We start from the raw sequence: 57,354 nt of genomic DNA on the forward strand, positions 1-57,354 counted from the left end.
GGAGGCCGAGCGCGGGCACGCTGTCGCGCAGCCGCTGCCGGCCCTCCAGCGACCAGTGCTTGACCTCGTCCCAGGCGGCGTCGAGCGCAGCATCGTCGTAGAGCAGGCCGACCCAGAGCGCGGGGAGCGCGCAGATCTTGCCCCAGCGCCCGCCGTCGGCGCCGCGCATCTCGAGGAAGCTCTTGAGCCGGACCTCGGGGAAGATGGTCGAGAGATGGTCGGTGAAGTCCGAGACGCGGGGCTTCTCGCCCTCGAAGCCCGCCAGCCGGCCGTCGAGGAAATCGCGGAAGCTCCGGCCGGCCACGTCGTGATAGATGCCGTCGCGGTAGACGAAGTACATCGGCACATCGAGCGCGTAATCGAGATAGCGCTCATAGCCGAAGCCGTCCTCGAAGACGAAGGGCAGCATGCCGGTCCGGTCCGGATCGGTGTCCGACCAGATATGGGAGCGGAAGGAGAGGAAGCCGTTGGGCCGCCCTTCCGTGAAGGGCGAATTGGCGAAGAGCGCGGTGGCGAGCGGCTGCAGGGCGAGGCCGACGCGGAACTTGCGCGCCATGTCCGCCTCGGATTCATAGTCGAGATTGGTCTGGATGGTGCAGGTGCGCAGCATCATGTCGAGGCCGAGCGAGCCGACCTTCGGCATGTAGTTCAGCATGATCGTGTAGCGGCCCTTGGGCATGACCGGCAGGTCGCTCCGCGCCTTGTCCGGCCACATGCCCATGCCGAGGAAGCAGACGCCGAGCTTCTCGCCCACCGCCTTGCACTGGTCGAGATGGCGCGCGGCCTCGGCGCAGGTCTGGTGGAGATGCTCGCGCGGCGCGCCGCTCAGCTCCAGCTGCCCGGCCGGCTCCAGGCTGACGGCGCCGTCCGGGCCGGTCAGGGCGATGACATTGCCCTTCTCGATCACCGGCTGCCAGCCATAGGCGACCAGTTCGTTCAGCACGTCCCGGATGCCGCCGGGCTCGTCATAGGAGGGCGCGCGATGATCGGCGCAGCGATAGACGAACTTCTCGTGCTCGGTGCCGATCCGCCACGCCTCGCGCGGCTTCTCGCCCCTGGCGAACACCGCGAGCAGGTCTTCACGGCTCTCGATCAGGCGCTCGGCCTTGCCCCCGGTTTCGGTACGCGTCGTCATCGGCGCGGCTTTAGCCGGGGCCGCGCGGCCCCGCCAGCGGGTTTCGATGCGCTACTTATAAGGCGATTCTATCGCTCGCCATGCCGGGACCAGTCCCCCGCGGCCGCCATCCAGAGCGCGACCGCGGCGAGCGCGGCGGTGTCGGCGCGGAGGATACGCGGGCCGAGCGAGACGGCGCGCGCCTGGGGCAGCGCGCGGATCGCGGCGCGTTCCTCCTCGGTGAAGCCGCCCTCCGGGCCGATCAGGATGGCGGCCGGGCCGGAGGCAGGGGCGAAGCGCTCGCCGCCGCCCTCGTCGGCGAAATAGAGGAGGCGGTCGGCGGGCCACTCCCGGAGCAGGGCCTCCAGCTTGCGCGGCTCGTCGAGAGCGGGGAGGGCGGTGCGTTCGCATTGCTCCGCCGCCTCGACGGCATGGGCGCGCAGCCGCTCGAGGTTCAGCCGGTCGACGATCGTGCGGCGGGTGAGGACGGGCTGCAGGCGCGCGGCGCCCAGCTCGGTCGCCTTCTCGACCAGCCAGTCGATCCGCCCGCGCTTGACGGGCGCGAAGACCAGCCAGAGGTCGGGCACATCCTCCCGCTGCCGCAGCCGTTCCCCGACCCGGAGCGTCACCCGCTTCCGCCCCGCCTCGACGATCTCGGCCAGCCACTCGCCGGTCCGGTCGTCGAACAGCTTCACCCGATCGCCCGGCCCGAGCCGCAGCACGGCGGCGAGATAATTGCCGTCGACGGTGACGCTCGCGCCCTCGGCCAAGGCCTGGTCGACGAACAGGCGCGGCAGGCTGTGCGGCGGCCAGGCGGGGGTGGCGCCGGTCATGCGGCAGCCTTTCCGATATTCTTCAGCGCCTCGCGCCTGCTGAGCCCGCTCAGCCGGTCCTCGTTCGCCGCCACATAGCGCCGCACCTCCTCCGGGTCGGTCCAGGCATATTGGCGCAGCGCCCAGCCGATCGCCTTGCGCAGGAAGAAGTGCTTCGAATCGAGCGACGGCTCGATGCAGGCATAGAGCAGGTCGAGGTCGGTCTTCTGCCTGGCGCGGAGCTGACAGAGGATCGCGCTGCGCCGTTTCCACATGTCTGGGTCGCGGCTCCAGCCGAGCATCGTCCGTCGCATCGCCGGCCGGTCATTCTCGAGGATCGCCCAGAGCCGGTGGCCGGCGATCCAGTCGACAATGTCCCACCAGGCGCCGGTGACGATCATCTCCTCGTACATCCCGAGCGCGTCCATGCGCTGGAAGGCGCGGGCCGCGCGCACGCCGCTCAGCTCGATCGCCGCATAGCGCTCCTCGCGATGCGTGGCGCCGCGCCAGAGCGCCAGCACGTCCTTCTGCCAGGCAGTGCTGTCGGGCCAGCTGCGGTCTTTGAACACAGCCTTGCAGACCTGCCGCAGCGGCACCGCGGAGACCCCGAGATAGGGCATGGCCGACTTCATATAGGCCTGCATGCCCGGCGCCCGGTTCGGGTCGGCGACTGCGGCGAGCCCGGCGCGCAGAGTTTCGGCGAGCTGAGTCATACAAACCCCGTTCGGGCTGAGCCTGTCGAAGCCCTGTCCTTCTTCTATCCCGTAAAGAGGAAGAATAGGCCTTCGACAAGCTCAGGCCGAACGGTAGAGGGAGCCATGGCCATCGAACCCCAGACGGATGAACAGGTTCGCAGTGCCCCGCACTGCGAAGCCATGTCCGGGGGACATGGCGACCTGTTCATCGTCCCCGACAGCGAGCGGCGCGGGCTGATCGGCGCGCTGCCGGCCTCATGGCGGCCTTATGCGAGCCTGATCCGCCTCGACCGGCCGATCGGCGCCTGGCTGCTCTTCTGGCCCGGGGCGTGGAGCGTGGCGCTGGCGGGGATGGCGCCGGCCACGGGCCGCGAGCTGGACGGCTGGATCCTGATCGCCTGGCTCGCGCTCGGCGCCTGGGCGATGCGCAGCGCGGGCTGCGTCTATAACGACATTATCGACCGCGATCTGGACCGGCAGGTGGAGCGAACCCGGCTCCGCCCGCTCGCCAGCGGTCGCGTGTCGCTGAAGGGCGCCTGGGCATTGCTGGTGGCGATGAGCCTGATCGGGCTGGTCGTCCTGCTCCAGCTGCAGCGCACCGCCCAGATCGTCGCTTTGATCAGTCTCGCTCTGGTCGCGGCCTATCCCTTCATGAAGCGCATCACCTGGTGGCCGCAGGCCTGGCTCGGCCTGGTCTTCTCCTGGGCGGCCCTGGTCGGCTGGCCGTCGGTGACCGGGCGGATGGACGCCGCGGCCTTCTGGCTCTGGGGCGGCTCGGTCTTCTGGGTGATCGGCTATGACACGATCTATGCGCTGCAGGACAAGGAGGATGACGCGCTGGTCGGCGTGAAATCGTCCGCGCTCGCGCTCGGCCGGCATGCCCGGCTCGGCATCCTCGTCTGCTACCTGCTCGCACTGGCGCTCTGGACTCTCGCGATCCGCGAGGTCCGGCTCGAATATTGGGCGCCGCTCGCCTTGCTTCCGATGGCGTTTCATCTGCTGGGCCAGGTCGCCTTGCTGAAACCCGACGACGGGGCCGATGCGCTCGCCAAGTTCCGCTCCAACCGCTTCGCCGGCCTGCTCATGTTCGCGGCCTGCTATGTGGTGGGCACCGCCTGAAGGTTGCTTTTGGCGGGCAAGTCTCTAACTCGCCCCGATGCTCAGCGTCAGTGAAGCGGAAGGGCGCGCCGGCGCCCTCGTCGAGGCCGCCCGCAAGGCCGGGGCCGATGCGGCCGATGTCCTCTATATCGGCGAGGGCTCGACCGAGGTGCAGGTGCGCCTCGGCGCGCTCGAGGACGTGGCCCGGTCCGAGGGCGAGGAGATTGGCCTGAGACTGTTCGTCGGCCGGCGCTCGGCCAGCGTTTCCTCCTCCGATCTTTCCGCAGACGCGCTCGCCGCCCTGGTCGAGCGCGCCGCGGCAATGGCCCGGGAGGCGCCCGAGGATCCCTTTGCCGGGCTGGCGCCCGGGGACAGGCTGCTGCACGGACCGATGCAGGATCTGGAGGCCGATGACGGCGCCGATCCGTCGCCCGTCGCGCTGAAGGAGCGTGCGCTGGCGATCGAGGAGGCGGCCCGCGCCGTCCACGGCATCACCAACAGCGAAGGCGCGGGGATCAGTGCCGGGCGCACCGTCATCGCGCTCGCCACCTCGCACGGCTTCTGCCGCGGCTATACCAGCTCCGGCTATGGCGCCTATGCGAGCGTGATCGGCGGCGAGGGCGGCGGCATGCAGCGCGACAGCGCCAGCCACAGCGTCCGTCACTATGCCGATCTCGATGCGCCCGAGGCGATCGGCCGGCTCGCCGCCGAGCGGACCGTGAAGCGCCTCAATCCCGGCAAGCTCGGCAGCGGGACGATGCCGGTTCTGTTCGACCCGCGCGTCGGCGGCAGCCTGGTCGGGGCCCTGCTCGGCGCGATGAGCGGCCCGAGCATCGCCCGCCGCACCTCCTTCCTGCTCGGGCGCGAGGAGGAATTGCTGTTCGATCCCGCGATCGTGATCGTCGACGATCCGCACCGGCCGCGCGGCCTCAAGTCCAAGCCGTTCGACGGGGAAGGCGTGGCGACCCGGCCGTCCCGGCTGATCGAGGGCGGCCGCCTCACCGGCTGGCTGCTCAACGCCGCCTCCGCCCGCCAGCTCGGCCTGGAGACCAGCGGCCATGCCACGCGCGGCATCGGCGGCGCGCCGGGCACGGGTGCAACCAACGTCCATCTGGAGCCGGGTGCGATGAGCCCCGAGGCGCTGATGGCCGACATCAGACTGGGTCTCTACGTGACCGAGATGATCGGCAGCGGCGTCAATCCGGTGACCGGCGACTACAGCCGCGGCGCCTCCGGCTTCGTCATCCGCGACGGCGCGCTGGCCGAGCCGGTCGACGAGATCACCATCGCCGGCAATCTGCTCGCCATGTTCCGCGCGCTGGTCCCGGCAAACGACCTGGAGCATCGCCGGACGGTGAACGTTCCGACCTTGCGGGTGAACGGGATGACGGTCGCCGGTGCTTGAAGCTGTTGCCAGAATCGCGGAGGAGGCCGGCCGGATCGCCGCCGGCCGCTGCGACACGGACTATAAGCGCTGGGAAAAGGTCCCTGGCCACCCGGTCTGCGAAGTCGACCTGGAGGTCGACGCTTTCCTGCGGGAGCATCTGACCGCGCTCGACCCCGAGGCCGGCTGGCTCTCCGAGGAGACCCTGGACGACAGCGACCGGATCGAGCGGCGGCGGCTCTGGGTAGTCGATCCGATCGACGGCACGCGCGATTTCCTGCGGGGGCGAACCGGCTGGTGCGTCTCCGTGGCCTTGATCGAGGACCGCGTGCCGGTGCTTGGTGCGCTCGCCGCCCCGCAGCGCGGCGAGCTCTGGACCGCCGAGCGCGGGCGGGGCAGCTGGCGCAACGGCGCGCGGCTGGCCGTCAGCCCGCGCGCCGAGCTCGCCGGTGCCCGCGTCCCCGCCGACAGTCTGCCGAAGGTCGACCGCGATCTCGTCGCGGTCGCCAAGCCCAACAGCATCGCGCTGCGCATCGCCATGGTGGCCGCCGGCGAGGCCGATCTGCTGGCGACCCTGCGCTGGGGCTTCGAATGGGACATCGCCGCCGCCGCCCTGATCGCCGAGGAGGCGGGAGCGACCGTGAGCGGCGCGCTCGGCCAGCCGCTCGCCTTCAACACCGCATCCGGCGAGGCGTTCGGCGTGCTCGTCGCCACCCCCGGCATCCACGCCGCCGCGGTCGAGCGCCTGCGCGAGCGCGCCATGGCCGTGGTCTGATCCAGCACGTCGTTCGTCGAACGGATTTCGCTTTTTCGACATTGGGGTCTATCCTTCCGCGCAAAGAGATGCGGAGAGGAATGATGCGGAGACGGACGTCCCTGCGGCTGCTGGCCGGGCTGATCGCGACCGCTGCGCTGGCCGGCTCCGGCGCCGCCCAGGAAGCAGCGCCGCCACGGATCGCGGCGCCCTCGCCCGTCCCGACGCCCGTCCAGCTCGACCAGCAGCAGGCCGAGACGCTGAACTATGCCCGCGAGGTGGACGAGCGGATGACGGTCGGCGTCAGCATCGCCGGCCGCGGGCCGTTCCGCTTCATCGTCGATACCGGTGCCGAGCGGACCGTCATTTCCTCCGAGCTGGCGCGCACCCTCGCGCTGCAGCCGGGCCGGCTCACCACCGTCCACTCGATGACCGAGGTCAGCCAGATCGCCACCGTCGTGATTCCGCAACTGCGCGTCGGCAGCCGCTCGATCGCGGGCATCCACGCGCCCGCGCTCGCCCGCGCCAATCTCGGCGCCTCCGGCATTCTCGGCGTGGATTCGCTGCAGAGCCAGCGCGTCACTTTCGATTTCGAGCGCCGCGAGATGACGGTGACCCCGTCCCGCCGCCGCGAGGAGAGCTGGCCGGATTCGAACACGGTCGTCGTCACCGGCCGCAGCCTTTACGGCCGCCTCGTGCTCGTCGACGCCGCGATCGACGGCCAGCGCGTCTGGGTGATCATCGACACGGGCTCCGAGGTCAGCGTCGGCAACAGCGCGCTGCGCGCCGCGCTCGCCCGCCGCAACCGGCTCGGGCCGATGGCGCCGATCCGCATGGTCAGCATCACCGGCGGCGAGGTCACCGCCCAATACAGCATCGCCCGGCGGATCCGGATCGGCGGGATCGACATCAACAATCTGCCGATCGCCTTCGCCGACGTGCATCCCTTCCGCCAGCTCGGGCTGGAGGAGCGCCCGGCCCTGCTGCTCGGCATGGACGCGCTGCAATTGTTCGACCGCGTCTCGGTCGACTTCCCGAACCGCCGGGTGCGCGTGCTGATCGACGACGGCGCCATGCTGCTGGCGCCGACCCGCATCGCCGGCAGCGCGCTCTGGCGCCGGTCGCGCTAGCCGACCCGCGGCACCCCCAGCCGCGGGATCTCGATCTTCGGGCAGCGGTCCATCACCACCTTGAGGCCGGCCGCCTCGGCGCGGGCCGCCGCTTCCTCGTTGATCACGCCGATCTGCAGCCAGACCGACTTGGCGCCCGCGGCGATCGCCTCGTCCACCGCCTCGCCCGCGGCCAAAGGGCGGCGGAAGATGTCGACCATGTCGATCGGCTCGCCGATCTGTGACAGCTCGCGCCAGACGAACTCGCCATGGACATGCTCGCCGGTGATCTGCGGGTTGACCGGGAGCACGCGATAGCCGCGCGACTGGAGATAGGCCATCACGCCGTAGCTCGGCCGGTCCGGCCGGTCCGAGGCGCCGATCATCGCGATCGTGCGCGTCCCGGCCAGCAATTCATAGATATCCTCGTCACGGGTGAGCGGCATGCAATCCTCCTGCACCTTGCCCGAGCTGAGCGAGCAGTTTCTTCGCCAGTTCCCTGAAGAGCGCCGCCTCCTCGCCTTCGCCCGCGGCGGGCGGGGAGCCGGCGTCCGAGGCCCGGCGGATTTCGAGCGTGAGCGGGATCCGGCCGAGGAAGGGGATGTCCATCACCCCCGCGGCCGCCTGCGCCCCGCCCGAGCCGAACGGGTCGGAGACCTCGCCGCAATGCGGGCAGGCATAGCCGGCCATGTTCTCGATCAGGCCGATCACCTTCACGTCCATCTTGCGGAACATGTCGATCGCCCGCATCGCGTCGATCAGGGCGAGGTCCTGCGGCGTCGAGACGATCACCGCGCCCGCCGGCTTCCACTTCTGGATCAGGGTCATCTGCACGTCGCCCGTGCCGGGCGGCAGGTCGACGATCAATATCTCGCAATCGCCCCAGTCGCCCTCCATCAGATTGGAGAGAGCCGAGGCGGTCATCGGCCCGCGCCAGGCGACGGCGGTGCCCGGCTCGATCAGCTGGCCGATGGAGAGCATGCGGACGCCGTGCGCCGGCAGCGGCACGATCATCTCGTCGACCAGCTCGGGCCGGGCGGACTGGCCCATGATCCGCGGCTGGGAGGGGCCGTAAATGTCCGCGTCCACGAGGCCGACCTTCTTGCCGAGCCGGCCCAATGCGATCGCGATATTGGCGGAGACGGTCGACTTGCCGACCCCGCCCTTGCCCGAGCCGATGGCGACGATCGTCCGCTCGCGCTTCTCGGCGGTCATCGCGATCCTGGTGTCGATGACGCCCTTCACGCCGATCATCGCCGCGCGCACCTGCCGCTCGAGGCCGGCGCGCTGCTCGGCCGAGAGGCCGGTCGCGTCCAGCATGATCGTGGCGATGCCGTCCTTGAGGCGGGTCATCGCGATCCGGCCCGCCCCGGCGAGACTGCCGCGGCCCGCAGGGTCGGGAATCGCGCTCAAAACGGCGCCGATCGGATCGTTCGCTTCGCTCATCGGGGCCAGATAGGCGCTGCAACCGCGCTTGCCACTGTTTTTCCGCAAGACCCGTCCCTATAGGAAGGCGCATGAAACGATTTTTCGGCTGGTTCCGGCGCCCCGGGATGATGATGAGCGATAATCGCGGCGGCCCCTGGGGCCCCGGCGGTGGCGGGGGTGGTGACGGCGGCGGCGGCAATGACGGCGGCGGCGGTGGCGGCCCGCGCAACCCCTGGGGCCCCGGCCGGCGCAAGCCCGGCCCGCGCGGCGGCGGGGGCGGCGGCCGCGGCGGCGGCGACGTCACCTCGCTCGACGAATTCCTGCGCCGCAGCCGCGCCCGCTTCGGCGGCGGCATTCCGGGCGGCAGCCGGCCCTGGATCGTCTACGGCCTGATCATCGCCGTGCTGCTCTGGATCGCCTTCACCTCGATCCACCGGATCGGCCCGCAGGAAAAGGGCGTGGTCACGACTCTGGGCTGGTATTCCGGCACCCTGCAGCCCGGTATCGGTTTCTCCTGGCCCTATCCGATCGGCAGCGTCACCAAGGTCGATACCGCCGGCATCCGCGACCTCCAGATCCCGGGGGGCCGGGCCGAGAACCTGATCCTGACCGGCGACCAGAACGTCATCAACCTTGGCTATACGGTGCGCTGGAACATCCGCTCGCCCGAGCTCTATCTCTTCCAGCTCGCCGACCCCGACGAGACCGTTCGCGAGGTCGCCGAGAGCGCGATGCGCGAGGCCGTCGCCCGGGTCTCGCTCGACGATGCGCTCGGCGCCGGCCGCGGCGACATCGAGCAAAGGGTGCAGCGCCGGATGCAGGAAGTCCTCGACCGGTACGATAGCGGCATCCAGATCCAGAGCGTCTCGGTCAGCCAGTCGGCTCCGCCGGCGCAGGTGAACGCCGCCTTCCTCGAGGTTTCGGCGGCCACCCAGCGCGCGCAGTCGGCGGTCAATGCTGCCCGCGGCTACGCGCAGCAGATCACCGCCCGGGCGCAGGGCGAGGCGGCGCAATTCGAGCGGCTCTACACCCAGTACCGGCTCGCGCCGGAAGTGACCCGGCGGCGCATGTATTACGAGACGATGGAGGCGATCCTGCAGCAGACCGACACGACCGTGGTCGAGGCGCCGGGCGTGCAGCCCTTCCTGCCGCTGCCGTCGCTCCAGGGCCGGGGCGGCGCAGCGACGCCCGCGCCGGCGACGGGAGCCGGCCGATGACCCGCCTGCTGAGGAATCCGATCGCGATCGGCGTGCTGGCAATCGTGCTGCTGATTCTCGTCGCCAGCACCTTCTCGATCGTGCAGGAGACCAGGCAGGCGGTGATCGTCCGCTTCGGCCAGCCGGTGCGTGTGATCAACGGCTACCAGCCCAATGCCGGCTTCGGCCCGGGCGGCGCCGGCATTATCGCCCGTATCCCGTTCGTCGAGCAGATCCACTGGATCGACAAACGTGTCCTCTCGCTCGAGATGGACGACCAGCCGGTTCTCTCCACCGATCAGCTCCGGCTCGAGGTGGACGCCTTCGCCCGCTTCCGGATCCGCGACCCGCTCCAGATGTACATTGCGGCCCGGACGGAGGAGAATCTCGCCAACCAGCTGAAGCCGATCCTTGCCTCGGCGCTCCGCAACGAATTCGGCCGGCGGCCCTCGGCGGCCCTGCTCACCCCCGAACGGGGCCAGATGATGGAGAATATCCGGACGGCGCTGAACCGGGTCGCCGCCCAATATGGCGCCGAGATCGTGGACGTCCGGATCAAGCGCGCGGACCTGCCCAACGGCACGCCGCTCGAATCGGCCTATCAAAGGATGCGCACGGCCCGGCAGCAGGAAGCGACCTCGATCGAGGCGCAGGGCAACCGCCAGGCTCAGATCATCCGCGCCGAGGCCGATGCCGAGGCGGCCGCGACCTATGCCTCGGCGTTCAACCGCGATGCGGAATTCTACGATTTCTACCGCGCCATGCAGTCCTACCAGCAGACCTTCCTGGGCAGCCGGGAGGGCCAGCGCGGCCGGTCGAGCATCATCTTGTCGCCGCAGAACGATTATCTGCGGCAGTTCCGGGGTGGACGCTGATGAGGTCAGAAGCGAAACAACTCATTCAAATCTCATTCAGCCGCCCCATCTAGCGTGCCTGAGATCCGGTGGGCTGCGGATCGAAGTGAAGGAAGGATAAGAACGTGCGTTACGTCTATGGGATTACGGCCGCCATCCTGATCGGTGGCGCGGCGGCGACCCTGAGCAACCCCGTCGGGGCGCAGACCGCGCAAAACGAACCCGGAATGATCCGGGCGGCCCCTCCGCCGGGCGCACCGCAGAGCTTCGCGACGCTCGCCGAACGCCTGCAGCCGGCGGTGGTGAACATATCCACCCGCCAGTCGATCACGGTCCGGCAGCAACAGCTGCCCCCGGGCTTCGAGGATTTCTTCCGCCGCTTCGGCGGCGAGGTGCCCAATCGCGGCCAGGGTGGCGACGGCACGGTGACGCAGCGGGGCGGCTCGCTGGGCTCCGGCTTCATCATCTCGGCCGACGGCTATATCGTCACCAACAACCACGTCGTGGCGCCGGCCCGGCCGGACGCGGTGGTCGAGCAGATCACCGTCACCCTCTCCGATCGCACCGAATATGAGGCCGAGGTGGTCGGCCGCGACGCCGCGTCCGACATCGCCGTGCTCAAGGTCAATCCGCGCGGACCGCTGCCGTTCGTCCGCTTCGGCGACTCGACCCGCACCCGCGTGGGCGACTGGGTGGTCGCGATCGGCAATCCGTTCGGCCTCGGCGGCACCGTCACCGCCGGCATCGTCTCGGCGGTGCACCGCAACATCAATGCCGGGCTCTATGACCGCTACATCCAGACCGACGCCTCGATCAATTCGGGCAATTCGGGCGGCCCGATGTTCGACATCAACGGCAATGTGATCGGCATCAATACGGCGCTCATCTCCCCGACCGGCGGCAATGTCGGCATCGGCTTCGCCATTCCGGCCGAGCAGGTCGCGCCGGTGGTCGAGCAGCTCCGCCGCGGCCAGCGCGTGCAGCGCGGCTATATCGGCGTGGCGCTGCAGAATCTGGACGAGGGTCTCGCCGCGGCGCTGAACCTCGACCGTAATCGCGGCGAGCTGATCCGCTCGGTCACGCCGGGCGGCCCGGCCGATCGCGCCGGCATCCGCGAGGGCGACGTCGTCATCTCGGTGGCCGGCCAGCCGGTGACGCCCGATTCGACGCTTGCCTATCTCGTCTCCCGTCAGGCGATCGGCGCGCGCATCCCGATGGAGCTGATCCGCAACGGCCAGCGCCAGACGGTGAATGTCGCGATCGCCTCGCGTCCGACCGACGAGGAGCTGGCCCGGCTGAACGGCACGGATGACAATAATGACGCCAATGACGGCGGCGATGCCGGCGGCAAGCCGGCCGAGACCCAGTCGGCCGGCCAGCGGGCGACCCAGTCGGCCCTCGGCCTCGCGCTCCAGGCGCTGACGCCGGCCATCCGGCAGCAGCTCAGGATCACCGATACGAGGGTGAACGGGCTCGTCGTCGGCACCGTCGATCCGAACAGCGACGCCGGCCAGAAGGGGCTGCAGCCGGGCGACGTCATCCTGTCGATCGACAATGCCGCGGTCGCCACCCCCGAGGCCGCCGCGGCGGTGATCGAGGCGGCGCGCCGGGCGCGGCGCAACACCGTGCTGCTTCGGGTCAAGCGCGGCAACGGCCCGCCAGCTTATGTGGGCGTTGAGCTGAGCCGGCAGGCAGCGCCGGCGACGCCGCGCCAGCCGTGAGCGACGCCGCTCGGGTGGGCCCCCAGAGCGGTTCCTCGCTGAAGGAGCTTACGGTAAGGTCCGTCCTGCTCGGCGGCGCCATCACGCTCGTCTTCACCGCTGCGAACGTCTATCTCGGGCTTCGCGTCGGGCTGACCTTCGCGACCTCGATCCCCGCCGCCGTCATCTCGATGGCGGTGCTGCGGATGTTCCGCGGCTCGAACATCCTCGAGAACAATATCGTCCAGACCATCGCCTCGGCGGCGGGCACGCTGGCGGCGATCATCTTTGTCCTGCCGGGGCTCGTCATCGTCGGCTGGTGGAGCGGCTTTCCCTATTGGACGACCGCGCTGGCGACTGCCGCCGGCGGCATCCTGGGCGTGATGTTCTCCATCCCGCTGCGCCGCGCGCTCGTCGTCGATACGCCTTTGCCCTATCCGGAAGGTGTGGCCGCGGCCGAGGTGCTGAAGGTCGGCGCCGGCTCCCGCGAGGGCGATGCGGAGAACCGGATCGGGCTGAAGCTCATCATCCTGAACTCGCTCGCCGCGGGCGCTTTCACGCTCGTTGCCAAGACCCGCCTGCTGGCCGAGGAAGTCTCCTGGTTCTTCCATATCGGCGCGTCCTCGACGGGCGTTGCCGGCGGCCTCTCTTATGCTTTGTTCGGCGCCGGCCATCTGGTCGGTCTCTCGGTCGGCATGGCCAATCTCTGCGGCCTGATCATCGGCTGGTTCATCCTGCTGCCCATCCTCACCGCAGGCGTCGAAGGGCCGGCCGCCGACGTGGCGGGCACCATCTTCCGCTCGGACGTCCGCTTCTTCGGCGCGGGTGTGATCGGGATCGCGGCGATCTGGACCCTGCTCAAGCTGCTCGGCCCGATCCTCAAGGGCATCAAGGGCGCGCTCGCCGCCTCGGGCAAGCGTATCGGGGGCGAGGAATTGCCGCTGGTCGAGCGCGACATCCCGATCGGGCGGGTGGCGGCGGTCATCCTGCTCATGTTGATCCCGATCTCCTGGCTGCTCTGGCAGTTCCTGAGCACCACGCCGCTGGCGGATCGGGCGGGCGGCATCATCCCGCTTACCCTGATCTTCGTGCTCGTCGCCGGCATCGTGATCGCGTCGGTCTGCGGCTATATGGCGGGGCTGATGGGCGCCTCGAACAGCCCCATTTCCGGCATCGGCATCCTCGCCATCCTGTCCGCCGCCTTGCTGCTCGGCTGGCTGTTCGGCGGTGGCGGCAGCGAGGAGCAGCGGGCCCTGATCGCCTACGCGCTCTTCACGACCGCGATCGTCTTCGGCATCGCCACTATCTCCAACGACAATCTGCAGGACCTGAAGACCGGCCAGCTGGTCGGCGCGACGCCCTGGCGGCAGCAGGTGGCCCTGGTCTACGGCGTGATCTTCGGTGCGCTGGTGATCCCGCCCATCCTCAACACGCTCGCGTCGACCTACGGCTTCGCCGGGCAGCCCGGCGCAGGGCCGCAGGCGCTCGCCGCGCCGCAGGCCGGGCTGATCTCCGCCATCGCCAACGGTGTCCTGGGCGGCGACCTCAACTGGAAAATGATCGGCATGGGCGTTGCGACCGGCGTGGTCGCGATCATCGTCGATGCCCTGCTCGGCAAGGCGAAGTTGCTGCGCCTGCCGCCGCTCGCCATCGGCATCGGCATCTATCTGCCGATGGCCGTCACCGTGCCGATCGCGATCGGCTCGGTGCTTGGCTGGCTGTACGACAAGCGTGCTGAGCGGACCGCCAATCCCGCTTTCGCCAAGCGCATGGGCGTGCTGCTCGCCACTGGCCTGATCGTCGGCGACAGCCTCGCGAACGTGGCCTTCGCCGGCTGGGTCGCGCGGTTCGGCCTGCCCGAGGGCCTTCTCCCCGAGGGCTATGAGCATGTTGCGGAGCTCGGAAGCGTCGTCCTGTTCGGGGCGATGCTCTACGCGCTCTACCGCTATACCCGCCGCGTCTCCGCTACGCCCCCCGCCGCGCCTCCAGCCAGCGCGTGATCTGCGGCAGGCGCTCGGTCCGCACCCGGATCCGGTCCCTGATCCCGGCGATCGCGCGGTCGACGGCGCCGCGCGACTGGGCGCTCATATGGCGCCGCGCATAATCCTCCAGCTTGCCGACCATCGCCGGATCGGCTGAGCCGGCCGCCAGCGCCGCGAAATAGCGTGAGCGCGAGGAGGCGTCGACGAAGGCCTCGACGCGCTCCCGGTTGCGCACCGCGAAGTCGAAGGCGAGGTCGGGATGCTCGCCGGCGACCGCGGACAGGAGCTGGCTCTTGTTGGTCGCGCCGACCTCGTCGCTGAGCGCGAGCTCGAGCGCGCGGCGGGCCAGCCTTTCGTCCCGGACCGCGCCGAGCAACTGGTAGAGCTGGACGCGGACGAGCGGGTTGCGCTCGTCCCGCGCCATAAGCCGAAGCCGCTCCCAGGTCGCTTCGTCGGCGTTGAAGGCGACGATGGCGAGGATGGTCGTGCGCAGCGGGCCGGCGGTGACCGACGGGTCGTTCGCGGCGAAGCGGCGATTGGCCTCGGCCAAAGTCGGCCGGTGGCCCAGCGCGCCGAGCGTGGCGATCAATTCGTTGCGGAGCACCGCGTCGTTGGCGGGCTCGCCGGGCCGCGCGTTCCAGCCGAGCCGGCGCATGGCGGGCTCGAGCCTGGCGAAGGCGAAGCGGGCGAGCATCTCGCGATGCGCCGGATCCTCGCCATACATGCCGCCGATATCGCCGAGGATCTCGGCCATCCGGCCCAGCAGCTTCGGATTGCCGTTCGCCGGCGCCGCCTGGACCAGGTCGAGCGCGAGGCCGGCATCCTGGTAGCCGGCCAGCCCCAATGACCAATTGTCCGCGAGCAGCCCGATCTGGTCGAGCGGCCGCAGCCGCGCGAAGTTGCGGGTGATCGCGGCGAGCAGGGGCGCCGCATAGAGCGTCCGGTAATAGCCGGTCTGCCCGTAGTTCACGACGAGCGTGCCGCAGCCCGGCACGGTCGCGGTGCCGGCGCCGTTCGCGACCAGGGTCCGTCCCGGCGCGCCGCCGGCCGCGGCGATCACCGGCACGCGCCAGCGGCCGTTCGCCTGCGGGTCGTCTCGGCTGAACTGGCCCTGGGTCAGCGTGACCCGGGTCCGCCCGCCGGCGCAGCGCGCGCCGGTCACGCGGATCAGGGGCACGCCGGGCCGCAGCGTGAAATCATGCGCGATCTCGGTGATCGGCCGCCGCGCCGCCTGGCCGATCGCCTGCCAGAGATTGTCGGTGACGGTGTTGCCCAGCCGGTGCCGGCGGATATAGGCGCGCACCCCGTCCCGCCAGGCGGTCTCGCCGACATAATCCTCCAGCATGGTGATCACCGCCTCGCCCTTGCGATAGGTGATCGAATCGAAGGCCTGGCTGATCTGGTCGACCGTGGTCAGCCGCTGCACGACCGGATGAGTGGTGCGCAGCGAATCGAGCTGGATCGCCTGCTCGCGCCCGTCGATCCGGTCGAGCAGGGGCTCCCATTCCGGATGCAGGGCCGCGGTCGCCTTGGTCGCCATCCAGGAGGCGAAGCCCTCGTTCAGCCAGAGATCGTCCCACCAGGCCATGGTGACGAGGTCGCCGAACCATTGGTGCGAGATTTCGTGCGCGGCGACCTTGAAGATCTGCTGCCGGCGCGCGGGCGTGGTGATCGCGGGGTCCACGAGCAGGATGTTCTCGAACGAGAAGATCGCCCCCCAATTCTCCATCGCGCCGAAGAACTGGCTGGTCCCCGGCCCCGCGACATTGTCGAGCTTGGGCAGCGGATAGGGCGTCCCGAAATACTGGTTGAACCAGGGCAGGATGCGCGCCGAGCTCTGCAGCGCCCAGCGGCCCTGCTCGCCGGCGCCGCGGCGCGTCACCACGCCGATCTCGACGCCCGCTGCCCGCGTGGTGATCCGGTCGAGCTCGCCGACCGCGAGAAAGAGCAGGTAGGAGGACATGGCCGGCGTGCGCTGGAAGGCGATGGTGACGCTGCCGTCGGCATTCCGCGTCCGCCGCGCCTCCGGCATGTTGCCGATCGCCTGCTGGCCCGCGGGGATGGTGACGCTCAGATCATAGGGGGTGCGGTGGATCGGCTCGTCCCAGCCCGGAAAGAAGCGGCGCGCGTCCGGCGCCTCGAACTGGGTGAAGAGCGCGCGCTTCTGGCCGCCCTCCGCCGCATAATCGAGCGCGAACAGGCCCGCCGCCTGGGTGTAGATCCTGCCCGTATAGTTCATCGTCAGCCGGTAGCGCCCGGGCGCGATCCGGCGCGCGAAGCGGAAGGTCGCGGTCTGGGCTTCCTCGTCGGTGCTGATGTCGGTCGGGTTGAGGGCGAGCGGCGCCGCGCCGCTGCCGCCGCCGAGCGACACTTCCCCGAAGCGCATGTCGACGGCGTTCAGCGTGATCCGGTCGGTCGCCTCCAGCACCTGGATGTCGACGTCCGTGCGCCCGGTGAAGCGCAGGTTCGCGGCGTCTGGAGTCGCGGCGATCCGGTAGTGGAGCGGGCGGACGTTGCGCGGCAGCTGGCTCGGCACCTGCGCGGCGGCGGGAGGCCGCGCCGCCGGCTGGGCCAGCGAAGGGGCGCCGGGCGCGCCGGCGATCGCAGCGGCGAGCGCGAAAGCGGAAACGGAAAACAGGGAGAACGGGCGCATGGCTTTGCCTTTTTTACGAGCCCGGGCGGGGGATGCGCCGCGCCCGGGCGAGTGTCAAATTCTCAGTAGCCGAAGCCCTTCACCTTCTTGTGGCCGCCGAGAATATGCTCGCAGAGCTGCTTCGCGCTCCACGTCCGCTGCACGCCCAGTTCGGCCTGTTTCACCAGCTCGACGATCGCCGCGTTGACCGGCGCCTTCTCGCCCAGCTCCTCCGCCAGCCGCACCACCTCGCCGTTCAGCCAGTCGATCTCGGTCTCCCGGCCGGCGTCGAAATCGTCGGCCATCGAGCCGCGGCCCTTGGGGTCGATCTTCTGCACCTTCAGGAACAGCTTGTTGAACACGAAGTCGGGCGCGCCGATCACGTGCGGCAGCAGCTCCGGGCCGACCTTGCCGATCTTGGCCGGCCTGATCCCCTTCTTCTTGAGCAGCGCCAGCGTCTCGATGATCGCGGCGGCGAAGACCCGGCGGAAGTCGCGCTGCTGCAGCTCGGCGAGATAGGTGGTGCCCGACAGGGCGTTGATCGCGTTGTTGAGGTTGAGGAGCAATTTGCCCCAGGCCACCCCCTGCATGTCCTTCGCCAGCAGCAGCCGCCCGGGCCGGTCGCCGATCCGCGCCGCGAGGTCGCGGGTCGTCTCCTGGTCCTCGGCGACGAGGTCGCCCCAGGTCGCGCGGTGCCAGCGGCCGGGGCCGAGATGGACGACATTATAGGGGACCATCGCCTGGACGACGGTCTGGCGCGACAGGCGCTTGCGCAGGACGTCCGGGTTGGAGACGCCGTTCTGCAGGCTGATCACCGTGGCCGTGCCCTTGGCATGGCGGGCAATCTCCCGCGCCGCCGCCTCGGTGCCCGTGCTCTTCACGGTCAGCAGGATGATGTCGGCCTTGCGCAGCGCCGCCGGCCTGGTCTCGAAGCTGATCCGGTCGGGATCGAAGCGGACGGAGAAGCGCTGCGTGTCGCTGACCGCGAGGCCGTGCTCGGCAATCTCCTGCTTCAGCCGCTCCCGGCCGAGGAAGCTGACGTCGAGCCCGGCCGCAAGCCATAGGCCGCCGACATAGCAGCCGATCGAGCCGGCGCCGTGGACGATGATCTTGGGACCGTCGGGCAGGGTTCAGCCCCTTCCTCGATAGGCGGCCACGCCCTGGTCCGGCACCCAGAGGCCCGCGGGCGCCTCGCCACTCTGCCAGAAGACATCGATCGGGATGCCGCCGCGCGGATACCAATAGCCGCCGATGCGAAGCCATTTGGGCTGCATCTCACTGGCCAGCCTCTGGCCGATGCCCACGGTGACGTCCTCATGGAAGCCGCAATAATTGCGGAATGAGCCCAGGAACAATTTCAGCGACTTGGATTCGACGATCCGTTCGCCCGGCGCATAATCGATCACCAGATGCGCAAAATCGGGCTGGCCGGTGACCGGGCAGAGCGAGGTGAATTCGGGCGCGGCGAAGCGGACCAGGTAGAGCGCGCCTGCCCGTGGATTGGGCACATAGTCCAGCACCGCCTCCCCGGGGGAAGCGGGCAGGGCGCTGGCGCGGCCAAGATGAGTCAGATCATCCATCCGGCGTGTCTCTAGCGAGTCGCGCAGCGGGGCGCTAGGAGGCGGCTATGCGTCTGTCTTTCCTGTTGCTTCCGCTGCTCGCCGCCGCCGGCATCGCCTCCGCCCAGAATGCCGCGCCCGCGCCCCGCTCCGAACGGGCCAGGGCTTGGTGGGCGACAGTCACCACGCTTGCCGCCGACTCCATGGAAGGGCGCGAGGCGGGCAGCGAGGGCCACCGCCGCGCCTCCGAGCTCGTCGCCCGACGCTTCCGCGAGCTGGGCCTCGAACCGGCGGGCGAGAACGGCACCTTCTTCCAGGCGGTCCGGCTGGAGGAGCGGCGCTTCGACCTCGGAGCGTCCACCGCGGCGCTGGCCCGGATACGGCCGGCCGGCGCGGCGCCGACCCGCGCGCTGATCGATACCTCGGAGCCACTCTCCATTCCCGGCGACATCTATTTCCGCGCCACGGGCGGCCCGCCCCCGGAGCGCGTCAACGCCCCTCTGGTCTTCGTCGGCTATGGTTTTCACCTGCCCGAGGCCGGTCATGATGATTTCGCCGGACTGGATCTCCGCGGCAAGGTCGCGGTGGTCGTGAACGGGCAGGGCCCCGACCGCCTCTCCGGCGCGCTCAAATCGCACGCGCGCGCCGATCGCGCCCGCCAGTTGCAGGAGCGGGGCGCGGTCGGCGTGATCACCGTCAACCCGCTCGGCGCGAGCGAGCAGAACTGGTCGGCGGCGAGCCGGATCGCGACCATGCCGGGGATGTATCCGGCCGATCCGCAGGTCCGGACCTTGCGCTCGCCGTTCCTGACCGCAGTGCTGAACCCCGCCTCGGCCGCGCGGCTGTTTGCCGGCTCGGGGCAGGATTTCGCCGCGATTTCCGCCGCGGCGCGCGCTGGCCGTCCGATTGCCGGCGGGGCGCTCACCTGGCGGTTCATCGCCAGGCCCGTCACCACGTCCCGCGCCGTCGAGACGCGCAACGTCGTCGCCCGCCTCCCCGGAAGCGATCCGCGGCTGCGCGGTGAGCATGTCCTGCTCAGCGCCCATCTGGACGGCCTCGGGATCAGTTCGCCGGTGAACGGCGATCGCATCTACAATGGCGCGCTCGACAATGCGGCGGGCGTCGCCGCCTTGCTCGACATTGCCGGCAAGTACCGCGCCGAGCGCGCGCGGCCGCGCCGCTCGATCCTGTTCGTCGCGGTGAGCGGCGAGGAGAAAGGACTGCTCGGCTCGCGCTGGTTCGCGCGCTCGCCGACGGTGCCGCGCAGCTCGATCGTCGCCGATCTCAATTATGACATGGCGCTGCCGCTCTTTCCGCTCCGCTCGATCACCACGCTCGGCTTCGAGGAAAGCAGCCTGGGCCCCGACGCCAGCGCGGTCGGCGCGCAAATGGGCCTGCCGATCGCGCCCGATCCCTTCCCGGAGCGCAACTCCTTCGTCCGCTCGGACCAGTACAGCTTCATCGAGGAAGGCATCCCCTCGCTCGCGTTCAAGTTCGGCTTCGCCGCGGGAACGCCGGAAGCGAGGATCGAAGCGGCCTGGCGGCGGGACATCTATCACAGCCCGCAGGACGATTCCTCCCAGCGCGTCTTCGCCGACGACGAAATCCGCCTGCACGACTTCATCGCCGCGCTGGCGCTGCGGGTAGCGAATGCGGATGCCCGCCCGCGCTGGAACGACAACAGCTTCTTCCGCCGCTTTGCGCGGGAATAGCCTCCAGCCCCTCCCCTTCAGGGGAGGGGACGGGGGTGGGGCAGGTGAAGGGCGGGGCGATAGAAACAGCCCCACCCCAACCCCTCCCCTCAAGGGGAGGGGCTAAAGGGCGCGCGCGCGTGCAGATGTGGATTGCTTCGGCGCTTCGCTCCTCGCAATGACGGACTGGAACGCGGAACGGAGGGCTGGATGAAGGCAGGCGCGCTGATCTTTTCGCTGCTGATTGCGGCGAGTGCTGCCGCCCAGCCGGTGCCTCCGGCCGCCCCGTCCTCCGCGCCACCCCTGCTGCCGCCCGCCCAGGGCACCGCCATCGCCGCGGAGGTCTCCGGCGCGCGGGCCATGCAGACCGTCCGGGTCCTTTCCACCAACCACCGCATGCGCGGCTCCGCCGGTTTCCGCGCTGCCGCCGAGGCGATCCGCGATCGGCTGCAGGCCTATGGCCTCGACGGCGTCGAGATCATCTCCCTCCCCGCCGACGGCACGATCTTCTACGGCACCCAGCGCTCGCGGCCCGGCTGGAACGCGCGCTCGGCCGAGCTCTGGGAGGGCAATGAGCGGATCGCCTCCTGGGCCGACCAGCCCCTGAGCCTCGCGCAGGACAGCGTCTCCGGCCAGGCCGACGCGGAGCTGGTCGATATCGGCGCGGGGACGAGCGAGGCGGACTATGAGGGCAAGGAGGTTCGCGGCCGCCTCGTCCTCACCTCCTCCCAGCCCGAGGCGGTGCAGGACCTCGCCATCGGGCGTCACGGCGCGGCGGGGATCGTCTCCTGGGCGCAGAACCAGCGCACCGGCTGGTATGGCGACGACGAGACCCTGCTTAGATGGGGCCATCTCGAGACCTTCTCCGCGCACCCGACCTTCGCGTTCATGGTGACGCCCGCCCGCGCGCGAGCCTGGCAGGCGCGGCTGCGCGCCGGCCAGACGATCCGGCTGCGCGCGAACGTGGACGCAGGGCGCGAGCCGAGCGCCTATCTGATCCCGACCGCAATCATTCCCGGCCGCCGGCGGGACCAGGAGATCGTCTTCTCCTGCCATCTCGACCATCCCAATCCGGGCGCCAATGACAATGCCTCGGGCTGCGCCGGCGAGCTGGAGGTGGCAAGGACGCTCAGCCAGCTGGTCCGCAGCGGCGCCCTGCCGCGGCCGGAGCGGACGATCCGCTTCCTCTGGCCGTCGGAGATCGAGGCGACCATCGCCCTGCTGAACGCCCGCCCCGAATTCCGGCGGCGGACGCTGGCGACGGTCCATCTCGACATGATTGGCGGCAATACGGAGATCACCAAGTCGGTGCTGCGCGTGCGCGGCTCGCCGCCCAGCCTGCCGAGCTTCGTCTCCGACGTCGGCTTCGCCTTCGCCCACTGGGTGAACGAGCAGTCTCAGCTCTACGCCGACACCGGTGCCGCACCTTGGCCCCTGCTGGAGCGGGAAGGAGACCGGCGCGGCCTGCAGGCGATCATCGGCGGCTTCGACGAAGGCAGCGATCACACGGTGTGGAGCGAGGGCAGCTTCCGGATCCCGGTCATCTACATCGCAGACTGGCCGGACCGCTACATCCACACCCAGCGCGACCTGCCGGGCAATCTCGATCCGACCAAGCTTAGGCGCGCCATCTTCATCGCCGCCGCGTCGGGCTGGTATCTCGCGAACCTCCAGGACCGACCGGATCTCGCGCTCGACAATATCCACGCCGGCCAGATCGACCGCGCGGCGGCGACAGAACGGCGCGCGGCTGCACTGCGGGCAGGCAATGTTCCCGAGGCGGACATTGCCGCGCTCTGGCGCCATTATCGCCAAGCGGAAGAGGGCGTGATCCAGTCCTATGAGCGCTTCGGCATTACGGTCGGGGCGATCCCCGCTTTCCTGGATAGCGTCATTCCCGCGCTCCGCCCCGCAACGCCCTCCGGCCCGGTCTACCGCCGCGTCCGGCGCGACGGGCCGATGAACGGCTTCGGTTATAGCTGGTTCGACGACCGTTTGGCCCGCGCCGGGTTGACCCGGCCGCGCCTGCTCGCGCGCGATCCGGCGTGGGACGGGCCGAGCTACGGCTATGAGGCTTTGAACCTGGTCGACGGCAGGCGCAGCGTCGGCGAGATCAGGGACGTGCTGACGGCCACGCTCGGCCCGGTGCCGGCGGAGGAAGTCGGCGAATATCTGGACGTGCTCGCGCGCCTCGGCGTGCTGGAAAGGGTGAGCGGCTGATGGACCTCGGTATTGCAGGCCGGAACGCGATCGTCTGCGCCTCGAGCAAGGGGCTTGGCCGCGCCTGCGCGGTCGCGCTCGCCCATGCCGGCGCCCGCGTGGCGATCAATGGCCGGGACGCGGCGCTGCTGGCGCGGGTCAGGGACGAGATTGCGGAGGAGACGGGCGCGGAGGTGGTCGCGGTCCCCGGTGACATGTCCACAGCGGAGGGCCGCGCCGCCCTGCTCGGCGCGTTCGAGGAGGTCGACATCCTCGTCAACAACAATGGCGGCCCGCCGCCGCGCGACTTCCGCAAGGTCGACCATGCGGGGATGCTGGCGGGGCTGGAGGCGAACATGATCGCGCCGATCCAGCTCATCCAGGCGGTGATCGACGGCATGGTGGAGCGGCGCTTCGGCCGGATCGTCAACATCACCTCGGGCTCGGTGAAGATGCCGATGGCCGGGCTCGATCTCTCCAGCGGCGCGCGCGCGGGCCTCACTGGCTTCGTCGCCGGCGTGGCGCGGCAGGTCGTTCATGCCAACGTCACGATCAACAACCTGCTCCCCGGCGCCTTCGACACCGACCGCATCGCCTCCTTCGTCGCCGCGGCGGCGAAGCAGACCGGGCGCGATCCGGCCGAGATCCGCGCCGAGCGCGAGCGCGGCATCCCGGCGAAGCGCCTCGGCAGCCCGCACGAATTCGGCGCCGCCTGCGCCTTCCTCTGCTCGGCCCAGGCCGGCTACATTACCGGCCAGAGCCTGCTGATCGACGGCGGGTCCTTCCCCGGCATCCTCTGACGGATGGACCCGCTCGTCTCCACGGACTGGCTGGCGGCCGAGCGCGGCGCGCCCGACCTGCGCATCCTCGACGCCACCGCCTTCCTCCCCGGCTCCGGCCGCGACGCGCGCGCGGAATTTGCGGCGGCCCACATCCCCGGGGCGGTCTTCTTCGATCACGAGGCGGTCTCCGACCCCGACAGCCCGCTCCCCCACGCCTGGCCGCCCGCCCATCTCTTCGCCAGCCGGATGCGCGCTTTGGGCATCGGCGATCACGACCGCATCGTCATCTACGACAACAGCCCGATCCACACGAGCGCCCGCGCCTGGTACATGCTGAGGAGCTTCGGCGCACGCCGGGTCGCCCTGCTCGACGGCGGCCTGCAGAAGTGGACCGCCGAGGGCCGGCCGCTGGAAAGCGGCGCGCCGTCGCCCCGCCCCGGCCATTTCACCCCGCAGCCCGCCGCCGGCGCGGTGGCGAGCAAGGCGCGGCTGCTGTCCCTCCTCGGCAGCGATACCGTCATCGCCGACGCCCGCGCCGCCGAACGCTTCCGCGGGGAGGCCGCCGAACCGCGCCCCGGCCTCGCCGCCGGCCATATCCCCGGCGCCCGCAGCCTGCCGCAGGGCGCCTTCTTCCACGCCGACAACACCCACAAACAGGGCGCCGGGCTCCGCGCCCTGTTCGACGAGGCCGGCATCGACCTCGCCAGACCCCTCGTCGCGACCTGCGGCTCTGGCGTCACCGCCTGCGTGATCCTGTTCGGCGCGCATCTGCTCGGCAAGTCCGACCTCAGCCTCTATGACGGGAGCTGGAGCGAATGGGGCGCCGACCCGGCGACGCCCAAAGCACAGGGCCCCGCGGCATGAGCGAGAAGAAGCATGTGAAGCCGGACACCAGGCTGGTCGCCGCCGGCCGCCGCAGGGAATGGACGCAGGGGCTGGTGAACCCGGCCGTCTGGCGCGCCTCCACCATCCTCTTCGACGATATCGCGGCGATGCACGACGCCGAGCCCGTCCGCGACGGCATTCTCCATTACGGCCGCAACGGCACCCCGACCACCTGGGCGCTCTGCGAGGCGCTCACCGGCCTCGAGGAGGGCGCCGCGCTCACCCGCCTCTACCCCTCGGGCTCCGCCGCCGTCGCCGGCGCCCTGCTCAGCGTCCTTGCCGCCGGCGACGAGCTGCTCATGGTCGACAGCGCCTACGGCCCGACCCGCGCCTTCTGCGACACCGTCCTCAGGCGCTTCGGCGTCACGACCCATTATTACGACCCTTTGCTCGGCGCCGGCATCGCCGACCTGATCGGCGAGAAGACCCGCGCCATCTTCCTCGAAAGCCCCGGCACCTATACGTTCGAGGTGCAGGACGTGCCCGCCATCTGCGCCGCCGCCAGGGCGCGCGGCGTCGCCACCCTGATCGACAATACCTGGGCGACCCCGCTCTACCTCCCCGCGCTCGCGCTGGGCGTCGACATCTCCATCCTCGCCTGCACCAAATATATTGGCGGCCATGCCGATCTGATGCTCGGCTCGGTCACCGTCACCGAGCCCTTCGCCACCCGCCTCGAGCGCACCCGCCGCGTCCTCGGCCAGACCGCCGGCCCGGACGAGGCCTGGCTCGCGCTCCGGGGCCTCCGCACCCTTTCCGTCCGCCTCGCCCGCCACCAGGAAAGCGGCCTCAGGGTCGCGCGCTGGCTGGCCGGCCAGCCGCAGGTCGCCCGCGTCCTCCACCCGGCGCTTCCCTCCTGCCCGAGCCACGAGCATTTCGCCCGCGACTTCAAAGGCGCGAGCGGCCTCTTCTCCATCGTCCTGAAGGGCGGCGACGAAGCCGCGGCCGCCCGCCTGATCGAGCGCCTCACCCTGTTCGGCATCGGCTACTCCTGGGGCGCCTTCGAAAGCCTCGCCGTCCCCGGCCACGTCACCCGCACCTGCGGTGCGGCCGAACGGGAGGGGCCGCTGGTTCGGCTCCATATCGGGCTGGAGGATGCGGACGACCTGATCGCGGATCTGGCGCAGGCGCTGGCCTCCTATCCGGGCTGACCGGCCCCGTCCCCGCCGTCCCGCGGCTTCAGGGGCGGGAGCTTTCCCGCCTTCCTCAGCAGCGCCCGCCGCTTCTTCAGAAGGCCCATGGCCTTCACGAACGCCTCGACGAGCTCTTCCTTGCTGACGTGCTTCAGATTGCGGCGCGACTGACGCCGCCCGACTGATCCGTCCGGCCGTTTGTAGGCGCGGAGCAGCTGCATCGTCCGCTCGAACGTCTGCTGTCCGTCGGCCGTGCCCTCGCCCGTGCCACACAGTCTGTAGGCCTGCTGCTGCTGGCAGAGCGCATCCGCCTCCAGCCCCTTGTAGCCGACGCCGAGCGCACCATCGAACGCCGCCGCGAATTCCTCATCTTCGGCCAGCGCCTTGCGGACCGCGCGCACCGAGACCCCCGCTGCAGCCGCGGCCGCCGGCATGTTGCAGGAGTCGGCGAAGTGGTCGAGGAAGACCTGCTTGCGTTCCGGCGTGAACTCGATTGCGTGCCGGCGCTTTCGCATCAGCACGGAATCGCCGTGCGGGGCGATCTTGGTTCCCTGCGCGGCGTCAGCGGCGGCCCGCTCCCGCGCGCGGACAGCCGCCGAGTCCGCCTTGGCCCCGGCAAAGGCCTCCCGCCAGAGCTCCGCGAACCCCGCGTCGTTCCGCCGCCGATGGTAGATCGCCGTCGTGCTCACACGGGCCCAGCCGGCGGCGGCCTTCACCGTCAGGCCGTTCCTGATGCCCAGCAGGAATCGCACCTGCTGCTCGGCCGAGACCATGCGGTTGCCTTCGGGACGCCCCGGCGCCCGATTTCTATTCTGATCCATTCGCCTCTCCATTTTCGGAAAAGGCGGATTGTCTCATGCGAAATCCTACATTGGAAGAAATTTGTTCCTGGTACGTTCTACCTAGTGTAAGGACTCCGCATGGCGCGACATCGAATTTCAGGTGGAAATGTTCGGCTGAAGGTGGAGTTCGCTCTGATCCTAGCGGCGATCATCCTCGCGTTCGGTCACAGCGTATTCGGTGGATAGAGCCAAGGCAGCACCAATTGTTCCTCGCTGACGTTTCGCCAGATAACGTCGTGATTGGTTTCCTCGCGCATCACCTCCCAATTTGCCGTTTCGAACCGCTGAGCCAGCGCCCTCCCGAGCTCCCGCCTGGCTGCGTCGATCTTGCGGCTGTCATGGTCCTCTCCCCTTCGAGTCCAGAGATCGCGAAGGAGCGAAGGCTGTCGCTGGCCAATGATTGCTATCCAAATCTGTAAGGCCTGCATCAGCTCGGCGGGTGAGATTCGAATCATCGACATCGCAGGAACATATGCGGAACATCGTTTTGGCCGCTAGACCCAAATTTTCGCACGATGCTAATGTGTCACAGAACCTTTGCGAGGTGCCGATGGCAAACGATGTCGAGACCTGCCGTTTCGAGGGCCCAAGCGAGGACGGCGCGATCTGGTTTCATTGCAAGTGTGAGACCGGCGAATGGAAAATGATCAATCTCGGATGCCCAGATCCGCAGGCCTTTCGCGAGGCCATGGCACTCTATCTCGCCTCACGAGAAACTGCTGACGAGCCAACGGCCTGATGTGCAACCGCTTCCGACAGGTGAAGACGAAGGAGAATCTCTCCCTCATTTTCGACGCCGAGCCTTTGCTAGACCCGGCTCCGGCAGACGTGCGGACAGATATCTATCCGAGGTACCGGGCGTGGATCATCCGGAAGGAAGCCGGGCGTCGCGTCCTCGATCATCTGCCCTGGGGCATCCCGCTTTCGATGCGAGGCAAGCAAGGCCAGCCCCTCGCTCCAAAGCCGATTACCAACGTGCGCAATCTCGATAGCAATTTTTGGCGCTCGACGATCGCCAAGCCCGAGTGGCGTTGCCTCGTCCCCTTCACCTCATTTGCCGAACCCAAGCCGGGAAAAGACGATGAAGGGAAGCCAGCGAACTGGTGGTTCAATCTTCCAGCCAGCGAAGTGGCATGTTTCGCCGGCATCTGGCGCCCCTCTGAATGGGGTAACGTATTTTCCTTCCTCACCTGCGAACCCAATCCGCTGGTCAAGCCGCTTCATGAGAAGGCGATGCCAGTCATTCTCGATCCGGCCGACTATGACAGATGGCTGGATGCGGACACGGCCGATGCCTGCTCGTTGGCGGTGCCGTTCCCTTCGCAGCTAATGGCCGTAGCCTAAAGTCGACGAAATACATCCGTTCTGGATTAATCAGCATTTTCCAGGTGTTACCGATCATCTGAACATGCCAGGCGAGCCCCATGAAGGTCCTTGTCGCCTGCGAGTTCTCCGGCACCGTTCGTAACGCCTTCCTTCGGCGGGGCTTTGACGCTTGGTCCTGCGATTTGCTGCCGGGCGAAGATGGCAGCAACCGCCATATCGTCGGCGATGCGCGCGATATCCTCGACGATGGATGGGACTTGCTCATCGTCGCGCACCCGCCATGCACGCGCCTTTGTAACAGTGGAGTCCGCTGGCTCCATGTCCCGCCTTCCGGTCGCACATTGGAAGAAATGTGGCGCGAGCTGGATGAGGGTTGCGAGCTCTTTTCGGCCTTCTGGAACGCTCCAATCGAGCGGATTTGCGTCGAGAACCCGGTCATGCATGGTCATGCCAAGAAGCGGATCAGAGGCTACCGGGAACCTGCGCAAAGCGTACAGCCATGGCAATTCGGGCATGGCGAGACGAAGCGAACCTGCTTTTGGCTCAAAAACCTCCCTCCGCTCGTCCCAACCAACATCGTCTCAGGCCGCGAGCCGCGTGTCCATCACGCTTCCCCGAGTCCTAATCGCTGGAAAGAGCGGAGCCGATTTTTCACGGGGATAGCCGACGCCATGGCCGATCAGTGGGGCGACTACGCGCTCGACATGCTGGCAGCGTGACGACGCGCATTATTGAATTTGTTGCGTCACAAAGGCAATCCATGTCGCATGGTGAAGGGCGTCTTCATGACCAAGGCGGAGCCGGGGTATAATGATCTCCCCGAGCAACGTTATCACTTTCCTGAAGCATACCTCGCTAGGGCCGAAGCGATGGTTGGGGATTGGATAGTTTACTATGAGCCGCGGCGACCATCGACGGACTTGATGAGCCGCGGCGGCCGATCCGCCTATTTCGCGACAGCCAAGGTCGAGCGAATTTATCCTGACCCAGTGCAACCGGATCATCGTTACGCCGAGGTTTCTGGATATTTGGAGTTTTCTCGCGCGGTCCCCTTCGCCGAAAACGGAAAGTACTACGAGAGCGCGCTCCAAAAGGCGGATGGGTCCACTAATCGCGGAGCCTTTGGGCATTCAGTGCGAGTGATGTCCGACCTCGAATTTGATGAGATTTGGCGCGTTGGCTTCGGCCATGTGCTAGGACTCGAGCCCCGGCCGAGACCGAACAAAGGTGTACCTGAACAACCGCTCGCGCCCGACGATGGAGACGAACCATTTGAGGTGGACCGGCCGATTGTCGATCAGATGGTATCTCGCCCATTCCGCTCAAGAGCATTCTCAGCCAGCCTGAAGAGGGCCTACGGGGACACCTGCGCAATCACGGGACTCAAACTTATCAACGGGAAGGGGCGATCCGAAGTTCAGGGCGCTCACATCCGGCCAGTCGAGGATCGGGGCCCAGACAGCGTGCGAAATGGGCTCGCCCTTTCCGGTACGGTGCATTGGATGTTTGATCGAGGCCTCATCAGCATCGAGGATGACTACTCCCTTCTGATCGCTGAAGGGATGCTGCCCGACGCAGCAATAAGGTTGATTCGACCGGAGCGGCGTCTGCTCCTTCCAACCAATCCGGCTGAGTGGCCACATCGGCAATTCTTGGACTACCATCGGAAGAACAAGTTCAAGGGCTAGCCGCGCCAGCAGCTTCGATGGCGTTGATCATGTTCGCGACGGTGACCGCCGCATCACGGGCAAATTTGGCGGACGCAATCATCTCGGAACGGTCGATAGCGATCATTTCGAATGACCCCTGTTCGCCTTTCACATGCCTAGATGACATGAACACGAGTCTTGATGGCTCCGATTTGAGCCTACCGATACATTTGCGATGAGCGATCGAATTTCTGGAAAAACTGAACTCCCGCATCGCATTGCTGAGCTTACTAAAACTCGCGGCTCCCGCATCGTTACCCAGATGGGAGTAGAGCGATTTTATGCGCTCGGCCTTCGTCTTGAGATCCATGTTTCCAATGAGGATCGAGCCCGCGTCTGAATCGATCCCGAACATTAGAAAAATCAGGCGCGAGATACCGGTATCGAGATCGGCCCATGCTAAGATAGTCTCGGCCATGACGAGCCGATCTGCATCCGTAAGGACGGGATCAAGATCGGTGGTGTCGAAGGGTTTGGTCGGTGAACTAGTCAAACCAAACCACTCCAGGTTGGAGGGCGCCGAGAACTAGCCCTGGACCTTACGCCTTGTCCCGCTGCCGCGGATGCCCCTTGGCCACGCCGCCGCTCAGCTCCGCCACCCACGGATATTCCTTCGCCACCTCCTCGGTATAGCCGAGGTTGAAGACGGTCGGGCTCTTCACCGGCCGCTCGGGGCGGTCGTACCAGGTCCCGAACACCTTGTCCCAGAAGAAGGTGGTGATCCCGTAATTGCCGTCCTCGTCGTGGAAATGATGGGCCATGTGGCGCTTCTTCATCTCCGCGATGCGCTTCGACTTGGGCTTGTAGGCGAGGTGCTGGATGCAGTGGACGAACTCGTAGAAGCAGGTCGTCAGCAGCCCGGTGGCGAGCGCCGCGGCGGCGGCGCCGAAGCCCGACGTGCCGGCGGCATTGCCGGCGATGGCGTCATAGCCGGCGCCGATCCCCCAGCCGATCGGGATCACGCCGAGCGCGATCGTCGGCAAGGTAGTGTGCAGCGCGCCGAACAGGACCTCGAGATGATTGGGATCCTGGTGATGGTCGTAATGGATCCGCTTCCAGGTGGAGGCGAGCCATTTGTGCCGCCACATCCAGCGGCTGTGCAGGATGTAGCGGTGGATCAGGTACCAGAAGAGCGGATAGACCGCCGCCGCCGCGCCGATCGCCAGCAGGGTCGGAATGGCGGGGGCGGGCGCCCAGAGCCAGGCGCCGATCGCGACCACCGACAGCGTCAGATAGGCGATGATCGCCGGATACTGGAAATAGGCGACGACCAGCTCGCGGAACGTCATCTTGTCGAGATGATGCTCGCGGCTCCAGAAGGACGAACGGGTGGCGTCTGCGGTTTTCACGGCGATTCCTCGTAGCGCGCTTCGGCCCCGCGGGGGAGCGCTTTCCTCAACATATGGGGAATCGCACTGGTTTCGCAATGCGGCGATTGTTGGGCGCGGGCGGGGCAGGGCGGCGGGACGAGGCGCTGCGCCGATCCCCCGGGGCCGGGACGTCAGTCCGCGTGCCGCGCCCCGATCCGGCGCATCGCCCGCGCCGCCGCGTTCCGGGCGACGAGGTGGATCGCGGCGCTGACCGCCGGGCGCGCCATCACCTCGCGCACCCGCGCGCTGATCCGCGGGCCGGCGGTGCGGAGCATGGCGCGGATCTCGGGATCGTCGACGCGGCGGCCGTTCGTGCAGGTCAGCACATTGTTCGAGATATTGACCTCGAAGCCGTCCCACTGGCCCGGCGCATAGCCGCATTTGCGCTCGACCAGGGCGCGCTCCCCGGCGGTGAACCAGGGCCCGCCGGCGCGGAGCTCGCGGTTGATCGTCCGGCTGAGGGTTTCGCTTTCGGGCGTCGCCGCGGCGGCCGGGGGGAGCAGGACGAAGGCGGCGACCATCACCAGGCTCAGGGTCCGAAGGGGAATGCGCATCTCGGGTCCCTTTCAATCGGGTTGGCGACTCGCTGCTACATTTGTAACATATGCGCGCCGGAGCCGGTCTGGCAAGGGGGTGCTACAGCCTGCTCTCGCGGGCGGCGACGATGCGGTTGGCGAGGTCCCAGTCCACCTGCCGGTCGACGTCGATCGGCCCCTCGGCGAAGGGCATCAGCACCGGCGCGGTCCTGACCCTGATCCCCCGCGACAGCGTCCTGAGCACGGTCTTCAGCGTGAACAGCCGGCTCTTGTACAAGAGGAAGGCGAACAGCCCGAACGCGCCGATCAGCCGCTTCGGCTTCTTCCCGAACTGGCCGCCGGAGCGGAACACCTGCGCCGCCTCGATCCCCCTGGGGGTGAGCACCGCATAGAGGTTGCAGCTCGAAAAGGCGCCGTCGCGGAAGCGGTGGAAGGCGCGATTCCCTTCCGGATACTTCTCCAGCACGTAGCTGGCGGGCGTCAGGCCGAGCGCGGCATCCTCCTTCACTGCATCCAGCGCGTCACAGAAGTAGGTCACCATCTCCTCGGTGTGCAGGGCATTGTCGCCGGTGGTGACGATCAGGGGGAGCAGCTCCTCGCATGCGACCGCGGCGACGCTGCTCGCAATATTGTCCAGGCTGGCCACATATTCGATCGCGGCGGCCCCCGGGAGGGGGGCGAGGATCTGCTTCGCTTCCGCCATCGAATCGGGCTCGATGGCGACGATCGTGCGCTTGACCCGCGGGCTCGCCATCACCGCCTCGACCACGCGCTGGAGCATCGGCCGGCCGGCAATGTCGATGAAGCATTTGTGGGAGACGCCGCCGGCCTGGGCCAGCGGGTCGAGATTGCCGCGGCTCGCCGCGAGCACCAGTGCGGTATAGCGTCTGTCCCCCATATGGCCGGCTCCTCTAGACCCGAGCGGGCCGGTTAGGAAGCGAACTTGCCCGCAAGCGGCCGGGTCAGCGCGCTTATCCCCGGCAATTGTGGCAAATCTGCAAGCGCCCGGCGGACGGCGGCAAGTTCGTCCGGCGGGAGCAGGCCCGCCGTGCAGCCGTCGAACTTGGCCCAGAGCTGGGCCTCGGTGAACGGGCGGGCAAGGCTGCCGGCGGGCCAAGGCACGGCGGTCTCGAAACGGCGGCCGTCCTTCAGCACCACCTCGACCTCGGTCGGGAACTCGCCCTCCGCCTTGTCGACCGGGTGGCGGTGGATGCGGGGGTAGAGCGGCGCGAAATCGGGCCGGCGGGCGGCCTCGTCGGTGAAGTCGGCGAGCGTTGCATTGCCGGTCTTGAGGATGCAGGCGAGGCCATATTCCAGGCTGAACTTGGCCTGCAGCCCGTCCTCGGGCACCTGGTACATCAGATTGTTGAGATGGGTGACCGGCGCCCGCACATGCACCGCCTCGACCTCGTTCGCCGCAAAGCCGTGCGCGGCGAGCAGATCGGAGAGGCCGTCCATCGCGCGGTGCGCGCTGCCGCAATTGGGAAAGCGCTTCAGCTTCAGCCCGCTGGAGAGCAGCAGCAGGGGCTTGCCGACCTGCGCCGTCTCGAAGCGGAGGTTCTGACCGTGCTCGACATGGGTGAGCGTGTCGCGCAGCTGCTCGTAATCGGGACCGACCATCAGCCGGTTCATCCCGGTCGGGCCGTCGAGCGTGGCGAGCCCGGCGTCGAGCCCGTTCCGCGCCAGGCTCGCGGCAAGCACGCCCGACCTGGCGGCGAGGCCGGCATGGAGCGGCTTGGTCATCGTGCCAAACTGCGACATGAAGCCGGCGGCCATGCTCGTCGCCATCGAGACCGCATAGGCCGCCTGACGGGCGTCGAGCCGGAGCAGCCGGGCGCAGGCGGCAGCCGTACCGATGGCGCCGACCGTGGCAGTGGCGTGCCAGCCCCGGTTGCGGTGGGTCGGGTTCACGCCCTGGCCGACCCGGCCGAGGATCTGGAGTCCGGCAATATAGGCATCGAGGCAATCGCGGCCCGACGCCCCTTCCTGTTCGGCCAGAGCGAGGATGGCGGGCGCGAGCACGGCGGTGGCGTGGGCCTTGGCCGGATCGAAATTGTCGTCGAAGTCCAGCGCATGTGCCGCGGTGCCGTTAACCAGCGCCGCCCAGGGCGCGGCAAGCTGAGCGCCCTGGCCGATCGCCGCGGCGGGTCCTGCCCCCCAGTCCTTCACAGTCGCGAAGACGAGCCGCGTGACCGGCTCGACCGCGCCTGGAATGATGACGGCGACGATGTCGACGAACGCCCGGTGCGCGGCCGCCCAGGCCGGGTCGGGCCAGTCGGCCGGCGTTTCCGCCAGCCATCCACCGTAAGCGAGGAGGGGATTGTCGGTCATCGCTGCGCCCCTAGACCAGCCGGAGCTTTCGCGACAGGCCGCCCAGCGCCTCGCGGTCCTCGCGGGTCAGGCCGAAGCGCAGGGTCAGCCAGGAGGTGCCGGCCCAGAGCGCGAAGAGCACGACGAAGCGCAGCGGGCCGGGGAGCAGATATTCCGCCGCCGCCATCAGCCCGATTCCGGCAAGGGCGAGGCCGAGGCCCTGGAAGAGCTTGCGGTCGAACGGCTGCACGCCGTCGCTGATCTGCAGCTCCAGGGTCGCCGCATAGGTGGAAACCACGGTCGCGATGGCGATCGCCCAGGCCATGCCGTGCGCGCCGCTGCCGGGCGCCAGCCACCAGGCGAGCCCGGCCCAGACCGCGATGGCGATGAAGCTGTTGAGCAGAGGCAAGGCGCGGTGGCCGATCATCTCGACGATCGTCGAGGCCGGGCCGACGATCGCCTCGATCGCCCGGGCGGTGACCAGGATGTAGAGCAGGGGCAGAGCAGCGGCGGCGCGAGGCTGGTAGAGGCTGAGGATGTCGACCGCGGCGAAGATGAGCAGGCCGCTCAGCGGCACGACCAAGGCGGTCGAGACACGGCTGGCGAAATGATAGAGCGGCGCCACCTGCGCCCGGTCGACATGCGCCTGGGCGGAGGAGAGCGGCGCCAGCACATATTGAAAGGCCTGGCGGACGATCAAAGGCACGGTCGAGATCTTGCGGGCGATCTCGAACAGGCCGGCGGCCGCGGCGCCCTTGCTGCCGGGCAGCAGCAGGTTGAGCACGAGCGGCGGCGCATCGATCAGGGCTCGGCGGGAAAGGTTGGAGGGCAGCAGGGCCGCGCCGGTGACGAGCAGCTCCCGGACCAGCCCCCTGGGCAGCGGCGCGCGGAGCAGCAGCTTCAGGTCGTAATAGCGGCCGAGCAGGGGGATGCAGAGCCCGGCCGTGACCGCGAGCGAACAGAGGTGCGCGATGATCAGGCCGTTGTTCGTCGCCCCGGCGAGGAAGAAGGTGGTGGCGAAGAGGATGCGGGCGATCTGCTCCCAGAAGATGCGCAGGCGGATCTCGGGCCCGAAGGCGCGGCGCGCGCGGGCGGCGCCCGTCGCGGTCTCGATGAACGCCCAGAGCGGCAGGGCCCAGGCGAAGAGCGCGATCGCCGCCGGCAGCCGCTCGGCATCGTCGGGGGCGGCGGAGAAGACACCCGCGACCGTGTGGGCGTTGAGGGTGACGAGCAGCGCGATGCAGGAGGCGGGAAGGATGGCGACAATCAGCGAGAGCTTCACCGCGCCGTGCGCCGCTTCCTCGTCATGGGTCGGCACCACCCGCTGCAGCGCCACCGGCATCGAAAGATGGATGACGTTGACCAGGATGCTGACCGCGCCCCAGAGCGCCACATAGAGCCCGTAGGTCTCGATCCCGAAGAAGCGCGTGTAGAGCGGCTGGGCGAGCGCCTCGATCAGCGCACCAGCGCGGGACAGGCCGGCCAGCCCGGCCCCGCGCGCGACCTCGTTCCGCGTGACCGCGGGCGGGGCGGGTGGGGGCGAGTCCGTGGCCATTGCCGTGGAGTGGTAGAGCCTTACGGCGCGAACGCAATGCGCCCGAGGCCTCAGACCGTTTGCGCTATTCCTCGGTGCGGATCAGCACCGCCTCACCGACCAGCAGGAAGAGCAGAAACGGCCCCCAGGCGGCGAGGAAGGGCGGGTAGGCACCGAGATTGCCCATGGCGAGGGCGAAATTGTCGGCCACGAAATAGGCGAAGCCGAGCGCCATGCCGATCACTGCGCGCATGAACAATTGCCCCGAGCGCGCCAGGCCGAAGGCGGCGATGGCGGCGAGCAAAGGCATGAGCAGGGTGGAGAAAGGCGAGGCGAGCTTGTGCCAGAGGTTGGATTCCAGGGTCGCGGTCGAGCGGTTGGTGGCGGCGACCTGCGTGATCGTCTCGCGCAGCTGCAGGAACGTCAGCCGGTTGGGATCGACCTGGGCGAGGGTGAACTGGTCGGGCTCGATGCCGGCACCCCAGATCGTGCTCGGCAGGCGCTGCAGCTGGTTGGTCTCAAGGTCGAACAGCCGGACATTGGTCAGCTCCCAGCCGCGCCCGGGCAGATAACGGCCGCTGTCCGCCAGCAGCCGCCGGCGGATGGTGCCGCCCGCCCGGTCGGCGACGATCACTCCCGTCAGCCTGACCCCGTCCCCGCGCCCGGTCACGCGGTCGACGCGGATGAGGTCGTCGCCGTGGGAGAGCCAAACATTGGCGACAACATTGGAGTCGGGCGGCACTGCGCCATAATCCACGGCATCCCATGCACTGAGCGCCGCCGTCGCCCGCGTCACCACCCGTTCCTGGAAGGCGAAATGGACGAGCGCGATCAGGCCCGCGGCGAGGATCAGGGGCGCGATGATCTGGTGGGCGGAGATGCCCGCCGCCTTCATCGAGATGATCTCGCTATTCTGGTTGAGCCCGGCGAGGGTGATCAGCGCGCCGAGCAGGGCCGAGAAGGGCAGGAAACGCTGGATCAGCCCGGGGATGCGCAGGCTGACATAGCGCCAGAGCTCGGCATTGCCGTTCTCCGGATGGGCGAGGATCTTGCCGCTGTTGCCGAGCAGATCGAGGATCATCAGGATCGCGACCAGGGCGACGAGGACGGCGGCGCTGCGCGTGATGAACAGCCGCGCCATGTAGAAGGCGATCCGCTTCGACGGGAAGAAATGCAGGTTGATCATGGCAGCCTGGTCATGTCTGGGCGGCCTCGGGCGGCCCGCGCCGGCGGATCAGCTTCCTGAAGCGCTTGGAGATCTTCGCGAACACCCGCTCGAGCGCGCCGATCGGCTGGCCGCCGGGCTTGTGGGCGAGCGTCCAGTACATCCAGACCATCAGCCCGGCGAAGATCAGGAAGGGCCCGCCGATCGCGATCAGGGGATCGACCGTGCCGCGCGCGCCGAGGCTCTCCATCGACTGGTTCACCTTGTGATAGGTGACGACGAAGACGACCGCGACGAAAATGCCGAGCCCCGACGTGCTCCGTTTGGGCGGCACCGCCAGCGCCACCGAGAAGAGCGGCACGACGAGCATCATCAGCACCTCGACCATGCGGAACCAGAAATTGGCCATGGCCGCGTTGCGCAGCCTGGGCGTCACCGCCGGATTGTGCCCGCGCTCCCACAATTCCGGGATGGTCAGCTCCTTGGTCCCGTCGCCCCGGCCGCGGAACTGCTCGATCGTCGGCAGGTCGATCGGGATGTCCTGCTGGACGAAGGAGAGCACGCGCGGCACCCGGTAATTTGGCGCGTCATGGACGAGCCGGCCGTTGCTCAGCCTGAGCAGGATCGTGTCCGGATCGTCGGTGGCGAGGAAGGTGCCGCGCGACGCGCTGGCGGTCACCGTCCGGCCGTCGCGCTGGGCGAGATAGAGGAAGACGCCGTGCAGGTCCGTCCCTCCGCGCTCGCTCCGCTCGACGCGAAGCGTCATCCGCCGCCCGAGATTGGTGAACTCCCCCACCTTGATCTGCGCGCCAAGGGCACCCGAGCTCAGTTCGTAGCGCAAGGACTGATAGGCATATTGGGAGCGCGGCTGGACGAAACCGACTATGAAGAAATTGAGCACCATCAGCAGGATGGCATAGAGATAGGGCACGCGCAGCAGCCGCCCGTAGCTGAGCCCCACCCCGCGCAGGCTGTCCAGCTCGGAGGACAGCGCCAGCTTCCTAAAGGCGAGCAGCACGCCGAGCGTCAGCCCCATCGGGATGGCGAGGCCCATATATTCGGGCAGGAGATTGGCGAGCATCCGGAACACGATCGCCACCGGCCCGCCCTCGGACACGACAAAGTCGAACAGTTTCAGCATGCGATCGAGCAGCAGCAGCATCGCCGCCAGCACGAAGGTGCCGAGCAGGGGCACGAAGATCAGCCGCGCGAGATAGCGGTCGATTTGCTTGCCGATGGACACCTGTGTGCACTGCTCCCGCGCGCCCGGGAAGGTGGGCGCGTCAGGGGGTATAGACGGCGAGGCGGGGGAGGTCATGCCCCTCGTGCAAAAGTGGTACTTTTGCCCGGTTCAATTGGGACGTGAGCACATCATTGCGCAGTCCGCTAAGCCCAAATCGTCGCAACCTGCGTTAGCGGCTGGCTTTTTTGCGGAACGGCGGGCTCCCGGCGCGGTTGCCCCGGGCATGGGGAAACATCTGCTCAACGCCGCCACCATCCTCTTCTTCCTCGGCATCTTCGCGTTCGCCTACGCGATCAACTGGCGATGACGGCGGCGCTGCAGCTCTGGGGCGGGCCCGAATGCACGATCGTCAGGCTCGGCGACCGCTGGCGCGACCAGGCCGCCGAGACCGGGCACCGGCAGCGCGCCGGCGATCTCGCCTTGATCGAGGCGCTTGGCATCCGCACCCTGCGTTTCCCCATCCTCTGGGAGAGCGTGGCGCCGCTGCGGCCGGGGCTGTGCGATTTCAGCCGGACGGACGCGCGGCTGGGCGAATTGCAGACGCGCGGTATCGAAGTGATCGGCGGGCTGCTCCATCACGGCTCGGGGCCGGCCTATACCGAACTGCTCGATCCGGACTTTCCCGCGAAGTTCGCCGATTATGCCGCCTGTGTGGCGGAGCGCTATCCGCAGATCAGACGCTGGACTCCGGTCAACGAGCCCCTGACCACGGCGCGCTTTTCCTGCCTCTACGGGCACTGGTATCCGCACCGGCGGGACTATCCGGCCTTCCTGCGGGCCCTCTTCAACCAGTGCGAGGGGACGCGGCTTGCGATGGCGGCGATCAGGCGGGTCATCCCGGGGGCGGAGCTCGTGCAGACCGAAGATATCGGCAAGGTCTTCGCGACGGCGCCGCTCGCGGACCAGGCGGTGCACGAAAATGAAAGGCGCTGGCTGAGCCTGGATCTGCTGGCGGGGCGGGTGACGCCGACGCATGTCTTTTATCCATTCCTGGTCGAGGCGGGGATCGGGGCGGCGGAGATCGCCGCCTTCGCGGACGGGGACGCGGCACCGGATCTGATCGGGGTGAACCATTATCTGACCAGCGAGCGCTTCCTCGACCACCGTACGTCCCTCTATCCGGACCTTGTGCCCGGCGGGAACGGTCGGGACGTCTATGTCGACGCCGAGGCGGTGCGGGTGCGGAACCTTGCGGGGGCTTGCGGGCTCGAGGCGCGGCTACACGAGACCTGGGATCGCTACCGGATCCCGCTTGCCGTGACCGAAGTTCATCATGGCTGCACGCGCGAGCAGCAGCTGCGCTGGTTCGCGGAGAGCTGGACGGCGGCGCAGAGAGCGCGGCAGGCGGGGGTAGCGCTCGAGGCGGTCACCCTGTGGTCCTTGTTCGGGGCGATGGACTGGCGCTCTTTGCTGACGCGCGAGGAGTTCGCCTATGATGCGGGCGCGCTCGACGCGCGCAGCGCGCCGCCGCGGCCGACCGCCCTGGCGCACGCCGCCGCCGCCTGCGCTGCAGGCGGCGCGCCGGATCATCCGGTGCTCGCCGCGCCGGGTTGGTGGCGGCGGCCGGAGCGGCTCTACGCCTGGTGCCGTGACGACCTGGAGGCGCCGGCGCCGGCGCCGGCGCCCGGGCCGCCCTTGCTGGTCACCGGGGCGACGGGGACGCTGGGGCGGGCCTTGGCGCGCATCGCCCGGCAGCGCGGGCTCGCCTGCCGGCTGACCAGCCGGGACGAGCTCGATCTTTGCGACCCGGCCTCGATCGCGGCGGCGCTGGCGCGGCACAGGCCTTGGGCGGTGATCAACGCCGCCGGCTTCGTGCGGGTGGCGGAGGCGGAGCGGCAAAGCGCGGCCTGCATGGCCTCGAACGCGGCCGGGGCGGGCAATCTCGCCCGCGCCTGCAAGGCCGAGGGCATTCCCCTGCTGAGCTTTTCCTCGGACCTGGTCTTCGACGGCATGCTGGGCCGCCCCTATGCGGAAGGCGACCTCGTCTGCCCCGCCGGCGTCTACGGGCAGAGCAAGGCGATGGCCGAGCGGCTGGTCAGGGCCGCCGGGGCGGCGGCGCTGATCGTCCGCACCAGCGCCTTTTTCGGGCCGTGGGACCAGCACAATTTCGCCTGGTCCGTGCTCACCCACTTGCGGGCCGGCCAGCCGTTCGGAGCCTCGACCGACATCGTCTCGCCGACCTTCGTGCCGGACCTCTGCCATGCCGCGCTCGATCTGCTGATCGACGGCGAGACCGGAATCTGGCACCTCGCCAACCAGGGCGCGGTCAGCTGGCATGGGCTGGCGGTTACGATCGCCCGGTGCGCGGGGTTCGATCCCGGCCTGATCTTCGCCTGTGAGGGGCCGGTGCGGCGCAACACCGCGCTGACCAGCAGCCGCGGAACGCTGCTGCGGCCGCTCGAGGCGGCGCTCGCCGACTGGCTGCGGGACGTCGCCGCCGAGCCGCCAGGGCCCGGCGACGAGCCCCTGGCCGTTCAGTCGGCCGCGGCCACCGCCATTTGAGTCACCTTCTCGCGCCGCGCGTCCAGCCGGCGGAAGGCGGCCAGCGCCTGGCCGACGACCTGGTCCATATTATAATAGCGATAGGTGGCGAGCCGGCCGACGAAGGTGACTCCGGGCGTCGCGTCGGCGAGCGCCTCGTAGCGCTTGAACAGCGCCTGATTCTCGGGCCGCGGGATCGGATAATAAGGATCGCCTTCGGCCGACGGATATTCGAGCGTCGTGCTTGTGGACCGATGCTTTTGCCCGGTGAGATGTTTGTACTCGGTGATCCGCGTGTACGGGACCTGAGGGTCGGGATAATTGACCACAGCGACCGGCTGCAGCTGCTCGACCTCCAGAATGGAATGCTCGAAGCGCAGACTCCGGTAGGGTAGCCGACCAAAGCGGAAGTCAAAATATTCGTCGACCGGTCCGGTGAAGACGATATGGGCGTCGCCGGTGCGGCCTTTTATCTCGGCCCAGTCCGTGCCCAGCTGCAGCGTGATTTTGGGGTGATCGAGCATGCGCTCGAACATCGCCGTGTAACCCTGCAGGGGCATGCACTGATGCCTGTCGGTGAAATAGCGGTCGTCGGCATTGGTGCGCGTCGGCACCCGGGCAGTCACCGACTTGTCGAGACCACTCGGATCGATGCCCCACTGCTTTCGGGTATAGCCCTGGAAAAACAGTTCGTAGAGCTCGCGTCCCACAGCCGAGATAACGACGTCCTCCGACGTCCGGATTTCGCCGACCGCCTCCGCGCGCGAGGCGAGGAAGGCTGCCGCCTGGTCGTCGGAGCGAAGGTCGAGGCCGAACAGACGGTTGAGCGTCGTCCGGTTGATGGGAATCGGCACCAGCTGATCGCGGACGTGGGCGAGCACGCGGTGCTCGTATGGCCGCCAGTCGGTGAATTGGGACAGATAGGCGAGCACCTCGTCGCTGTTGGTGTGGAAAATGTGCGGCCCGTACTGGTGGATCAGGATGCCGGCCTCGTCGAGCCGGTCGTAGGCATTGCCGGCGATATGCGGCCGCCTGTCGATCACCAGCACCTTCGCGTTGTGCTGGCTTGCCAGCCGCTCGGCCAGGACGGAACCGGCGAAGCCGGCGCCGACGACGACATAGTCGAAGTCGTCGCCGGGAACGGGCTTCGAAACTGCGGGCGGCGCCTGCCTCGCGGCGATCGTCTCGCGCATGAGGCCTGCCATCCGCGCCTGGGTGAGATCCCAGCTCAGATTGGACAGCAGCAGGTCCACCTCGGAGAGCCACTCTCCCTCCGCCGCCATGGTCAGGGCGCGTTTGCAGCCGGCGATGAACTCCGACTGGTTTTCCGCGATCAGCACGCCCTCGACCGCGCCGTAGTGACGCACGACGTCGGTGATTGCAGTGGAGACGACCGGCTTGCCACCGGCGAGATATTCGGGCGTCTTGGTCGGGGAGATGAAGCGGGTGGCCTCGTTGATCGCGAAGGGCATCAAAGCGACATCCCAGCCGGCCAGATAGGCCGGCAGCTCGTCATAGGTCTTGCCCCCGAGATAATGGACGTTGGGGCGCCTGGGCAGCTCCGCGGGATCGATCTTCACGACCGGGCCGACCATGACGATCGACCAGTCCGGGTGCGCGTCGGCGAGCGCGGCGATCAGCGAGAGATCCAGCCGCTCGTCGATCACGCCGTAGTAGCCCAGGCGTGGTCCAGGAATCGCGTTCTGGTCCGCCGGCTCCGGCATGGGATCACGCGCCCGGCTGAAATGGGCGCGGTCGACGCTGGACGGGAACGGGTGGACCTCGGGATGCCGGTCCTTTTTCGCCTCGTAGAGGCTGAAGCCGCCGGTGAAGACGAGGTTGGCCTCGTCAAACAGGTCTTGCTCGAGCGACAGGAGTTCGGGCGGCGCGAAGCGGAAATTGGCGAGCTCGTCCATGCAGTCATAGACGGTGCAGAGGCGTTCGACGTGCCGCGTGAAGGGCAGCATCATCGGCGTGTAATACCAACAGACCAGAGGTTTCTCCTCGCCGGCCACGAAGGCGTCGAGGAGCTTCCTGAGGGCCCGGTCGCGTGCCGGGCCTTGAAGCTCCTCGGACAGGGAAGGGGTGACGACGACGACCCCGGTCTCGGCGCAGGTCCGTACACCGAGCGCCGGCGCGCTGCCGGGTCTTGCAGCCTCAGACTCCTCCCAAAAGATCGTTCGGCCGGCTCGGGCGAAGCGGCTCATCAGGTGCTGGGGCCGCTGAAATACGAAGGACCATCTGAGATGCGAGAAGCAGAGCAAAGTGAAGGCGGGACTGGAGGAGGGCGCAATGCTTCCCTCCGGCGCGTTCGCGTCGGTCAGTTTAATCAAGCCGGAAACCCCTGTTCTTGAAGGCTTATTCGACAACGAGGGTTGTGGTGCAGCGTTCCTCCCAAGCCCGACTATATCTACCTATCCTACATCAGGATTTCGCGGCGATGAGGCGCCAGATACTCAACGACTTCTGGCCCGCTGACCGGGCTGCTCGCGCGCCAGCCAGGATTACGGTGGGATTACGGATTACGGTGACGGATTACGGTGACAGTGCACTAAATCCCCAAATTAGGCGGCGGCCATTTCGCCGCCTGGGAGCAGCCCGGATTCCTGACGCAGGAAATGCGTGCGGACTTCAGGTCCCTGCGCAATAGCCGCCAGGGAGGTCGGCGCGCGCCCGCCCCCCGTGCGCGCAGGCCATTTTTTTGTGCGCGCCTACCCTTTTGACCGGACGCGCCCAGACGGGCGACCGCCTGTGGAAATTCCGCAATGCCACACAATCGGACCCCGGACTTGCGTTCATCGGTGATTACGGCGGCATGATTTCCTCCGAAATGGAGGAATGCGGCGGCGGTCCCTTCTGCTTCTCGTTCCGGTTGTGGTCGCGGCCGGGCTTGCCCTGGCCGGGCGGGGCCCGGCGCCCTCCGAGCTTTCGCCGGTGCCGCCGGCGAAGGCGGAGCGCGGTGGCAAGAGGATCGGCGGGAACCCGGCCGGCGCCGTCCGGATCGTCGACGGCGACACGCTCCGAATCGGCGACGCGCGAATCCGGCTGCACGGGATCGACGCGCCGGAGCGAGCGCAGAGCTGCAGCGACGCGGACGGCAGGCGCTATCGCTGCGGCGAGGAAGCGAGCGCGGCGCTGGCGCGGCTGATCGGGGACGGGCGGCCCGACTGCGCCGAGCGCGACCGCGATTCCTACGGGCGCAGCGTCGCAATCTGCACGGTCGGCGGGCGCGACCTCAACCGGGCGATGGTCGCCGGGGGCTGGGCGCTCGCCTATATTCGCTACTCCCGCGACTATGAAGCGGACGAGGCAGCGGCCCGGCGCGCGCGCCGCGGCGTCTGGCAGGGCAGTTTCGAGCGGCCGGACCAGTATCGCGCGGCGCGGCGCGGGTCGCGGCGATAAGCGCGCTTCTCCCGGCTGAGCGCTATATGCGCTCACCATTTTCTTACTACGCACTCCTATGGATCGAACCGTTCCGGTTCAAAAGTCCTTGCCTTGTAGGATTTCAGATGTTCTTCTTTCGTTCATGGCAGCGACTCGCTTCTGAGGGGTCGCCGCCGCCCCGCCGGGCTTCCCCCCTTGGCCCGGCGGGGCTCCCCGCTCGCCGGCCTTTGCCGGGGGCAGGCATGAATGGAGACGCCACATGAAGAAAATCGAGATCATCGCCGCCGCCGGGCTGGGCCTGGCCGCGGTCGCCGCGGCCCACGCCGCCGAGACCCTGACCTATCGCTATGACGCGCGCGGCCGGCTGGTCCGCGTCCAGCACAATGGCAGCGTCAACGCCAATGTCGTGACCAACTACAGTTACGACAAGGCCGACAACCGCACGCTGAAGAACGTGACCGGCGCGCCGTGACGGGCCGGGATCGCGGCGCCGCCTCGATCCCCAGCAACAAGACCTGACCAACACCGGCGGCCCGGGATGAACGGGCCGGTGCGCGGCGGCCTGCGCCGCATCTGAAACGGAGATGAGAGATGAAGACCAACCTGCTTCGGGCGGGCGCCCTGTCCTGCGCCCTGCTCGCCTCCACCGCCCTGACCACGCCCGCCCTGGCGCAGACCTCACCGCCGCCGCGCTTCCAGGAAATCGACTCCAACGGCGTCGACCTGGTCAGCGGCCGCTTCGTCTTCGAGATGGTCGAGGGCTCGATCGGCTCGGGCGACGGCGCGGTCAGCCTGATGCGCAGCGACCGCAACGATTATGGCCGGCTCAGCCAGTGGCAGGGCTCGCTCACCCAGCTCAGCGGCGGCACCGAGATGCTGGTGCAGTTCGGCGCCCGGAGCGAGCGCTTCACCCTCTCGGGCTCGACCTGGGTGCCCGACAACGCGACCGGGGCGACGCTGACCGCCGGATCGGGGACGTACAGCTATCGATCGGCGGAGGGGACGACAGTCGGCTTCGGCCTGGCCGGGAGCTACACTTACGGCCCCTGCGCGGCGAGCGCGACGCCCGAATGTATGGTGGTCCTCTCCGTGGCCCGCCCGAACGGCATGACCTTCACCGTCGACTGGACCCTGGCCGAGCATTGCTTCGCCTACGATCCGGAGCTGTTCGAGTGCATCTCGCCCGGCGTCTGGGTCCGGCAGGCCGGGGTCAGCAGCAGCGCCGGCTACAGCTTCACCATGAACTATCCGAGCGTCGTCCCCTGGAATGCCAGCTGGAGCAAGGCGACGGGTGCGACCTTTACCAACAGCGTCACCGCGCCGGCGACCAATCCGACGGTGACTTACACGGCGGTCTCGAGCACGGTGGAGGACATTACCGACACCGGCGGGCAGACCTGGCGCATCACCCGCAACGGCTCCGGCGCGATCACCGGCATCCGCCGGCCCGGTTCGGCGGCGGACAATGTCACCATCAGCTACGGGAGCGGGGGCGTGGTCAGCGCGGTGACGCGCGACGGCGTGACCACCAATTATTCGCGCAGCGTCGTCGGCAGCACGGCGACGACCACGATCACCGATGCGGCGAGCCAGACGTCCACCGTCGTCGCCGATCTCGCCAAGAGCCGGGTCACCGCGGTCACCGACCCGCTGAGCCGGACGACGAGCTACCAGTATGACAGCAACGCCCGGCTGACGCGGATCACCTATCCCGAGGGAAATTACGTCGCCTATACCTATGACGCGCGCGGCAACGTGACCGAGACGCGGGCGGTGACAAAGTCGGGCAGCGGCCTGGCGGACATGGTGACCACGGCCAGCTACGATGCGACCTGCACCAATCCACTCACCTGCAACCAGCCGAATAGCATCACCGATGCGCGCGGCTTCCAGACCCAATTTTCCTATGACGGCACGCATGGCGGGGTGACGCGCATCACCGCGCCGGCGCCGACCACGGGAGCCAACCGGCCGCAGACGCGCTATGCCTATACCCTGACCGGCGGCGCCTATCGGCCGACCAGCATTTCCGCCTGCGCCACGGGCGAGGACAACAAGGCCCTGCCTTCCCCGCCCTGGCCGCCGAACACATCCTGCGTCGGGACGGCCGACGAAAGCCGCGCCACGATCGCCTACGACTCCAACGGCAATGTCACGTCCGTCACGCGTCGGGACGGCACGGGCACGCTCAGCGCGACCGACACGATGACCTATGACCCGCTCGGGAATATGCTGACCGTGGACGGGCCGCTCTCGGGAAGCGCCGACACCACGCGCTACCGCTACGATCAGGCGCGGCGCGTGGTCGGCGTGATCGGCCCCGATCCGGACGGCGGGGGCAGCCTCAAGCACCGGGCGGTGCGCACCACCTGGACCAACGGCCTTCCGACGACTGTGGAGCAAGGGACGGTCGACAGCCAGTCGGACAGCGACTGGAATACCGGCTTCACGGCGCTGCAGCGCGTCGAGCAGGACTATGACGCCAATGCGCGGCCGACCGTGCAGCGTCTGATGTCCGGCAGCACCACCTACCAACTGACCGAGACCGGCTATGACAGCCTCGGCCGCGTGCGCTGCGTCGCGCAGCGCATGAACCCGGCGGAGTTCGCCACCGCCGGCACGGACGCGGTCGACGCCTGCACCCTGGACACGCAGGGCACCGGGGGGAACGACTTCGGCCCGGACCGGATCGTGCGCACCAGCTACGACAATGCCGGACAGGTGACCAAAGTCGAGACCGGCTACGGCGTCAGCGGCGTCGCCGCGGACGAGGTGACGGCCACGTACAGGGACAATGGCCAGGTCGAGACCGTCACCGACGCGAACGGAAACCGGACTACCTATGTCTATGACGGCCACGATCGGCTCTCGCGGACCCGGATGCCGGATCCCTCGACGGCGGGGACCAGCTCGACGACCGATTATGAGGAGCTGACCTACGCGACTGCTGGCGGCGGGACGTTGAGCACGCCGCTCGTCTCGAGCCGGCGCCTGCGCGACACGAACAGCATCGCCTACAGCTACGACAATCTGAACCGGGTCACGGCGAAGAACCTGCCGGGCAGCGAGCTGGACGTCACTTATGCCTATGACCTGCTCGGCCGGCTGACCTCGGCGGCGACCTCGGCGCAGACCTTGGGCTTCACCTATGACGCGCTCGGCCGGCAGCTCAGCGAGACCGGGCCGGTGCGGACGGTCAACTCCACCTGGGACGCCGCCGGCCGTCGCCTCACGCTTGAGGCGCAGGGCCATTTCGGGATCTGCTTCTCCTATCTGGTCACCGGCGAGATGTCGGGGCTGCTCAACGGCAGCTGCGAAACGATCGCGACCCTGTCCTACGACCAAGCGGGCCGACGGACCGTCACCAATGCTTGGGGGAACAGCTCGACGCGCAGCTATGACGATGTCGGCCGGCTGACCGGCCTGTCGCTCGATCTGCCGTCTACCGCGAACGACGTGGCCTTCGGCTACAGCTACAACCCGGCCGGCGAGATCGTCTCGAACACGCGTTCGAACGACGCGTACAGCTATACCGCTCACGCCAATGCCAATGTGACCAACAGCGTGAACGGCCTTAACCAGGTGACCGCCACCGGCGGGACCAGCGTCAGCCATGACAGCCGCGGCAACGTCTCGGCGATCGGCGGTGCGAGCTACGGCTATGACAGCGAGAACCGGCTGGTCTCGGCGCCGGGCGCGACGCTGACCTACGATCCGCTGGGCCGGCTCTACAGCGTCAGCGACGGCACCAATACGCGCCTGTTCCTCTATGACGGGCTCAGTCTGCTCGGCGAATATGCGACGAACGGGGCGCCGCTCATGTTCCACGGATCAGGCCCCGGCGTGGACGAGCCTTTGATCTGGCTGAACTATCCGGCCGGCGAGTTCGGCACCAGCCATGCCGACGAGCGCGGCAGCGTGGTGGCGCGCGTCAGCCTGTCCACGGGCGCGACGCTCAACCGCTATGACGAATATGGCAACGTCCAGGGCACTCTCGCCGGCCGGTTCGGCTATACCGGCCAGGCCTGGATCCCCGAGGCCGGGCTCTATCACTATCGCGCCCGCGCCTATAACCCAGCCATGGGCAGGTTCATGCAGACCGATCCGATCGGGTTCGGGGGCGGGATGAACCTCTATGCCTATGTCGTCAATAATCCGATCAACTCTACTGACCCATGGGGCCTCGGCCCGGAGGATGAGTGCACTGAATTCAATTGTCCCGTGGTGACCGCGACTAGGTGTCCTGATGGAACAGTCAGGAACGGGGGCGCCTGTGTACCGACCAATACAGATTTGCTTCCGCCGCCCACGGCTACGCCGGGACAGGTGGCTCCGGGTGAGCAGGTAGTGGTTGTGAACGGCCGACGGCCAAAGGCGCCGTCCAAGCGTCCGACGCCACGATGTCTGGGGCCAGCGCCACGCTCGCCCGCGCACACTTCCCGAGCTGTTAATAAGGCATTGTCAGAAATATATGGAGATTCGTTCGCCCCCCGGACTATACCATTCACGAGCGAGTTTGCCCAGTTCACCGTGTTGCCGAACATATCGGTTGGCGGATGGTCGCGAAGCACAAGTCCCCATGCCGGATATGCCTATCAAGTTTCGATTCCAAGTATGCCTGATCTTGCGGTTAAGATCTATATTAACGACAGAGGCGCCGACGGGAGATTCACTGCAGCTATAGTTTCCACTGGGCTTACCCACTATCTCGATTATTTAGTCAATATCTCCACTGGATATGTTGGAAACTCTGATAGAGCCAACTACTACTTAGGAATATGCTGGTGAGTAAAGATTGCTTATGGATACTCCTGATTAAGTCATTGGCTGTAATAATACTGACAACAGTAGCGATCCATACTATTGAATACCACAATTATAGGGGATTTCTTAATCCGATAATTCTGATTACGCTTGTTATTACTGTATCGTTAATAGGGAGAAGGAAGGACTTACGGCGATTGGGGGTTACGATCTTGACGCTGTCTGCCTCCTCACTTTTTGCTGTAGTTCTAACGGCGATGATCTGGGGCTATGAGCCTCGATAGATTGCGGTGCTACTGAGCCCACCAATTAGCGGGAGGGTACGGTGGAGAGTACGGTGACAGTGCACTAAAATCCCCAAATCAGCGAGAGCCGGCGCCCGTCGCCGGCTCTTACGCATCCGGGACACGCCTGGGGCCGGGCGTGGCGCCCGCTTGGTCCAACCCGCCTCCCTCGCGGTTGGTTTGTATAGTTCCACCCCACTCCACCGCCGCACGTTCGTCGCACCGTCCGCCACATTCGTCGAAACCGTCGCTCTGCGCGGAGGTTCTGCAGGATTTTCCTACCTTTGGTCCCCGCGCGAACACATTTCTGCCGCAAGCGTACACCACATGGCGCCTCGACATGGGGGCAAGGTGTCAAATCCGCCGGGCCGCTGTTGGGCCCGGCAAGCCCAGGAGTTTCGCGTAATGTCTCTCAAGCTCACCACCAGAGCAGGCCTTGGCAAAGCAGCCATCGGTCTCGCCGCGGCCGGCGCGGCTTTCGCTCTTCCGGCGCCGGCCAGCGCCCAGCTCGGCGCCGACGCCGGCGTCTGCCGCTCGGGCGGCAATGCGGTGCTCGTCACCGTCGACGGCTTCCGCCAGCGCAGCGGCAATATCCGCGTCGCCATCTATGGCAGCGACCCGAGCCGCTTCCTCGCCCGTGGCCAGACGCTCCGCAAGATCAACGTGCCGGTGACCGCCTCCGGGCCGATGCGGATCTGCGTCGCGCTGCCGGGCCCGGGCCGCTATGCGGTCGCGGTCCGTCACGACGTCAACGGCAACAACCGCTCCGACTGGAGCGACGGCGGCGGCTTCTCGCGCAACCCTCGCGTGTCGCTGACCAACCTCAGGCCCAACTACAACAACGTGGCGATCAACGTCGGCCGCGGCGTCACCCCGGTGGGCGTCGTGCTCAACTATCGCTTCGGCCTCGCCATCCGTCCGGTCCGGGCATCGTAAGGCAAGGCACAGATGGCCTCGGTCGCGCTCCTCTCCAATCCCAGGTCGACCGGCAACCGGTCGCTCCTGCCGCGCGTCCGGGCCTTCTGCGCCGAGCATCGCGACATCTTCCACTATGAGGTGGAGGACGTCAGCCAGATCGCCGACGCGATGCGGACGATCGCCCGGGTCCGGCCCAGGGCGATCGTGATCAACGGCGGCGACGGCACCGTGCAGGCGGCGCTGACCGAGCTGCACCAGGGCAATCACTTCCTCGGCGATCCGCCGCCCGTGGCGGTGCTGCCCAACGGCAAGACCAACCTCATCGCCCACGATCTCGGCGCCGGCGGCGACCCGATCATGGCGCTCGAGCGGGTGCTGGAGCTGGTCCGCGGCGACATGGTCCCGCACATCGTCTCGCGCGAGCTGATCGCCCTGTCCGGCGGCCGGGCGGGCGAGAACGAGCGGCCCGTGCTCGGCATGTTCCTCGGCGGCGCCGGCCTCGCCGACACGATCCTCTACTGCCGCCACAAAATCTATCCGCTGGGCCTGCCCAATTGGGCGGCGCATTTCCTCACCTTCATGATGGGGATGGTCTCCGTGATCACCGGGCGCCGCTCGCGGCTGCTCCCCGCCAAGTGGAAGCCGATCAAGGTCACGCTGGCGAAGAGCGGCGGCGAGATGCAGGGCAAGTTCGCCTTCCTGATGGTGACCACACTGGAGAAATTGCTGCTCAATTCCAACGTCCGCGTCGAGGGCCAGCGGCCGGGCGCGATGCAGCTGATGGTGATCGAACGCAACCTGCTCTCCATCTTCGGCGCCCTGTTCGCGGCGGTGCGCGGCAAGCTCGGCCTCAGGCGCATCCGCGGCGTCTATCTGGAGCGTGGCGACGAGATCCGCATCGCCGGCGCGAACAACAATATCATCCTCGACGGCGAGATGTTCGAGGCCGAGGAGGAGCGCCCGATCGTGCTGCGCCCGACCGCGCCCGTGCCCTTCCTGAAGCTGGCGGCCTGACCCTTCCAGACGCGCGCCGGGATCGGTAAGCGAAAGCGACGTCGCTGCGCGGAGGATCGGCCGATGAGGAATCCAAGACTCGTCCTGGGCGCAGGCGCCTCGATCCTCGCCGCCTTTGCCGGCATCCTCCTGTTTTCCATCGGGCTGGCGCATCTCCTGGCCGCAGGGCCGGGCGAGGTGACCGGCTGGGTGCAGGCGATCGGCTCGATCTTCGCGGTCGTGGCGGGCTTCGGAGTAGCCGCCTATCAGGTGCAGAAGCAGCGCGAGGACGTGCGGGAGGAGATGAGGGAGCGGGCCCGGGCCGCCCACAAGCTCGCCTTCCAGGCCTATCGCCTGATCGGCGAGCGGCTGGCCACGGCCCTGTCCCGGAAGGACCGGAAATCCGGCCCCGCCTCGGGCGCCGGGCAGTTCGACCTCAAGGGCTACCGGACAACGGAGATGGTGGCCGCGATGCGGGAGTTCGACACCGGCCGCCCGCCGACGCCGCTGATCGAAAGCTTCGTCGAGCTGCGCACGCGGGTGTTCGCGATCAACGAACGGATTTCCCAGCTCTACGAGCGCGAGGACAGCCAGTCCCCGGAGGATCGGGTAGCGGCGAAGGCGCTTCGCTACGGCAAGCTGGAGAGCTCCGTGCGAGTCTATGCCAGGGCGGGGGAGAGCTATACGGCGCTGGATGCGGCGGCGCGGGACCATTTCGGCATCGAATCGCTTGGCTGCGCCGTCCCGCCCGCCATCGCCACCTATGGCGCCCCGACGGAAGATGCGGCCCCCGAATGACTCAAGCTTCGCTCCCCGCCCTCGTCGCCGAAGAACTGGCGCTGCCGGTCGACCCGCGCGTGACGGCGATGGCGGAGGCGGTGGCGGCGCTCTACCCGGGCGCGGCGCGCGCGGTGCTCTTCTACGGCTCCTGCCTCAGGGAGAAGGAGCTGGACGGGCTCATGCTCGATTTCTATTTGGTCGTCTCAACCTATCGCGAGGCCTATGGGCGGGGCTGGTACGCCTTCGCCAACCGGCTGGTGCCGCCCAACGTCTTCCCGTTCGAGCATGAAGGGCTGGCGGCCAAATATGCGGTGCTGAGCGAGGCGGATTTCGCGCGGGAGAACGGGCCGGAGGCGGGGACCGTCTCGGTCTGGGCGCGCTTCGCGCAGCCGTCGCGGCTGGTCTGGGCGAAGGACGAGGATGCGCGCGCCATGGCGGTGGCGGCGGTCGGCCGCGCGGCGCCGACCTTGTTCGGCTTCGCGCTGCCGATGCTGGACGAGGCCGAGAAGGGCGATCCGCTCGCGGTCTGGCGGCGGGGCTTCGAGCTCACCTATGACAGCGAGCTGCGCGCCGAGCGGAAGGGGAAGTCCGTCTCGATCGTCGACACCGACCCGGAGCGCTACCGGCGGTTCGGCGACGCCGCGCTGCCGCTGGCCCGCCCGCTCGACGCCGAGAAGGCGCGGAAGCGCTGGCGCCGGTTCCGGCGCAAGGGCAAGGCGATGAGCATCGTCCGCCTCGCCAAGGCGACCACCACCTTCGCCGGCGGCGTCGACTATCTCGCCTGGAAGATCAACCGCCACTCGGGGGCCGGGATCGTGGTGAAACCCTGGCAGCGGCGCTGGCCGATCCTCGGCGCGCTTACTCTGCTGCCTCGTCTGCTGCGGCGGGGTGCGATCCGCTGAAGCCGTTTACGCTGCCGCCGTTCACGCCGCCCAGGGCCGCCTCGACGGAGCTGGCGAGCGCGGCGACGGTGAAGGGCTTCCTGAGCACGGCATGGCCGGCCAGATCGTCCGCGTCGCCCGCCTCGCCGACATAGCCGGTGACGAAGAGGATACGCATGTCCGGGCGGCGGCGCTTCACCTCGGCGGCGAGCTCGGTGCCGGTCATTTCCGGCATCATCACGTCGGTGACGACGAGCGCGAGATGGGGCTCGCGCTTCAATATGGCGAGCGCCTCCTTGCCGCTGGCGCAGGGATAGGGCCGGTAGCCCAGCTCCTCGAGCGCGGCCACGGTGGAGCGGCTGACGCGGGGATCGTCCTCGACGACCAGGATCGCCGCGCCATGGCCGCCGCGCGCGGCCGGCTCGGCATGGCGGACGCGCGGCGCGACCTGCCCGGAGGCCTGCTCGGCGGCGGCGGCCGAGCGGGGCAGATAGATGGCGACCGTGGTGCCGTCGCCGACGCGCGACGCGATGGTGACGTCGCCTCCGGACTGGCGGGCGAAGGCGAAGATCTGGGAAAGGCCAAGGCCGGTGCCCTTGCCGACATCCTTGGTGGTGAAGAAGGGCTCGAAGACGCGGTCCAGATGCTCGGGGGCGATGCCGGTGCCGGTGTCGGTGACGCGGATGCGGACATAGTCGCCGGCGGGAAGGTCGGCGGTCTCCGCCTCGGCGAGCGTGACATTGTCGACGCAGATGTCGAGGTCGCCGCGCCCGTGCATCGCGTCGCGGGCGTTGACCGCGAGGTTCAGCATCGCATTCTCGAACTGGGTCGGGTCGGCCCAGACGTGCCAGATATCGGGCTGGAACTGGGTGTGGACGGTGATCCGCTCGCCGATCGCCCGGTCGATCAGCTCCAGCATGTTCTCGACCAGCTGCGCCGGCGCCACCGCCTCGGGCAGCAGCGGCTCGGCCCGGGCGAAGGCGAGCAGGCGGCGGGTCAGAGCGGCGGCGCGGGTGGCGCCCTCCATCGCGTTGTCGAGGTGGAATTCGACCTCGCGGCGGGGGCCGTGCAGCTTGCGCCGGGCGAGATCGAGCCCGCCGACGATGACCGCGAGCATGTTGTTGAAGTCGTGCGCGATGCCGCCGGTGAGCTGGCCGACCGCCTCCAGCTTCTGCACCTGGCGCAGCTGCGCCTCGGCGGCGGCGCGGTCGGCCGCCTCGCGCCGCAGATTCTCGTTCGCCTGGCTCAGCTCGCGGGTACGGGCCTGCACCGCCTGTTCGAGGTCGAGCGCGCGCCAGCCGATATCCTCGGCCTCCTCGCGGCTGCGCAGCCCCTCCACGAAAGCCCGCCAGGCGAGGAAGGCGAGACCGATGGCGCCGAGCCCGACGATGATGCCGAGGAAGCCGAGCAGGTCCGTATAGGTGTCGGCCCGGTCGACCAGTCCCTGCGTCTCGGCCATCCGCCGGCCGAGCTGGGCGCGCTCGGCGGCGGCGATCTCCTCGAGCCTGGCACGGAGCTCGACCAGGGTCCTGGCGGTCGCCGCGCGCTGCACCAGGCCGCCCGCCCGGGCGGCCCCGCGCTGCTGGAGGAAATAAGCGGCCGGCGCCAGCTCGGCGGAGCGCTGCCGGAAGAGCCGCGCGACCTCGGCGGCGCGGCGGACCTGGGCGGGATCGCTTCGCATGGCCCGCTGCAGCTGGTCGACCAGGGTCCCGGCGTTGCGCCACTCATTATAATAAGAGGTGGCGGTGGTCGGCTTGTTGTCGAGCAGGTAGCGGTTGAGCTCGGTCTCGGCGCGAGAGATGCTGGCATCGATGTTGCGGGTGAGGAGCAGCAGCTCGTTGGTGCTCCGCTCCCAGCGCAAGGCCTGGTCGCGGGCCCGGTTCGACTGGGTGATCAGGACAATGAGCGCGATGAGCGCGAGCGTCGCCAGAAGCGCGCCCCCACTGACCCACAAGGCGCGCCAGGAGTGCGGACCGCCCTCCTCGGCCGCCACGCTGCTAGCCTCCTCCGCCACACGGGGAGATTACGGCATCGGCCCGGCGGTTGGAATCCCGGCGCCGGGCGGCTCGCCCCCCGCGGAGGCTCGGCTCGCCGCAGTTTAACCCTGATCCTTTACCGACGGCCGGCGGACCATGCGGAAACCCCTCCCCGTTGCCGGGGAGGGGAAGTCGCTCAGATCACCATGAAGTCGCTGGCGGCGAGGACCGGATTGCCCTGCAGCGTCGCGAACAGCACCGCCCCGCCGGCGCCGGTGCCGTCGGCATCGTAGAAGAGCTGCCCGGTCGTGCTGTTGTAGATGATCCGGTCGCTGGCATCCGCGGCCGCCGTGCCGGTCACGAAGGCGTTGGCATTGAGCGCGCCGAGGCCGCCGATCTGGGTGAACACGGCGTCGTCCAGCTGGATCTTGTCGCTGCCGCCCTGGAAGTCGGCGATCAGATCGAAATTGCCGCCGCCGAGCGCGCTGGTGAAGGCGAAATTGTCCGCGCCGCCGAAGCCGATCAGCACGTCGTGGCCGGTGCCGCCGTCCAGCGTGTTGGCGCCGTTATTGCCCAGCAGATACTGGCCGACCTCGTTGCCGGAGAGGTTGATCGCCGCGGTCCCCGCTGTGAACGCGGTCGACAGCCACTCGATCGACTGGCCCGCAGCCAACGCATGGCTGGCGCCCGCCAGCACCGTGTCGAAACCCTCGCCGGCATTCTCGAAGGCGAGATCACCCGCCGAATCAACGACGAAGATATCGTCGCCGGCGAAACCGACCATCACGTCGACGCCGCCGCCGCCGTCCAGCGTGTTGGCACCGTTATTGCCGATCAGGTGATTGCCGATCCCGTTGCCGGTGAGGTTGATCGCCCCGGTACCGGCGGTGAAGGAGGTCGACAGCCACTCGAGCGACTGGCCGGCGCCGAGCACGTAGCTGACGCTCGTCAGCACCGCGTCGAAGCCCTCGCCCGCATTCTCGAAGGCCAGGTCGTCCGCCGCATCGACCACGTAGATGTCGTCCGCCCCGAACCCGATCATGACGTCCGCGCCGCCGCTGCCGTTCAGCGTGTTGGCGCCATTGTTGCCGATCAGATAATTGGCGATCCCGTTGCCGGTCAGGCTCAGGGCCGCAGTGCCGGCCGTCAGGGCGGTCGACAGCCATTCGACCTCCGTGTCCGCCGCGAGGGCATAGCTGACGCTCGAGAGCACCGCGTCGAAGCCCTCGCCCGCATTTTCGAGCGCCTGGTCGGACGCATTGTCGACATAGAGGATGTCGTTCCCGCCAAGGCCCGCCAGGATGTCGATGCCGCCGCCGCCGTTCAGGACATTGGCGACATTGTTGCCTGTGAGCGTGTCGGCGCCCGCGCCGGCGGTTGCATTCTCGATGGTGACGCCGTTGGCGATGGTGAAGCCGCCGAAGATGCCGGTGGCATAGGACATCCACCCGGCACCGCCAGTTTCATATTGCAGCGTGGCCGCGCGCAGATCGATATTGGCGTTCCTGGCGCCGCTATAGACGATCTGATCGACCCCATCGGCGTCCCAGATCGACGAATAATAGGTGCTCTCGCCCACATAATAGCCGTCGCGGGCCGTCGCCTGATTGGTGGCATCGTGCACGGCCGGCTGCCCGGTCGCGGCATCGATATAGACCCCCCACTCGTTCACGTCCTTCAGGACATAGGTGTCGTTGCCGGTGGCCCAATCCTCGTTGACGCCGTATTTGTCCTGGATGACGGCGATGTCGAGCGCCATCAGGCTGCCGAGCCAGCCATAGCCCTCGTTGGTGGTCTCGGCCGAGCCGTAGGGCGAACTTTCCCAACCGTCATTGTAGGACATCATCGTGTAGACGCCCTGGTTGAGGCCGTGCGTTCCGGCCCCGCCATCATCGCCGGGGAGGAGGGGGTTGACGCCCGGCATGACGCTCGAGCCACCGCCGGTGTCGTGCGGGTGCGCGAGGCCCATGCCATGGCCGAATTCGTGGATCAGGGTGACGAAGGAGAAGCCGCCCGGCTGAAGCATCTGCGCGCTCCAGCGCTCGTCAGCGGAATTGAACTGGGCGACGCCCTCGTCGCCGGTATCGGGCGGGTTCATCGAGCCGAGCAGGGAAATAACCGGCCCCGGCGTGCCAGGATAGGAGAAGTAGAAGAAATCGGCGTCGAAGCCGTCACCATCCACGCCGGCGGCATATTTGACGCCCGGCTCGGCCAACGGGCCCGGCTTGTACTTGATGCTCTCGTCGCGCTCGTAGAGGCCGGTCGTCGCGTTGAGCGTATAATTGGACACGAAGACCACATCGGCGACCTTGGAGAATTCGTTCGCCGCGTTCAGCATGGCCTGGACTTCGTACTGATAGGGATTCTGGGCCACGACCTGGGCCGGGATGGTCGAATCCTGATGGAAGTAGATATCTCCCTCGCCCGCGAAATAGAGGTAGATGACGTTCTTGCCCGGGAAGCCCAGGGAGTTGCCCACGACGTCGCCCGGATCCGCTGCCGGATCCCCGGTCACCCGCGGCCCCTCCATGCCGTCGGGATTTTCCACCGCCTGATGCGCGCGGTTGACCCTGACGCCGCCCCAGTCGATCGAGTGGAGTGGGCTCGAAATGTCATATTCGGTCGTATAGACGGTTCCCGTCGCGGTCCTGGCGAAAATTTCGTAATCGCCGGCGAAGTCGCCGACCCCGTCGCCGGTGTTGTCGAAGGACGTAGCGTTGACATAATAGGTGCCCGTATAGGTCGCCTGGAACGTCATGAGCGCATCGAGGCCCGACGGCGTGTTCGGTCCGCCGCCATCCGCGATCGAGAGCAGCATCCCGTTATCATCGCGAAGTTCCAGATAGGCATCGGCGAGCGGGATGCCGTTGCCTTCGGCGCCCGGAAGGCCGCCGACCCAGGCAAACTGACCGAATTCGTAGGTAACGCCGGCCGTCAGGTTGACCGCGAACCAGTCATTGTCGCCGGGCGCGTCGCACGCCGCGATGACGTGGTTGGCATCGTCGACCACCAGCGTCCCGCTGGTGTTCTCGTCGGGCGCGTAGACGTCGATGATGGCGGTCGGACCGGGGATGTACCAGGCCGATTCGACCGGCTGGTAGTTGGCGGGACGCCGCCAATCGTCGCTGGTGCCGGTCTCGTCGGGGAACACCAAGGGCCTGAGATCGCTGCCGTTTACCCCGAAGCCGGTCTCGAACCTGCTCAGCCCGCGCGAGAATTGAAGCTGGCTGGATGCATCGCCGATGAGCGACATGGCGTCGGCGGTGCGGTCCAGAGCCGCCAGACGGAAGATCGTCTGCTCGATATGGTCGGGATTCTGGAGCGGTGTGGAGCGGAGGGTGCGGTTGGCCTGGCGCATGAGAGCTCTCCCTGGATTCTCTGGCTATTGTTTGGGAACGGCGGAGGCAGGGCGTCTAATCCGTGGGGACGCAAAAAGAGGTCCGTGGGGGCTCAGGCGCAGCTGGCGCACCGCCGAAGCCGGGCAAGAATCGGCAGCACCGGAAAACATGAGTCTCCAGTCGGACAATAGGTGAACCCCAGCCGAAGAAGCGGCGATCGCCGCAGCGCGTGGTTAATTGTTATTGCGGCAGAAAGTTCCGGGGCCTTTTCAGGACGGCGCGACGAAACGGCATCGGGCCGCACTCGCGATCACAACGACGAAGGACCGCCGTCGCCAGTGGCGACGGCGGTCCTTGCGCCGAGATCGGTTCGTCAGATCACCAGGAAGTCGCTGGCCGCGAGCGTCGGATTGCCCTGCAGCGTCGCGAACAGCACGGCGGCGCCGGCCCCGTTGCCGTCGGCATCGTAGAAGAGTTGGCCGGTGCTGCTGTCGTAGATGATCCGGTCGTCCG

The 57,354-nt window shown here is 68.1% G+C and carries 46 protein-coding genes (1 of these 46 cut by a window edge); 25 read left to right on the forward strand and 21 right to left on the reverse strand.

Annotated features, from left to right (window positions below; all coding sequences use genetic code 11):
* The 3 genes from VEC11_RS01555 to VEC11_RS01565 form a co-directional block, all read right to left on the reverse strand.
* Nucleotides 1–1,135: the 5' portion of a glutamate--cysteine ligase gene (locus VEC11_RS01555; protein WP_464128522.1), read on the reverse strand. Its footprint begins 242 nt before the window's first position; the window shows 1,135 of its 1,377 coding nt (coding positions 1–1,135); it begins with the start codon at nucleotides 1,133–1,135; its stop codon lies off the left edge, out of view.
* Between the two features lie 68 nt (nucleotides 1,136–1,203).
* A complete protein-coding gene (locus VEC11_RS01560) occupies nucleotides 1,204–1,947 on the reverse strand; it encodes a 16S rRNA (uracil(1498)-N(3))-methyltransferase (protein WP_464128523.1) in 744 nt (247 codons plus the stop codon).
* A complete protein-coding gene (locus VEC11_RS01565) occupies nucleotides 1,944–2,639 on the reverse strand; it encodes a DNA alkylation repair protein (RefSeq protein ID WP_464128525.1) in 696 nt (231 codons plus the stop codon). Before VEC11_RS01565 ends, VEC11_RS01560 begins: the two co-directional genes overlap by 4 nt.
* 162 nt (nucleotides 2,640–2,801) lie before the next feature.
* Between VEC11_RS01565 and ubiA the strand changes: the two genes are divergently transcribed.
* The 4 genes from ubiA to VEC11_RS01585 all read left to right on the forward strand — a co-directional run bounded on the left by ubiA (nucleotide 2,802) and on the right by VEC11_RS01585 (nucleotide 6,987).
* Nucleotides 2,802–3,740 carry a 4-hydroxybenzoate octaprenyltransferase gene (gene ubiA / locus VEC11_RS01570; protein ID WP_464128526.1) on the forward strand — a complete coding sequence of 313 codons (939 nt, stop codon included), beginning with the start codon at nucleotides 2,802–2,804 and terminating at the stop codon, nucleotides 3,738–3,740.
* 37 nt (nucleotides 3,741–3,777) lie between these two features.
* On the forward strand, nucleotides 3,778–5,124 hold the full coding sequence (locus tag VEC11_RS01575) for a TldD/PmbA family protein (RefSeq protein ID WP_464128528.1): 1,347 nt from the start codon (nucleotides 3,778–3,780) through the stop codon (nucleotides 5,122–5,124).
* Nucleotides 5,117–5,878, forward strand: coding sequence for a 3'(2'),5'-bisphosphate nucleotidase CysQ (locus tag VEC11_RS01580; RefSeq protein WP_464128529.1), 762 nt, complete (start codon nucleotides 5,117–5,119; stop codon nucleotides 5,876–5,878). The genes VEC11_RS01575 and VEC11_RS01580 overlap by 8 nt, the downstream gene beginning before the upstream one ends.
* 83 nt (nucleotides 5,879–5,961) lie before the next feature.
* Complete coding sequence (locus VEC11_RS01585) at nucleotides 5,962–6,987, forward strand: retroviral-like aspartic protease family protein (protein ID WP_464128531.1); 1,026 nt, start codon at nucleotides 5,962–5,964, stop codon at nucleotides 6,985–6,987.
* Here VEC11_RS01585 and VEC11_RS01590 read toward each other — a convergent pair.
* Together VEC11_RS01590 and VEC11_RS01595 are read right to left on the reverse strand one after the other, a co-directional pair.
* Nucleotides 6,984–7,412: a CoA-binding protein gene (locus VEC11_RS01590; protein WP_464128533.1), complete on the reverse strand. Its 429-nt coding sequence runs from the start codon at nucleotides 7,410–7,412 to the stop codon at nucleotides 6,984–6,986. The genes VEC11_RS01585 and VEC11_RS01590 overlap by 4 nt on opposite strands.
* On the reverse strand, nucleotides 7,396–8,181 hold the full coding sequence (locus VEC11_RS01595) for an Mrp/NBP35 family ATP-binding protein (protein WP_464128599.1): 786 nt from the start codon (nucleotides 8,179–8,181) through the stop codon (nucleotides 7,396–7,398). Before VEC11_RS01595 ends, VEC11_RS01590 begins: the two co-directional genes overlap by 17 nt.
* 302 nt (nucleotides 8,182–8,483) lie before the next feature.
* Between VEC11_RS01595 and hflK the strand changes: the two genes are divergently transcribed.
* From hflK to VEC11_RS01615, 4 genes are all read left to right on the forward strand, one after another.
* Nucleotides 8,484–9,611, forward strand: coding sequence for a protease modulator HflK (hflK, locus tag VEC11_RS01600; protein WP_464128534.1), 1,128 nt, complete (start codon nucleotides 8,484–8,486; stop codon nucleotides 9,609–9,611).
* Complete coding sequence (hflC, locus tag VEC11_RS01605) at nucleotides 9,608–10,465, forward strand: protease modulator HflC (protein WP_464128535.1); 858 nt, start codon at nucleotides 9,608–9,610, stop codon at nucleotides 10,463–10,465. Before hflK ends, hflC begins: the two co-directional genes overlap by 4 nt.
* A 104-nt stretch (nucleotides 10,466–10,569) precedes the next feature.
* Complete coding sequence (locus tag VEC11_RS01610) at nucleotides 10,570–12,165, forward strand: Do family serine endopeptidase (RefSeq protein WP_464128537.1); 1,596 nt, start codon at nucleotides 10,570–10,572, stop codon at nucleotides 12,163–12,165.
* Entirely contained in the window at nucleotides 12,162–14,144 is a 1,983-nt protein-coding gene (locus VEC11_RS01615) for an OPT family oligopeptide transporter (RefSeq protein ID WP_464128539.1), read from the forward strand. The genes VEC11_RS01610 and VEC11_RS01615 overlap by 4 nt, the downstream gene beginning before the upstream one ends.
* Here the strand turns inward: VEC11_RS01615 and VEC11_RS01620 are convergent.
* From VEC11_RS01620 to queF, 3 genes are all read right to left on the reverse strand, one after another.
* Nucleotides 14,110–16,779, reverse strand: coding sequence for a M1 family metallopeptidase (locus VEC11_RS01620; protein ID WP_464128540.1), 2,670 nt, complete (start codon nucleotides 16,777–16,779; stop codon nucleotides 14,110–14,112). The genes VEC11_RS01615 and VEC11_RS01620 overlap by 35 nt on opposite strands.
* Nucleotides 16,780–16,841: 62 nt before the next feature.
* Nucleotides 16,842–17,885, reverse strand: coding sequence for a 2-dehydropantoate 2-reductase (locus VEC11_RS01625; protein ID WP_464128600.1), 1,044 nt, complete (start codon nucleotides 17,883–17,885; stop codon nucleotides 16,842–16,844).
* A gap of 3 nt (nucleotides 17,886–17,888) precedes the next feature.
* Nucleotides 17,889–18,338 (reverse strand): preQ(1) synthase, encoded by a 450-nt coding sequence (gene queF, locus VEC11_RS01630; protein ID WP_464128542.1) that lies wholly within the window; start codon nucleotides 18,336–18,338, stop codon nucleotides 17,889–17,891.
* Between the two features lie 47 nt (nucleotides 18,339–18,385).
* Here queF and VEC11_RS01635 point away from each other — a divergent pair, with 47 nt between their 5' ends.
* The 5 genes from VEC11_RS01635 to metC all read left to right on the forward strand — a co-directional run bounded on the left by VEC11_RS01635 (nucleotide 18,386) and on the right by metC (nucleotide 25,025).
* Nucleotides 18,386–20,029: a M28 family peptidase gene (locus tag VEC11_RS01635; RefSeq protein ID WP_464128543.1), complete on the forward strand. Its 1,644-nt coding sequence runs from the start codon at nucleotides 18,386–18,388 to the stop codon at nucleotides 20,027–20,029.
* Between the two features lie 189 nt (nucleotides 20,030–20,218).
* Nucleotides 20,219–22,228 (forward strand): M28 family peptidase, encoded by a 2,010-nt coding sequence (locus VEC11_RS01640; RefSeq protein ID WP_464128544.1) that lies wholly within the window; start codon nucleotides 20,219–20,221, stop codon nucleotides 22,226–22,228.
* The gene (locus VEC11_RS01645) at nucleotides 22,228–23,007 is read left to right on the forward strand and encodes an SDR family oxidoreductase (RefSeq protein WP_464128546.1); all 780 of its coding nucleotides are present in this window, start codon (nucleotides 22,228–22,230) and stop codon (nucleotides 23,005–23,007) included. Before VEC11_RS01640 ends, VEC11_RS01645 begins: the two co-directional genes overlap by 1 nt.
* A gap of 3 nt (nucleotides 23,008–23,010) precedes the next feature.
* Nucleotides 23,011–23,853, forward strand: coding sequence for a 3-mercaptopyruvate sulfurtransferase (gene sseA, locus VEC11_RS01650; RefSeq protein ID WP_464128547.1), 843 nt, complete (start codon nucleotides 23,011–23,013; stop codon nucleotides 23,851–23,853).
* Complete coding sequence (metC, locus tag VEC11_RS01655; RefSeq protein WP_464128548.1) at nucleotides 23,850–25,025, forward strand: cystathionine beta-lyase; 1,176 nt, start codon at nucleotides 23,850–23,852, stop codon at nucleotides 25,023–25,025. Before sseA ends, metC begins: the two co-directional genes overlap by 4 nt.
* Here metC and VEC11_RS01660 read toward each other — a convergent pair.
* Entirely contained in the window at nucleotides 25,013–25,780 is a 768-nt protein-coding gene (locus tag VEC11_RS01660) for a hypothetical protein (protein ID WP_464128550.1), read from the reverse strand. The two genes, metC and VEC11_RS01660, sit on opposite strands and share 13 nt — an antisense overlap.
* 233 nt (nucleotides 25,781–26,013) lie before the next feature.
* Complete coding sequence (locus VEC11_RS01665; protein ID WP_464128551.1) at nucleotides 26,014–26,310, reverse strand: hypothetical protein; 297 nt, start codon at nucleotides 26,308–26,310, stop codon at nucleotides 26,014–26,016.
* A 277-nt stretch (nucleotides 26,311–26,587) separates the two neighbouring features.
* Between VEC11_RS01665 and VEC11_RS01670 the strand changes: the two genes are divergently transcribed.
* The 3 genes from VEC11_RS01670 (at nucleotide 26,588) to VEC11_RS01680 (ending at nucleotide 28,863) form a co-directional block, all read left to right on the forward strand.
* A complete protein-coding gene (locus VEC11_RS01670) occupies nucleotides 26,588–27,193 on the forward strand; it encodes an SOS response-associated peptidase (RefSeq protein ID WP_464128552.1) in 606 nt (201 codons plus the stop codon).
* An 80-nt stretch (nucleotides 27,194–27,273) separates the two neighbouring features.
* Complete coding sequence (locus VEC11_RS01675) at nucleotides 27,274–27,894, forward strand: hypothetical protein (protein WP_464128554.1); 621 nt, start codon at nucleotides 27,274–27,276, stop codon at nucleotides 27,892–27,894.
* Nucleotides 27,895–27,942: 48 nt separating this feature from the next.
* Nucleotides 27,943–28,863 carry an HNH endonuclease gene (locus VEC11_RS01680; RefSeq protein ID WP_464128555.1) on the forward strand — a complete coding sequence of 307 codons (921 nt, stop codon included), beginning with the start codon at nucleotides 27,943–27,945 and terminating at the stop codon, nucleotides 28,861–28,863.
* Here the strand turns inward: VEC11_RS01680 and VEC11_RS01685 are convergent.
* The 8 genes from VEC11_RS01685 to VEC11_RS01720 all read right to left on the reverse strand — a co-directional run bounded on the left by VEC11_RS01685 (nucleotide 28,853) and on the right by VEC11_RS01720 (nucleotide 37,042).
* Nucleotides 28,853–29,302, reverse strand: a complete 450-nt coding sequence (locus VEC11_RS01685; RefSeq protein ID WP_464128556.1) for a hypothetical protein — start codon at nucleotides 29,300–29,302, stop codon at nucleotides 28,853–28,855. The genes VEC11_RS01680 and VEC11_RS01685 overlap by 11 nt on opposite strands.
* A 121-nt stretch (nucleotides 29,303–29,423) precedes the next feature.
* On the reverse strand, nucleotides 29,424–30,233 hold the full coding sequence (locus VEC11_RS01690; protein ID WP_464128558.1) for a sterol desaturase family protein: 810 nt from the start codon (nucleotides 30,231–30,233) through the stop codon (nucleotides 29,424–29,426).
* Between the two features lie 152 nt (nucleotides 30,234–30,385).
* Complete coding sequence (locus tag VEC11_RS01695; RefSeq protein WP_464128559.1) at nucleotides 30,386–30,808, reverse strand: hypothetical protein; 423 nt, start codon at nucleotides 30,806–30,808, stop codon at nucleotides 30,386–30,388.
* A gap of 82 nt (nucleotides 30,809–30,890) precedes the next feature.
* A complete protein-coding gene (locus VEC11_RS01700) occupies nucleotides 30,891–31,688 on the reverse strand; it encodes a 2-C-methyl-D-erythritol 4-phosphate cytidylyltransferase (RefSeq protein WP_464128560.1) in 798 nt (265 codons plus the stop codon).
* 32 nt (nucleotides 31,689–31,720) lie between these two features.
* Nucleotides 31,721–33,121: an MmgE/PrpD family protein gene (locus VEC11_RS01705; RefSeq protein WP_464128562.1), complete on the reverse strand. Its 1,401-nt coding sequence runs from the start codon at nucleotides 33,119–33,121 to the stop codon at nucleotides 31,721–31,723.
* 10 nt (nucleotides 33,122–33,131) lie between these two features.
* The gene (locus VEC11_RS01710) at nucleotides 33,132–34,655 is read right to left on the reverse strand and encodes a lipopolysaccharide biosynthesis protein (protein ID WP_464128563.1); all 1,524 of its coding nucleotides are present in this window, start codon (nucleotides 34,653–34,655) and stop codon (nucleotides 33,132–33,134) included.
* Between the two features lie 64 nt (nucleotides 34,656–34,719).
* Nucleotides 34,720–35,820, reverse strand: a complete 1,101-nt coding sequence (gene lptG / locus VEC11_RS01715; RefSeq protein ID WP_464128564.1) for an LPS export ABC transporter permease LptG — start codon at nucleotides 35,818–35,820, stop codon at nucleotides 34,720–34,722.
* Nucleotides 35,821–35,830: 10 nt separating this feature from the next.
* The gene (locus tag VEC11_RS01720) at nucleotides 35,831–37,042 is read right to left on the reverse strand and encodes an LptF/LptG family permease (RefSeq protein ID WP_464128566.1); all 1,212 of its coding nucleotides are present in this window, start codon (nucleotides 37,040–37,042) and stop codon (nucleotides 35,831–35,833) included.
* 73 nt (nucleotides 37,043–37,115) lie between these two features.
* Between VEC11_RS01720 and VEC11_RS01725 the strand changes: the two genes are divergently transcribed.
* Together VEC11_RS01725 and VEC11_RS01730 are read left to right on the forward strand one after the other, a co-directional pair.
* Nucleotides 37,116–37,349, forward strand: coding sequence for a hypothetical protein (locus tag VEC11_RS01725; protein WP_464128567.1), 234 nt, complete (start codon nucleotides 37,116–37,118; stop codon nucleotides 37,347–37,349).
* Nucleotides 37,346–39,544, forward strand: coding sequence for a family 1 glycosylhydrolase (locus VEC11_RS01730; RefSeq protein ID WP_464128568.1), 2,199 nt, complete (start codon nucleotides 37,346–37,348; stop codon nucleotides 39,542–39,544). Before VEC11_RS01725 ends, VEC11_RS01730 begins: the two co-directional genes overlap by 4 nt.
* On the opposite strand, the gene glf is transcribed toward VEC11_RS01730, so the two are convergent.
* Nucleotides 39,517–41,730, reverse strand: coding sequence for a UDP-galactopyranose mutase (glf, locus tag VEC11_RS01735; protein ID WP_464128570.1), 2,214 nt, complete (start codon nucleotides 41,728–41,730; stop codon nucleotides 39,517–39,519). The genes VEC11_RS01730 and glf overlap by 28 nt on opposite strands.
* Nucleotides 41,731–42,361: 631 nt before the next feature.
* Here glf and VEC11_RS01740 point away from each other — a divergent pair.
* The 7 genes from VEC11_RS01740 to VEC11_RS01770 all read left to right on the forward strand — a co-directional run bounded on the left by VEC11_RS01740 (nucleotide 42,362) and on the right by VEC11_RS01770 (nucleotide 51,548).
* A complete protein-coding gene (locus VEC11_RS01740) occupies nucleotides 42,362–42,925 on the forward strand; it encodes a thermonuclease family protein (RefSeq protein WP_464128571.1) in 564 nt (187 codons plus the stop codon).
* A 241-nt stretch (nucleotides 42,926–43,166) separates the two neighbouring features.
* A complete protein-coding gene (locus VEC11_RS01745) occupies nucleotides 43,167–43,379 on the forward strand; it encodes a hypothetical protein (RefSeq protein ID WP_464128572.1) in 213 nt (70 codons plus the stop codon).
* A 119-nt stretch (nucleotides 43,380–43,498) separates the two neighbouring features.
* Nucleotides 43,499–47,695 (forward strand): RHS repeat-associated core domain-containing protein, encoded by a 4,197-nt coding sequence (locus VEC11_RS01750; RefSeq protein WP_464128574.1) that lies wholly within the window; start codon nucleotides 43,499–43,501, stop codon nucleotides 47,693–47,695.
* A 665-nt stretch (nucleotides 47,696–48,360) separates the two neighbouring features.
* Complete coding sequence (locus VEC11_RS01755) at nucleotides 48,361–48,891, forward strand: DUF2141 domain-containing protein (protein WP_464128575.1); 531 nt, start codon at nucleotides 48,361–48,363, stop codon at nucleotides 48,889–48,891.
* A 12-nt stretch (nucleotides 48,892–48,903) separates the two neighbouring features.
* Nucleotides 48,904–49,887: a diacylglycerol/lipid kinase family protein gene (locus VEC11_RS01760; RefSeq protein WP_464128577.1), complete on the forward strand. Its 984-nt coding sequence runs from the start codon at nucleotides 48,904–48,906 to the stop codon at nucleotides 49,885–49,887.
* Nucleotides 49,888–49,950: 63 nt separating this feature from the next.
* Nucleotides 49,951–50,664 (forward strand): hypothetical protein, encoded by a 714-nt coding sequence (locus tag VEC11_RS01765; RefSeq protein WP_464128579.1) that lies wholly within the window; start codon nucleotides 49,951–49,953, stop codon nucleotides 50,662–50,664.
* Nucleotides 50,661–51,548 (forward strand): hypothetical protein, encoded by an 888-nt coding sequence (locus VEC11_RS01770; protein WP_464128580.1) that lies wholly within the window; start codon nucleotides 50,661–50,663, stop codon nucleotides 51,546–51,548. Before VEC11_RS01765 ends, VEC11_RS01770 begins: the two co-directional genes overlap by 4 nt.
* On the opposite strand, the gene VEC11_RS01775 is transcribed toward VEC11_RS01770, so the two are convergent.
* Together VEC11_RS01775 and VEC11_RS01780 are read right to left on the reverse strand one after the other, a co-directional pair.
* Nucleotides 51,505–53,541 (reverse strand): ATP-binding protein, encoded by a 2,037-nt coding sequence (locus VEC11_RS01775; protein ID WP_464128582.1) that lies wholly within the window; start codon nucleotides 53,539–53,541, stop codon nucleotides 51,505–51,507. The genes VEC11_RS01770 and VEC11_RS01775 overlap by 44 nt on opposite strands.
* Nucleotides 53,542–53,699: 158 nt before the next feature.
* Nucleotides 53,700–56,861 (reverse strand): M10 family metallopeptidase C-terminal domain-containing protein, encoded by a 3,162-nt coding sequence (locus VEC11_RS01780; protein WP_464128583.1) that lies wholly within the window; start codon nucleotides 56,859–56,861, stop codon nucleotides 53,700–53,702.
* Nucleotides 56,862–57,354: the final 493 nt, after the last annotated feature.

It is taken from the genome of Allosphingosinicella sp. (assembly GCF_035626655.1).
Lineage (GTDB): Bacteria > Pseudomonadota > Alphaproteobacteria > Sphingomonadales > Sphingomonadaceae > Allosphingosinicella.

Excerpts from the sequence above, each read along its gene's own strand:
- VEC11_RS01595 (WP_464128599.1), bottom strand. The coding sequence starts at position 8,181 with ATGACCGCCGAGAAGCGCGAGCGGACGATCGTCGCCATCGGCTCGGGC.
- queF (WP_464128542.1), bottom strand. The coding sequence starts at position 18,338 with ATGGATGATCTGACTCATCTTGGCCGCGCCAGCGCCCTGCCCGCTTCC.
- VEC11_RS01750 (WP_464128574.1), top strand. The coding sequence starts at position 43,499 with ATGAAGACCAACCTGCTTCGGGCGGGCGCCCTGTCCTGCGCCCTGCTC.
- metC (WP_464128548.1), top strand. The coding sequence starts at position 23,850 with ATGAGCGAGAAGAAGCATGTGAAGCCGGACACCAGGCTGGTCGCCGCC.
- VEC11_RS01640 (WP_464128544.1), top strand. The coding sequence starts at position 20,219 with ATGAAGGCAGGCGCGCTGATCTTTTCGCTGCTGATTGCGGCGAGTGCT.
- VEC11_RS01620 (WP_464128540.1), bottom strand. The coding sequence starts at position 16,779 with ATGCGCCCGTTCTCCCTGTTTTCCGTTTCCGCTTTCGCGCTCGCCGCT.
- VEC11_RS01560 (WP_464128523.1), bottom strand. The coding sequence starts at position 1,947 with ATGACCGGCGCCACCCCCGCCTGGCCGCCGCACAGCCTGCCGCGCCTG.
- VEC11_RS01740 (WP_464128571.1), top strand. The coding sequence starts at position 42,362 with ATGCGGCGGCGGTCCCTTCTGCTTCTCGTTCCGGTTGTGGTCGCGGCC.
- VEC11_RS01590 (WP_464128533.1), bottom strand. The coding sequence starts at position 7,412 with ATGCCGCTCACCCGTGACGAGGATATCTATGAATTGCTGGCCGGGACG.
- VEC11_RS01670 (WP_464128552.1), top strand. The coding sequence starts at position 26,588 with ATGTGCAACCGCTTCCGACAGGTGAAGACGAAGGAGAATCTCTCCCTC.
- lptG (WP_464128564.1), bottom strand. The coding sequence starts at position 35,820 with ATGATCAACCTGCATTTCTTCCCGTCGAAGCGGATCGCCTTCTACATG.
- VEC11_RS01565 (WP_464128525.1), bottom strand. The coding sequence starts at position 2,639 with ATGACTCAGCTCGCCGAAACTCTGCGCGCCGGGCTCGCCGCAGTCGCC.
- VEC11_RS01585 (WP_464128531.1), top strand. The coding sequence starts at position 5,962 with ATGCGGAGACGGACGTCCCTGCGGCTGCTGGCCGGGCTGATCGCGACC.
- VEC11_RS01645 (WP_464128546.1), top strand. The coding sequence starts at position 22,228 with ATGGACCTCGGTATTGCAGGCCGGAACGCGATCGTCTGCGCCTCGAGC.
- VEC11_RS01765 (WP_464128579.1), top strand. The coding sequence starts at position 49,951 with ATGAGGAATCCAAGACTCGTCCTGGGCGCAGGCGCCTCGATCCTCGCC.
- VEC11_RS01780 (WP_464128583.1), bottom strand. The coding sequence starts at position 56,861 with ATGCGCCAGGCCAACCGCACCCTCCGCTCCACACCGCTCCAGAATCCC.
- VEC11_RS01660 (WP_464128550.1), bottom strand. The coding sequence starts at position 25,780 with ATGGTCTCGGCCGAGCAGCAGGTGCGATTCCTGCTGGGCATCAGGAAC.
- VEC11_RS01575 (WP_464128528.1), top strand. The coding sequence starts at position 3,778 with ATGCTCAGCGTCAGTGAAGCGGAAGGGCGCGCCGGCGCCCTCGTCGAG.
- glf (WP_464128570.1), bottom strand. The coding sequence starts at position 41,730 with ATGAGCCGCTTCGCCCGAGCCGGCCGAACGATCTTTTGGGAGGAGTCT.
- VEC11_RS01665 (WP_464128551.1), bottom strand. The coding sequence starts at position 26,310 with ATGTCGATGATTCGAATCTCACCCGCCGAGCTGATGCAGGCCTTACAG.
- hflK (WP_464128534.1), top strand. The coding sequence starts at position 8,484 with ATGAAACGATTTTTCGGCTGGTTCCGGCGCCCCGGGATGATGATGAGC.
- VEC11_RS01745 (WP_464128572.1), top strand. The coding sequence starts at position 43,167 with ATGAAGAAAATCGAGATCATCGCCGCCGCCGGGCTGGGCCTGGCCGCG.
- VEC11_RS01730 (WP_464128568.1), top strand. The coding sequence starts at position 37,346 with ATGACGGCGGCGCTGCAGCTCTGGGGCGGGCCCGAATGCACGATCGTC.
- VEC11_RS01710 (WP_464128563.1), bottom strand. The coding sequence starts at position 34,655 with ATGGCCACGGACTCGCCCCCACCCGCCCCGCCCGCGGTCACGCGGAAC.
- hflC (WP_464128535.1), top strand. The coding sequence starts at position 9,608 with ATGACCCGCCTGCTGAGGAATCCGATCGCGATCGGCGTGCTGGCAATC.
- VEC11_RS01725 (WP_464128567.1), top strand. The coding sequence starts at position 37,116 with ATGCCCCTCGTGCAAAAGTGGTACTTTTGCCCGGTTCAATTGGGACGT.
- VEC11_RS01675 (WP_464128554.1), top strand. The coding sequence starts at position 27,274 with ATGAAGGTCCTTGTCGCCTGCGAGTTCTCCGGCACCGTTCGTAACGCC.
- VEC11_RS01635 (WP_464128543.1), top strand. The coding sequence starts at position 18,386 with ATGCGTCTGTCTTTCCTGTTGCTTCCGCTGCTCGCCGCCGCCGGCATC.
- sseA (WP_464128547.1), top strand. The coding sequence starts at position 23,011 with ATGGACCCGCTCGTCTCCACGGACTGGCTGGCGGCCGAGCGCGGCGCG.
- VEC11_RS01680 (WP_464128555.1), top strand. The coding sequence starts at position 27,943 with ATGGTGAAGGGCGTCTTCATGACCAAGGCGGAGCCGGGGTATAATGAT.
- VEC11_RS01700 (WP_464128560.1), bottom strand. The coding sequence starts at position 31,688 with ATGGGGGACAGACGCTATACCGCACTGGTGCTCGCGGCGAGCCGCGGC.
- VEC11_RS01695 (WP_464128559.1), bottom strand. The coding sequence starts at position 30,808 with ATGCGCATTCCCCTTCGGACCCTGAGCCTGGTGATGGTCGCCGCCTTC.
- VEC11_RS01705 (WP_464128562.1), bottom strand. The coding sequence starts at position 33,121 with ATGACCGACAATCCCCTCCTCGCTTACGGTGGATGGCTGGCGGAAACG.
- VEC11_RS01755 (WP_464128575.1), top strand. The coding sequence starts at position 48,361 with ATGTCTCTCAAGCTCACCACCAGAGCAGGCCTTGGCAAAGCAGCCATC.
- VEC11_RS01760 (WP_464128577.1), top strand. The coding sequence starts at position 48,904 with ATGGCCTCGGTCGCGCTCCTCTCCAATCCCAGGTCGACCGGCAACCGG.
- VEC11_RS01770 (WP_464128580.1), top strand. The coding sequence starts at position 50,661 with ATGACTCAAGCTTCGCTCCCCGCCCTCGTCGCCGAAGAACTGGCGCTG.
- VEC11_RS01685 (WP_464128556.1), bottom strand. The coding sequence starts at position 29,302 with ATGGCCGAGACTATCTTAGCATGGGCCGATCTCGATACCGGTATCTCG.
- ubiA (WP_464128526.1), top strand. The coding sequence starts at position 2,802 with ATGTCCGGGGGACATGGCGACCTGTTCATCGTCCCCGACAGCGAGCGG.